Below are 56,190 nucleotides of genomic sequence, written 5' to 3'. Positions count from 1 at the left end.
CAACTGCACGTAGGCGGCACGCGCTTCGTCGCGGCCCTTGCTGGTCTTCATCGGGTTGTAGTCACCCGACAGGACACAACCAGCACACAGGCTGGCCATCAGCAACAGCAGCGCAAAGCGCAGGGACATAGAGATCCTCTCTTAGTTAGTGTTCGCGGCGTTCTGTGCCAGATCGCTGTCGGCGCTTAACTCGCGCACGGCGATGTAACGTTCGCTGCGACGGGTGCGATCCAGCACCTGCCCTACCAATTGACCACATGCGGCGTCGATGTCTTCACCACGGGTGGTGCGGACAGTGACGTTAAAGCCGGCCTGATGCAACTGATCCTGGAACCGACGAATGGCATTGTTGCTCGGCCGCTCGTAACCGGAGTGCGGGAACGGGTTGAACGGAATCAGGTTGATCTTGCACGGAATGTCTTTGAGCAACTCGATCATTTCCACCGCGTGCTCAAGCTTGTCGTTGACGTCCTTGAGCAAGGTGTACTCGATGGTCAGCACACGTTTCTCGCCCAGGGCGGACATGTAGCGCTGGCACGACTCGAGCAGCATCTTAAGCGGATATTTCTTGTTGATCGGCACCAATTGGTTACGCAATGCGTCATTCGGTGCGTGCAGGGACAACGCCAGGGAGACGTCGATGTGCTTGGCCAGCTCATCGATCATCGGCACCACGCCCGAGGTGGACAGGGTTACGCGGCGCTTGGAGATCCCGTAGCCCAGGTCATCCATCATCAGATGCATGGCGGCCACGACGTTGTCGAAGTTCAGCAGCGGTTCGCCCATGCCCATCATCACCACGTTGGTGATGGCGCGGTCGATGGTAGCCGGAACACTGCCGAAGGATTTGTTGGCAATCCACACCTGACCGATGACTTCGGCGGCGGTGAGGTTGCTGTTGAAGCCTTGCTTGCCGGTGGAGCAGAAACTGCAGTCCAGGGCACAGCCTGCCTGGGACGAAACGCACAGAGTGCCGCGTTTGCCCTGGGGAATGTACACGGTCTCGACACAGCTGCCGGACGCCACGCGCACCACCCACTTGCGGGTGCCGTCGCTGGAAATGTCCTCGCTGACCACTTCGGGACCACGGACCTCAGCAACAGCCTTGAGCTTTTCGCGCAAGGCCTTGCTGACGTTCGTCATGGCGTCGAAATCATCGACACCAAAGTGGTGAATCCATTTCATTACCTGACCGGCACGGAAACGCTTCTCCCCGATTGAGTCGAAGAATTTTTCCATTTCCGGCTGGGTCAGACCCAGCAGGTTTGTTTTCACAGTCGATGTCGTCATGGATTCACCTTCACTCTTTAAGCAATGCTTAGCGAGTGGTTACTTCAGTAGCTGCGAAGAAGTACGAGATTTCGCGAGCAGCAGCGGCTTCGGAGTCCGAACCGTGAACGGCGTTGGCGTCGATCGACTCGGCGAAGTCAGCACGGATGGTGCCGGCAGCAGCTTCTTTAGGGTTGGTAGCGCCCATCAGCTCACGGTTGCGAGCGATAGCGTTTTCGCCTTCCAGAACCTGGACAACCACTGGACCTGAGATCATGAAAGCAACCAGGTCACCGAAGAAACCGCGCTCTTTGTGCTCAGCGTAGAAGCCTTCAGCTTCGGCTTTGGACAGCTGCTTCATTTTCGAAGCAACCACTTTCAGACCAGCCTTTTCGAAACGGGTAACGATTTCGCCGGCAGCGCCTTTAGCAACGGCGTCAGGCTTGATGATGGAGAAAGTACGTTGAACAGCCATGGTGTAACTCCAGAAACAGTAATTTGCGAAAAATTAAACCCGCGAATTATACGCGGGTTCTTGGGTATTGCCTAACCTGCGAGGACGATCAGTCCAATTCTTCAGCCCAGAGCGTCTGAACCGCTTCCAACACTTTCTCGCCGACCCGGCCAGAGGTGTTGTCAAAATCCGGCAGCTCTTTGATCCATTGCTGCAGATCGACGAAATTGACAGAAAACGGGTCTACGCCCGGCTTGGCTTCGGCCAATTCTTCTGCAATACGTTGAACATCATTCCAACCGTAGCTCATGACAGTCTTACCAGTCAGTGCGGCGCTTCGGCCGCATGGTTAAGCGAATATTTCGGGATCTCGACGGTGAGGTCTTCTTCACCAACGATAGCCTGACAGGCCAGGCGCGATTGCGCTTCCAGACCCCAGGCGCGATCGAGGAAGTCTTCTTCCAGTTCGTCGGCCTCTTCCAGCGAGTCGAAACCCTCGCGGATGATGCAGTGGCAAGTGGTGCAGGCGCAGACGCCGCCACAGGCACTTTCCATCTCGATGTGGTGCTCGTGAGCCAGCTCGAGAATCGAAGTGCCAGGCTCAGCCTCGACGACCATCCCTTCAGGGCAGAACTTCTCGTGGGGCAGAAAAATGACCTGCGGCATCAGATATCCTCGATTTCATTCAGATTGCGCCCCGACAGAGCGGCTTTCACCGTCAGATCCATGCGGCGGGCAGCAAAAGCATCGGTCACTTGCGACAGACGCTTGGTCTGCTGCTCGATGGCGTAACCATCAGTGCCCTTCATCAGTTCGGCCAGTTCCTGCATCTGCAACTCGATGACCATGCGCTCTTCGGCGTCGAGCAAGCGCTCGCCATCGGCCTCCAGAGCGCCCTGCACCGCCTCGATCAGACGCTGGGCATCGACTTGCTGCTCGCGCAGGACGCGGGCGACCTTGTCGTCATTGGCGTGCTGGAACGAGTCCTTGAGCATCTTGGCGATTTCGCCGTCGGTCAGACCGTAGGACGGCTTGACCTGAATGCTCGCCTCAACGCCCGAACCCAGTTCACGGGCAGACACGCTGAGCAGACCGTCGGCATCGACCTGGAAGGTCACGCGAATCTTCGCCGCACCGGCCACCATTGCTGGAATACCGCGCAGCTCGAAGCGCGCCAGAGAGCGGCAGTCACTGATCAGCTCGCGCTCGCCCTGCAACACGTGGATCGCCATGGCCGACTGGCCGTCTTTATAAGTAGTGAAATCCTGCGCGCGGGCCACCGGAATGGTGGTGTTGCGCGGAATCACCTTTTCCATCAGCCCGCCCATGGTTTCCAGCCCAAGGGACAGTGGAATCACGTCGAGCAGCAGCAGTTCACCGCCATCACGCTTGTTACCAGCCAGCGTATCCGCCTGGATCGCAGCCCCGATGGCCACCACTTGATCCGGGTCGATTTCCGTCAATGGCTGACGACCGAAGGCTTCGGCGACCGCTTCGCGAACGCGCGGCACACGGGTCGAACCGCCGACCATGACCACGGCATGCACGTCTTCCAGTTCGACACCGGAATCACGCACGGCGCGGCGGCAGGCTTTCAGACTGCGGGCAATCATTGGCTCGATCAGCGCATCGAAGGCTTCGCGGGTCAGCTGCGCTTTCCAGTCACCGTAGGCGACTTCGACGCTGGGCGCATCGGTCAGGGCCTCTTTGGCCGCGCAGGCGGTTTGCAGCAGATTGCGTTGCGCACCCGGGTCGAGATCGGCGGACAAGCCGGCGCTCTCGATGATCCAGCCAGCAATCGCGTGATCGAAGTCATCGCCGCCCAGCGCGCTGTCGCCGCCGGTGGCCAGCACTTCGAATACGCCGCCAGTCAGACGCAGAATCGAAATATCGAAGGTGCCGCCGCCCAGGTCATAGATTGCGACCAGACCTTCGGCGTGTTGATCCAGACCATACGCCACCGCGGCAGCAGTCGGCTCGTTGAGCAGGCGCAGCACGTTCAGACCGGCGAGTTTCGCCGCATCCTTGGTGGCCTGACGCTGAGCATCATCGAAATACGCCGGAACAGTAATCACCGCACCGACCAGTTCGCCACCCAGGGTCGCTTCAGCACGCTGACGCAGCACCTTGAGGATGTCGGCGGAGACTTCGACCGGGCTTTTCGGGCCTTGCACGGTGTCGATGAACGGCATGTGCGATTCGCCACCGACAAAGCGGTACGGCAGTTGCTCGCCCAATTGCTTGACGTCGGACAGACCACGGCCCATCAGGCGCTTGACCGACAGTACAGTGTTCAAGGGATCGGAGGACGCGGCCAGCTTGGCCGACTCGCCAACCTCGACGCGGTCGGCGTGATAACGCACGGCGGACGGCAGGATGACCTGCCCGTCAGCGTCGGCCAGTGGTTCGGAAAGACCACTGCGCAACGCAGCGACCAGCGAATTGGTAGTGCCCAAGTCGATCCCCACAGCCAGACGACGCTGGTGCGGTTGAGGACTTTGGCCGGGTTCGGCGATCTGCAGTAGGGCCATCGTGATCAGGACTTATCTGTATATCAGGCGTGCGACCGGAGCGGCACTGGGTTAATCGTCGAGGCGCTCTTCTAAATGGCGCACTTCGTAGGTGAGCTTGTCGAGGAACTGCATGCGCCGCATCAGGCGTTCGGCCTGCTCGCGCTGCGCTGCATCATCCCAACAGGCTGCGAAGCTTTCGTTCAACTGTTCCTGAGCGACTTTCAAGCGACGCTTGAATACCGCGACACCGTCGAGGTCGGCGCTGTCCTGGAGGTCTTCGAGCTCTTCGCGCCACTGCATCTGCTGCAAGAGAAACTCGGGATCATGCACCGTGACTTCCATCGGCACTTCATGCCCGCTGATGGTCAGCAGGTAGCGTGCGCGCTGGGCAGGACTCTTGAGCGTCTGGTAGGCATCGTTGAGCCGCGCAGACTGCTCGAGCGCCGACCGCTGCTCGCGCTCGGAAGCGTCGGCAAAGCGGTCAGGATGAACACCGCGCGCCAACTCACGATAGCGCGTGGCCAACTGCTCGAGATCCAGGCGGAAGCTCGGTTGCAGCTCGAATAAAGCGAAATGACAAGGAATACCCACGACAAGCCTCAGATGTTGAAGCTTTCGCCGCAGCCACATTCACCGCGTACGTTGGGGTTGTTGAACTTGAAGCCTTCGTTCAACCCTTCCTTGACGAAATCAAGCTCGGTGCCGTCCAGATAGGCCAGGCTTTTCGGGTCGATGATCACTTTCTCGCCGTGACTTTCGAACACCTGATCCTCGGCAACCACCTCGTCGACAAACTCCAGCACGTAGGCAAGGCCGGAACAGCCTGTGGTGCGAACACCCAGACGAATCCCTTCACCTTTGCCGCGCCCGTCGAGGGAGCGTCGCACGTGTCGAGCAGCCGCTTCTGTCATGCTGATAGCCATCGTTGACTCCTTACTCGTCGCGCAATGCTTAGATCAAGCCTTTCTTCTGCTTGTAGTCGCGAACAGCCGCTTTGATAGCGTCTTCAGCGAGTACCGAGCAGTGGATTTTCACTGGCGGCAGGGCCAGTTCTTCGGCCAGCTGAGTGTTCTTGATGGTCTCGGCTTCGTCCAGCGTCTTGCCCTTCATCCACTCGGTGGCCAGGGAGCTGGAAGCGATTGCCGAACCGCAGCCGTAGGTCTTGAACTTGGCGTCTTCGATAACGCCCTGATCGTTGACCTTGATCTGCAGACGCATCACGTCGCCGCACGCCGGAGCGCCAACCATGCCGGTGCCGACATCCGGATCTTCCGCGTTCATCTTGCCGACGTTGCGCGGGTTTTCGTAGTGGTCGATGACCTTTTCACTGTAAGCCATGGTGCTTAATCCTCACTCATCAGAGAGTCGCTCTTTAAACCCTGCAACCTTGGGTCGCAGGGTCGGTTCGCGGCGACTTGAAATCAGTGTGCCGCCCACTCGATTTTCGAAATGTCGACACCGTCTTTGTACATGTCCCACAGCGGCGACAAAGCGCGCAGCTTGGTAACGGCCTCGCAGACCTTCTGCGCGGCGTAGTCGATTTCTTCTTCGGTGGTGAAACGGCCGAAGGTGAAACGGATCGAGCTGTGTGCCAGTTCGTCGTTGCGGCCCAGGGCGCGCAGAACGTACGAAGGCTCAAGGGACGCCGAGGTGCAGGCCGAACCGGACGATACCGCCAGATCCTTGAGCGCCATGATCAGCGACTCGCCTTCAACATAGTTGAAGCTCAGGTTCAGGTTGTGCGGAACGCGGGCGGTCAGGCTGCCGTTGACGTACAGCTCTTCCAGATGCTCGACCTGCTTGTAGAAGCGGTCGCTCAGGGCTTTGATGCGCACGTTTTCGGCAGCCATGTCTTCCTTGGCTACACGGAACGCTTCGCCCATGCCGACGATCTGGTGGGTCGCCAGGGTGCCGGAGCGCATGCCACGCTCGTGACCACCGCCGTGCATGGTCGCTTCGATGCGCACACGCGGCTTGCGGCTGACGTACAGCGCGCCGATGCCTTTAGGGCCGTAGGTTTTGTGGGCGGAGAACGACATCATGTCGACTTTCAGCTTCTGCAGGTCGATCTCGACCTTGCCGGTGGACTGAGCCGCGTCAACGTGGAACAGGACGCCCTTCGAACGAAGCAGTTCGCCAATGGCAGCGATGTCGTTGATGGTGCCGATTTCGTTGTTCACGTGCATCACCGACACCAAAATGGTGTCTTCGCGCAGTGCCGCTTCGATCATCGCCGGAGTGATCAGGCCGTCTTCGGTCGGCTCGAGGTAGGTCACTTCGAAACCTTCACGCTCCAGTTGGCGCATGGTGTCGAGGACAGCCTTGTGCTCGATCTTGGAGGTGATCAGGTGCTTGCCTTTGGAAGCGTAGAAATGTGCCGCACCCTTGATAGCCAGGTTGTCGGACTCGGTAGCGCCCGAGGTCCAGACGATTTCACGCGGGTCGGCGTTGACCAGATCGGCCACCTGACGACGGGCGTTTTCGACGGACTCTTCAGCTTTCCAGCCGAACACGTGGGAACGGGACGCCGGGTTACCGAAGTTTCCGTCGACCAGCAGGCATTCACTCATCTTTTGCGCAACGCGCGGATCGACCGGGGTGGTCGCAGAGTAATCAAGGTAAATCGGCAATTTCATGGACTATCTCCTAAATCAGGGCTGGCGTTCCGCTAGCTCTTCGGCTGTCATTCGACGGCGGACGCTTCAATCTTGTCCAGGCGTGGCGCCTTGCTGTTGCAACGGCGCTGGTCCTGACGCTGGGCTACTTCTTGCACCTCACGGCGAGTTACAAGATCAGCCAAGCTGATACCACTTAGAAATTCGTGAATCTGCAGGCTCAGGTCGCACCACAGGTGATGGGTCAGGCAGGTGTCGCCGGAATGGCAATCGCCCTGGCCCTGGCACTTGGTAGCATCAACCGATTCGTTGACCGCATCGATCACCTGCGCCACCTGGATACCCTGCATGTCGCGCGACAGCTGATAACCACCGCCAGGACCGCGAACACTGGAAACCAGGTTACTGCGGCGCAGCTTGGCGAAAAGCTGTTCGAGATAGGACAGGGAGATGCCTTGGCGCTCGGAGATATCGGCCAGGGACACCGGCCCGTGCTGCGCGTGCAACGCCAGGTCAAGCATGGCGGTCACGGCGTATCGGCCTTTTGTAGTCAGTCGCATGGACAATTACCACGGAGTTCGGAATGGGCGGGAGTATGCAATTCCCGAGCATTTAAGTCAACTATAAGACCTAGTGCTTTAGTCGGGTTTACCCGCAAAAGAGCGCGCGCATGATAGCAGGGTCTGCGGCTTAATGGCACACCGGTTGCCGCATGCCTGTGTAGGAGCTGCCGAAGGCTGCGATCTTTTGATTTTGCTGTTAATTAGATCAAAAGATCGCAGCCTTCGGCAGCTCCTACATAGACGTGTCAGCCCGCTTTGGATTCGTCTTTGCCTTTGACGCAGGCGAAGTCTTCTTCGCGCAGCTCAGGCAGATCTTTCGCACAGTAATTACTGCCCAGATCCTTCAGCGCGCCGCACATCCCCTCCAGCCGCCCGTCCACCGCCTGCAGGTGATCGAGCAACTGACCGATGGCACGCGCCACCGGGTCAGGCATGTCTTCGCTGACGCCATAGGCATCGAAACCGATCTTCTCGGCCATGGCTTTGCGCTTGGCGTCCTGTTCTTCATCAGACTTGACGATGATCCGACCCGGAATCCCCACCACTGTGGCGCCCGGCGGCACTTCCTTGGTGACCACTGCGTTGGAGCCGACTTTGGCACCCGCCCCCACCGTGAATGGCCCGAGTACTTTGGCACCAGCCCCCACGACAACCCCATCACCCAGCGTCGGGTGGCGCTTGCCCTTGTTCCAACTGGTGCCGCCGAGGGTGACGCCCTGATAAATGGTCACGTCATCGCCGATCTCGGCGGTTTCACCAATGACGATGCCCATGCCGTGGTCAATGAAAAAGCGCCGACCGACCTTGGCACCCGGATGAATCTCGATCCCGGTCAACCAGCGACCGAAGTTCGACACCAGCCGCGCCAGCCATTTCAGCTCGTGGCGCCACAGCATCCCGGCCAACCGATGAATCCAGATCGCGTGCATACCGGGGTAGCAGGTCAGGACTTCAAAAGCGTTACGCGCCGCCGGGTCTCGATGGAATACGCTCTGGATATCTTCACGCAAACGCTCAAACATCATTCAGTCCTTCCGCTTAAGAAGCTCACCACGGGCCGCTTTCTGGGTTTCCGTGAGGATGCCACGCAAAATATTCATTTCCGCCCGGCTGACCGAGCTGCGTCCATACAACCGGCGCAGGCGCGCCATCAAGTGCCGTGGCTTTTCCGGATCAAGAAACTCGATGGCGACCAGCGTCTGCTCCAGATGCTCATAAAAGCGCTCCAGCTCATCCATCGTCGCGAGCTCGGCACTTTTCACCGAGGCCACTTCTTCTTTCTCGATCTTGGTCGGCTGCCCTTGAGCGGCCAGCCAGGCCATGCGCACTTCATAGCTCAACACCTGCACCGCCGCCCCGAGGTTCAACGAACTGAACTCAGGATCGGAGGGGATGTGCACGTGAAAGTGACATCGCTGCAACTCCTCATTGGTCAGGCCGGAGTCCTCACGACCGAACACCAGCGCGATCTCCGCGCCCTGCCCGGCCTCCTCGACCACTTTGCTCCCGCATTCGCGGGGATCGAGCAGCGGCCAGGGAATGCGCCGGTCACGGGCGCTGGTGCCGAGCACCAGATTGCAGCCGACCAAAGCGTCTTCCAAGGTGGCGACGACTTGTGCGTTTTCAAGAATGTCCCCGGCACCGGAAGCACGGGCATCGGCTTCGTGGTGCGGAAACAGACGCGGCTCGACCAGCACCAGCCGCGACAGCCCCATGTTTTTCATGGCGCGTGCGGCCCCGCCGATGTTGCCGGGGTGGCTGGTATTGACCAGGACGACACGAATGTTCTGCAACAAGGGAGGCGCTCTCGGACACAGGAAAGGGGTGCAAATCTTACAGAACAGCCTACCGTTAAGCTATGAAAGCGAACAGCGACCTTCACCTGAAGAAAAGTTCTGATAGAATGCGCGGCTTTCTTTAACAACCTTAGGTGACACATCCATGCAGCCCATGCTGAATATCGCGCTGCGCGCCGCCCGCAGCGCCAGTGAACTGATCTTCCGCTCCATCGAGCGCCTGGATACCATCAAGGTCGACGAAAAAGACGCCAAGGATTATGTATCCGAGGTCGATCGCGCCGCCGAACAGAAAATCATCGATGCGCTGCGCAAGGCTTACCCGAATCACTCAATCCAGGGTGAAGAGACCGGCATGCACGTCGGTAACGGCATCGAAGGCGAAGAGTACCTGTGGATCATCGATCCGCTGGACGGCACCACCAACTTCCTGCGCGGCATTCCTCACTTTGCGGTCAGCATTGCCTGCAAATACCGTGGCCGCCTGGAACACGCAGTGGTTCTGGATCCGGTTCGCCAGGAAGAATTCACCGCCAGCCGTGGTCGCGGTGCGCAATTGAATGGTCGCCGCCTGCGCGTCAGCGGTCGCACCAGCCTCGAAGGCGCCCTGCTGGGTACCGGCTTCCCGTTCCGTGACGACCAGATGGACAACCTCGACAACTACCTGGGCATGTTCCGCGCCCTGGTTGGCCAGACTGCCGGCATCCGCCGCGCCGGTTCCGCCAGCCTGGACCTGGCCTATGTGGCCGCCGGTCGTTTCGACGCGTTCTGGGAGTCGGGCCTGTCCGAGTGGGACATGGCGGCTGGCGCCCTGTTGATCCAGGAAGCAGGCGGCTTGGTGAGCGACTTCACCGGCGGCCACGATTTCCTTGAAAAAGGCCATATCGTTGCCGGCAACACCAAATGCTTCAAGGCAGTGCTGACGGCGATCCAGCCGCACCTGCCGGCCTCGCTGAAGCGCTAAGCTTCCCGCGAAACGCAAAAAGCACCCTTCGGGGTGCTTTTTTTATGCCTGCGACTTCAGCCTCCACTCGAATCCACTGTGGGAGCGAGCTTGCTCGCGAAGGCGGCGGGCCAGCCAATATCAATTCTGGATGGCAGATCGCATTCGCGAGCAGGCTCGCTCCCACAAGGGGTCATAGCGCGGCCAAAAATTGCGAGCACAAAAAAGCACCCCGCAGGGTGCTTCTTGTTAAACAGTCAGCGCTTACTGACCCGGCTGATTCTGCGACAGAATCAACTTGCCTTCCTTGTCGACCGGAATCTGGTTGCCCGGATCACGATCCATCCGCACTTTGCCTTCCTTGCCATCCAGCGAATAACGCACGTCGTAACCGACGACCTTGTCGCTGATGTCATTCACCGTGTTACAGCGAGTCTGGGTGGTGGTGTAGGTGTCACGGTTCTGCATGCCTTCCTGCACCTTGTTACCGGCATAACCGCCACCGACCGCGCCAGCAACCGTCGCAATCTTCTTGCCGGTACCGCCGCCGATCTGGTTACCCAGCAAACCACCCGCTACCGCACCAATCGCGGTACCGAGAATCTGGTGTTGATCCTTGACCGGCGCCTGGCGGGTTACAGCAACATCCTTGCACACTTCACGTGGAGTCTTGATCTGTGTTTTGACCGGTTCTACGGCCAGTACTTGCGCATACTCAGGGCCGCTTTTAACCAGGCTGTAGGTGGCAACAGCACCCCCGGCAGTCACACCGACAGCACCCAATACCGCACCAACCAGCAACGACTTGTTCACATGAACCTCCTGACCATCACATGCGGGACGCGCCCGCGCTTCTCCCAGCCTTGGAGCATAAAAAAAGGCGCGAGTTCAACTCGCGCCTTTTCTGGGCTGACAACCGCTGAAGCGATGGCCGTTATGGACGGTCGTCGACTTCCTTCTCGGTGTTGGCCGGAGGAATCAGATCCTCGGTGCTCAGGTTCAGCCAGATCAGCACCACGTTCGCGATGTAGATCGACGAGTAGGTACCCGCCAGCACACCGATGAACAGGGCGATGGAGAAGCCGAACAGGTTGTCGCCACCAAAGAACAGCAGCGCGGCGATCGCCAGCAAGGTGGAGATCGACGTTGCCATGGTCCGCAGCAGGGTCTGGGTGGTCGAGATGTTGATGTTCTCGATCAGCGAAGCCTTGCGCAGCACACGGAAGTTCTCGCGAACCCGGTCGAATACCACAATGGTGTCGTTCAGCGAGTAGCCGATGATCGCCAGTACCGCCGCCAGCACCGTCAGGTCGAAGGTAATCTGGAAGAACGACAGGATACCGATGGTCACGATCACGTCGTGAATCAGCGAAACGATGGCGCCGACCGCGAATTTCCACTGAAAGCGGAAAGCCAGGTAGATCAGGATGCCGCCGAGCGCCAGCAGCATGCCGAGACCGCCCTGGTCGCGCAGCTCTTCACCGACCTGCGGGCCGACGAACTCGACGCGCTTGACCGTCGCCGGGTTGTCGCCGCCGACTTTCTGCAACGCGTCTGCTACCTGATGGCCCAGCTGCGGGTCTTCACCCGGCATGCGCACCAGCAGGTCGGTGGTCGCACCGAAGTTCTGCACGATGGCTTCGTGGTAACCCGAAGTCGCCAACTGCTCGCGCACCTTGGTGACGTCAGCCGGACGCTCGTAGGTCAGCTCGATGAGCGTACCGCCGGTGAAGTCCAGGCCCCAGTTCATGCCCTTGTGGAAGACGCTGAAAATAGCCAGCAACGTGAGAAACACTGTGACGCCGAACGCGAAGTTGCGAACGCCCATGAAGTTGATTGTACGTAACATGGCAGCCCCTTAAATCCACAACTTCTTGAAGTCACGTCCGCCGAAGATCAGGTTGACCATTGCGCGGGTCACCATGATGGCCGTGAACATCGAGGTAAAGATCCCGAGGGACATGGTCACTGCGAAACCCTTCACCGGGCCGGTGCCCATGGCGAAGAGGATGCCGCCGACCAGCAGAGTGGTCAGGTTGGCGTCGAGAATCGCAGTGAATGCCCGGCCGAAGCCTTCGTTGATTGCACGCTGTACGGTCATGCCGGCGGCGATCTCTTCACGGATCCGCGAGAAGATCAGCACGTTGGCGTCGACCGCCATACCCATGGTCAAGACGATACCGGCGATACCCGGCAGGGTCAGCGTTGCCCCCAGCAGCGACATCAGCGCCAGCAGCAGCACCATGTTCACCGCCAGCGCAACCGTGGCGATCAGGCCGAAGAAGCGGTAGATGGCGATGATGAACAGCGAGACGAACAGCATGCCCCACAGCGACGCATCAATACCTTTGGTGATGTTGTCAGCACCCAGGCTCGGGCCGATTGTGCGCTCTTCAGCGAAGTACATCGGAGCGGCCAGACCACCGGCACGCAGCAGCAGCGCCAGTTCGGACGATTCGCCCTGGCCGTTCAGGCCGGTGATACGGAACTGCGCACCCAGCGGCGACTGAATGGTCGCCAGGCTGATGATCTTCTTCTCTTCCTTGAAGGTCTGTACCGGCACGTCTTTCTCGACGCCGTCGACAACCTGCTTGGTGTAAGTGGTCACCGGACGCTGTTCGATGAAGATCACCGCCATGCTGCGACCGACGTTCGAACGGGTCGCGCGGCTCATCAGCTCGCCACCGTGACCGTCCAGACGGATGTTCACTTCAGGCGTGCCGTGCTCGCCGAAACCGGCCTTGGCGTCGGTCACCTGGTCACCGGTGATGATCAGGCCACGCTCGATCTGCGCAGGAGGACGCTTGCCTTCACGGAACTCGAAGGTTTCGGAAGTGGCTTTCGAAGCCCCCGGCTCTGCAGCCAGACGGAACTCGAGGTTGGCGGTCTTGCCGAGAATACGCTTGGCTTCGGCAGTGTCCTGCACGCCCGGCAGCTCAACCACGATGCGGTTGGCGCCCTGACGCTGAACGATCGGTTCGGCAACACCCAGCTCGTTGACGCGGTTACGTACCGTGGTCAAGTTCTGCTTGATGGAGTATTCACGGATTTCCGCCAGCTTGGCCGGGGTCATCGCCAGACGCAGCACCGGTTGACCGTTGAGGTCGGCCGGAACAATGTCGAAATCGTTGAAGTTCTTGCGGATCAGCGCACGGGCCTGTTCGCGGGAGTCAGCATCGCTGAAGCCCAGCTGAATGGCGCCGCCCAGTTGCGGCAGGCTGCGATAGCGCAGTTTTTCTTTGCGCAGCAGGCTCTTGACGTCGCCTTCGTAGACTTTCAGGCGGGCGTCGAGGGCTTTGTCCATGTCCACTTCCAGCAGGAAGTGCACACCACCGGACAAGTCCAGACCCAGCTTCATCGGGTGCGCGCCGAGGTTGCGCAGCCATTGCGGAGTGGTCTGTGCCAGGTTCAGTGCGACGACGTAGTCATCACCCAATGCCTTGCGCACAACGTCTTTGGCCGGCAGCTGGTCTTCAGCCTTGGTCAGACGGATCAGGCCGCCCTTGCCGTTGGCGGCCAGCGAAGCTGCCTTGACGTTGATCCCGGATTCACGCAGCGCGGTGCTGACGCGATCCAGATCGGCCTGATTGACCTGCAGAGCCGTGCTGGCGCCGCTGATCTGAATGGCCGGGTCATCGGGGTATAGATTGGGAGCGGAATAAATCAGACCGATCGCCAGCACCGCCAGGATCAGAATGTATTTCCACAGAGGATATTTGTTCAGCATCACGCCGCCCGTTATGAACGCGGGGCGCCTTGCGCGCCCCGTCGATTGAGTAGAAGTTGGAACCTTAGATCGCTTTCAGCGTGCCTTTTGGCAGCGTGGCGGCGATGGCGCCCTTCTGGAACTTCATTTCCACGGTGTCGGAAACTTCCAGAACCACGAAGTCATCGGCCACTTTGGTGATCTTGCCGGCGATGCCGCCGGTGGTGACCACTTCGTCGCCCTTCGCAAGGCTGCTCAGCAGGTTCTTCTGCTCTTTGGCGCGCTTGGCCTGTGGACGCCAGATCATCAGGTAGAAGATGACCAGGAAACCGACCAGGAAAATCCACTCGAAGCCGCCGCCCATAGGCGCAGCAGCCGGTGCAGCCGCGTCAGCCATGGCATTAGAGATAAAAAAGCTCATTTAGCACTCCAGTTGCAAATGTTGAATCTTGGGGTCAGAAAACTCAGTCCAAAGGCGGAACGGGGAGCCCGCGTTTGGCGTAGAAGGCATCGACAAAGGCGGCCAATGTACCCTGTTGAATAGCCTCGCGCAAACCAGCCATCAGCACCTGATAATGGCGCAAGTTATGGATGGTATTGAGCATGCTGCCGAGCATTTCGCCGCACTTGTCCAGGTGATGCAGATAAGCGCGGGAGAAGTTCTGGCAGGTGTAGCAATCGCAGGTCGGATCCAGCGGCGAATCATCATGGCGATGGAACGCGTTACGGATCTTCAGCACGCCTGTATCAATGAACAGATGCCCATTGCGGGCATTACGGGTTGGCATCACGCAATCGAACATGTCCACACCGCGGCGCACACCCTCAACCAGATCTTCCGGTTTGCCAACGCCCATAAGGTAACGAGGTTTGTCAGCGGGCATCATGCCCGGCAGATAATCCAGCACCTTGATCATCTCGTGCTTGGGCTCGCCCACCGACAGACCGCCGATGGCCAGGCCATCGAAGCCGATCTTGTCCAGACCTTCCAGCGAGCGCATGCGCAGATCCTGATGCATGCCGCCCTGAACGATACCGAACAGCGCCGCGGTGTTGTCGCCATGCGCATTTTTCGAGCGCTGGGCCCAACGCAGCGACAGCTCCATCGAAACGCGAGCGACATCTTCGTCAGCCGGGTACGGCGTGCATTCGTCGAAGATCATCACGATGTCGGAACCGAGATCGCGCTGCACCTGCATCGATTCTTCCGGCCCCATGAACACTTTCGAGCCGTCGACCGGGGAAGCGAAGGTCACGCCCTCTTCCTTGATCTTGCGCATCGCGCCCAGGCTGAACACCTGGAAACCACCGGAGTCGGTGAGGATCGGGCCCTTCCACTGCATGAAATCGTGCAGGTCGCCGTGCTCCTTGATCACCTCGGTGCCCGGGCGCAGCCACAGGTGGAAGGTGTTGCCCAGAATGATTTCCGCGCCGGTGGCCACGATGTCACGCGGCAACATGCCCTTGACCGTGCCGTAGGTGCCCACCGGCATGAAGGCCGGGGTCTCGACAGTGCCACGCGGGAAGGTCAGCCGACCACGACGAGCCTTGCCATCGGTGGCAAGCAGTTCAAAGGACATGCGACATTCGCGACTCATTCTGTTTCCTCTGGGCCTGTGTGTTCAGGGGCAGTCGGGGCGGGATTACGGGTGATGAACATCGCATCACCGTAGCTGAAAAAGCGGTACCCGTTGTCGACGGCGGCTTTATAAGCGGCCATGGTTTCGGGATAACCGGCGAACGCCGAAACCAGCATCAACAGCGTCGATTCCGGCAAATGGAAGTTGGTGACCAAGGCGTCGACCACATGGAACGGCCGGCCCGGGTAGATGAAGATGTCGGTGTCACCGCTGAACGGCTTGAGCACGCCATCGCGCGCGGCACTTTCCAGCGAACGCACGCTGGTGGTGCCCACGGCAATCACCCGCCCGCCACGCTCGCGGCACGCGGCAACGGCGTCGACCACGTCCTGGCCGACTTCCAGCCACTCGCTGTGCATGTGGTGATCTTCGATCTTGTCGACGCGTACCGGCTGGAACGTCCCCGCACCGACGTGCAGCGTGACGAACGCGGTCTCGACGCCCTTGGCGGCAATCGCCTCCATCAGCGGCTGATCGAAATGCAGCCCCGCCGTCGGCGCCGCCACCGCACCGAGACGCTGGGCGTACACGGTCTGATAGCGCTCGCGATCCGAACCTTCGTCCGGGCGGTCTATATAAGGAGGCAACGGCATGTGCCCGACGCGATCGAGCAGCGGCAGCACTTCTTCAGCGAAGCCCAGCTCGAACAACGCATCATGACGCGCGAGCATCTCGGCTTCGCCACCGCCGTCGATGAGGATCTTCGAACCCGGCTTCGGCGACTTGCTGGAGCGCACATGGGCCAGCACGCGGTGCGAATCGAGCACGCGTTCGATGAGGATTTCCAGCTTGCCGCCCGAGGCTTTCTGCCCGAACAACCGCGCCGGAATCACCCGGGTATTGTTGAATACCATCAAATCGCCCGGGCGCAAATGCTCAAGCAAATCAGTGAATTGACGGTGTGCAAGGGCGCCGCTCGGCCCATCAAGGGTCAGCAGGCGACTACCGCGACGCTCGGCCAGAGGGTGGCGGGCGATCAGCGAATCAGGAAGCTCGAAGGTAAAGTCAGCAACGCGCATGATGGGGTTCGTCTAGCAGGGCCGGAAAGTCTAGCGGAATTATCAAAAATTGACCATGAAACGTGATTGACCAACGGTAATCACCTCTCTATACTTCGCCGCCATTGAGCCCTGATGGCGGAATTGGTAGACGCGGCGGATTCAAAATCCGTTTTCGAAAGGAGTGGGAGTTCGAGTCTCCCTCGGGGCACCAAAATCAAGAAAGGTCTTGCTTAGCAAGGCCTTTTTTTTCGTCTGCAGGAAAGTGGGGCAAATATTTTTTCACACCCATGAGACGAGAAAGCTGCCGCGTAGAGGTTCAAGCCGACGATGTCGAAAGCTGGGAACGTCAAATAATACGTAATGAGAAAAGGCCTCCACCGAGGCCTTTTTCTTTGTTTCACCCAGCTATTTTTTCCTGCAAACCTCAACGTCGTTTTGGGTTTTCAGATCCGTGTCGATGCCGAGGCGATACCTGCAGTAATCAATGATCCACTTACGCTCCTGCTCCGAGAGTCGTTCGACTTGACGAATCTCCCCGTCATTGGCGTGGATATTGTAAAACTTCATCTGAAAAGTCGGATGCTTCTTGATGAACAGGATCGTTTCGATGTCCCCATCCTCAAGCGCTTCGTAATACCCAACGTAAAGCACTGTCACCAGAACCAGAACTATCAGGGCAGTCAGTTTCTTCATTGTTGCGGCGCCGGAGGTGGGAGTAGTTGAGTTTTCGCTCTGAGATTCCTGACCAACTCCATGCCGATATTTCCGGGACATATCTTCCCTTCAGATGCTTGACCTGGGTATTCCCGGTGACCGCCAAAATGCTTGATCACGAAGACACTCTTCAGCGCGTCGATCAGATGCATCAACGCGGTGATCTGAGCAGCAGGTATCACATTGGTCGTGCTGTATCCGAGACTGTCGAGCGCAACCCGGCCCTTGGCGACCCAATCACCGCCCTCTTCTGGAGTCGTTAGGTTCTCCAGCAACACAATGCCAATCAATCCTGTATTGAATTTCAGAACACTCGAACCTTGAAGCCGGATGTCCCGCCCCTCGTAGACTTGCCCCGTGCAATCGATGCCGAAGTGATACCCGATATCGTCGTATTTCTGACTTAGGTGACCCTTCTGGATTTCCTGCATCTGCTCGGCACCAGGTGTGCAGCTGTGGCTACGGCCGGCGTGGTGCAGCGCGATCATGGTGTAATCCCAGTCCATCACCATATCCGGCTTGCCCTTCACCGCTCCCCACGAGGATCGCTCTACAAACGTCGTGTTCAGTGAACGGACCTTCTTGATGATCGCTTCACGCGTCGCCGCTCGATCATTCACGGTAATCGGTATCGGACACATGAACTCGACGGGCTTGAGCTCCTGGGCGGTGGCTTGAGTTGCAAACGGATTGGTCATTGCACTCCCTCCGCCAGCTCATGGAGAGTCCGAGCCGGAGCGCTGAACATGACGTGCAGTGAGATCTTCGCACCGGGAGTCGGTGTCTTGACGTGGGCAATGCCATTGGCATCGGTAACACCCGTGGTCTCTATACCGTTGACTGTCGCCACGAAGTCTCGGAAAGCCAACGGTGTGCCTGTCTCACTGTCGGTGATGCTGAAGGACTGGCCGTAGGATTTCTGGATGGCAAGCGGAATCGGAGGCACGAACGGGGCTGGCGTATGCGAATCACCGATGATTACGGTGCCGGAGCCGCCGACTACGACGTCACCATGCGTTCCGACAGTATCAACCAAAGCTGCGTTTTTCCCGTTGATAAAAACGGTCGCTGAGACGCCGGAAACCAACGCGCTACCGCACGTGCAGGTATCGCCCTTTCGAGCGGCGGCAAGACCATCGAAAAAAACATCGGGAGAGCCGGACGCAATGGATTGGGCACCGTGCCCTGGCATTGGGCAACTTGTCGGATCGGTTAAACGTGCTGCGGGCTTCGCCACAATTGACTCCTTGTCATGATCGTCTATGAACGCGACCTTATCAGAAATCAATAAACCCGGTCCGCCTGGGCTTGCGCAATAGCCAGTAGCATGGATTCTGGGCCCCGGAATCTCCGCTTACGGCCATAAGCGGCCGTCCGTGCGCGGCAGCTTCCGGCCAAAAGCAGCCACTCAATTGGTGTCTATTAAACCAAGGGCGATTCACAGCCTCGGCCAAAAGCGGGCATTTGCGGGCTGAGCAATCAAGCCAAGTCGGCCATAGACACATTGCCAACTAGTTCGTACCCTTTGGGCAGATACCACTGTTTTTTCTCGTTTGCCCATGTCGCGTTTCTGACGCAGCAATCAAAGGGCAAGGAATGCCGATCAAACCAAAACATACAGAGGACAAAAATGATTCGAACAAATACCATTTGCCCAAAATGCGGTTCAAAAAGCACCCCTATAAAAGAAAAAATTATGGGCCAAGACACCCAGGATCTTATCTGTTACGACTGCAAGCACATTGGATGGTGGAAGGATTTCCAGCCCAAAGAGCAAGAAGAAAATAAGGGCGAGCAAGTCTAAGCGCATAACAATTGGCTCAAGTTGTTTGCTGCGCTCACTTGGGGCGAACATTAGCTGAGCTATTGTACGCCCTTAGCCAATCATTATACTTAAAACTCATTAAGTTGCAGGCGCTTGAGTGGCCCGACGATAAAAACAGGAAAGAAAACACGCGAGCAATCCCATGCCCGCCAAGGAAGGGGCAGATTTATTTTTAGAAAAATGGAAAATAATTACGCCCGCCTTTTTTACTTAATGAAAAACGGAACGGGGTACAAGAACACCTCAGAGGCTGTTAAAAAATCTCAATAGAGAAGACTTTCGAATGACGAAACCTATAAGCACTAGAAGACAAAAACAGGAAGCTGAAGAGGACCGCGCGCTAGAATTGACCGCCCCTCTTCTCAAAGAAATATACAAAGACTACATTATTGACGAAAGCCAAAAAGACAAGCCGGACAAAGCAATTCTTCTTCTAAAGCCACCTGCTAGATTTGGAAAGCCTAAAAATAACCCCAGAATAGGCATAGAAATCACCACTGCCGACCCACCCGAATATTTGTCTTATATAAACGAAAGAAAGAAAGACAAAGCAATTGTTGTTGCCCAGATACAGGAAATACTCGACAAGGGCACTACCCCACAAAGTCCGATGAAGAAAATCGGAAACAGGATTTCGCGCGACTGGATATATAAAGGAGTCATAGATAAAGCAAAAAAACATCTGACCTATACAAACGCCGGAAGGTTTGACGAACTCATCCTGCTTTGTCACTCCGATGTAATAATGACAACTCAAAGACTATTCCAGGAAGGGCTAAAGGACTGGACCAATTATCTATTGAGCATAGAAGACTTCCCCTTTGACAAGGTCTTATTTCTTGGGCACGACAATAAAGCCATTCAGATTTATAACAAAAGTAAAAAGCTAGCGATAGAGCCTGATCCTTATATACACGAAGGTAGCGTAATAGATTCAATTCAATATGGATTCATTCCTACGGGGGTGTCAGTAAATTTAAAGGATATCGGTTCCGCAGCTCCGAGAATTGAACCTCAAATGCCTATAGTCGATCGCGGAGAATCACCCTCAAGCTGATAGGATGGCTCTAAAGATGACGGTCAGCTGCCTATAGGCGAATATGTTAGTTTAATCTTTTTGCAATATCTTAGTGCCACATCGACGAAAGCCCCGCTCCATGCACCCCATGGAGCTTCCTCCTCACCTCATTTCTTGGTTCCGCCGTAAATTGGTCAAAGCAATTCCAGAAGCTTCTTCGCAGAGCGCAGTTAGAAGGCCAAAAGCAGACAGTTGATGCGGTTCTGGTTTCTTCCGATCCTTAGGGCATGCACTATAGACGACTATTACTAGCGTTAGAGTCTGGCGCCTTAGTTGGGGACATTCCCTTTCACGATTTTTTCAATTGAGCAGTCTTGTGAACTCAATCCTCATCCTATCGTTTTCCAATAAACGAGCCGCCAAATAGATGGCTTTTGGTCGCATGGCTGATTAACATCGGGATGCCTCGCCTGCTTGCTGGTGCAGCCGCCTCACAGCACTGAACCAAGTTTGACAGACGCCAGCCATCTCTCTTCGGAGGTTGCTGTCCGGGTCGCGACCAAGATCGCCGTTAAGGCTTCGCGGTCTCCCGAAGGTTGAAGGTCCCCTGTAGCAGTTGGGTGAGAGTTCACTGGTGTCTCCCAACAAACAAGGAGTTTTTGTGGCCTCGTCGCTTTACCGTAGGATCTATAGCGGGGATTCGTTGTATTCGGCCTGGAGGAAGGTCAAAGAAAGCGCCTTTTCTTCATCATCCGAAACTATCCGAAACGAAGCCAAGGATTTCGAGAGCCAACTCCCCCGGTCGCTTTCCGACATCCAGCGCGCGCTATCCAAGAAGACCTTTACCTTCCAAAAGCAGACTGGCGTGGCAAAAACCAAAGCCAACGGAAATTCTCGCCCGATTGTGCTTTCGCCTATACCCAACCGGATCGTCCAGCGGGCTCTACTCGACGCCTTATCCCGTATTAAGTTCGTGAACGAAGCGCTGTCTACCCCTACGAGCTATGGAGGCATAAAAAATAAACGGGTCTCGATGGCGATAGCCGACACCAAATCAGTCATTGCCAAAGGAGCCGCCTTCCATATCAGGTCAGATATCGCCGAGTTTTTCACTAGAATTGACAAGGCCCGTGTGATGAGACTCGTGGCCCCTCACATCATCTGCCCTGACACGATTGCATTATTCCGAGCAGCGATCACCACAGACCTTGCGAACATTGACGTGCTTCGACGACAAGGTTTGGATGAGATTTTCCCCATCGGGGTGGAGGGTGTAGCTCAAGGGTCTCCCCTATCCCCACTCATAGCCAATTTGTACCTGAATGACTTTGACAGGGCCATGAACGATGGTGAAGTCACTTGTCTTCGGTACATCGATGACTTCCTGATCCTCGGGAAGGACATGGGCAGTGTGGATCGTGCTTTTAGCAAAGCACAGACTGAGCTCAAAAAGCTCTCACTTGAAGCGTACCGGCCCCTAGCAACAAGCGACAAAGCTTCAAGGGGGCTTACAGCTAAAGGATTCGATTTCTTGGGCTGCTTCGTTTCGGCAGGATTGGTCCAGCCATCTACAGCTACGAGGGAGCGATTCAAGAAACGGATCAAATTCGATTTAGACGCATCGATACGCATGATGAAATTCAGTATCGAAGCTGGAGAGATATCCCAAAAGGGGTCCTACTCTGGCGCGCTACAGAATCTCGACCGAGTAATCCTAGGTTGGGGAAAAGCCTTTTCCTTTTGCAGCAATGGCCAGTGGATAAAGAGCTTGGATGACTACATCACAAGTGCATTGGCGCAGTATGAAATAGAGAAAGCGAATCTCTTTCAAAAAACAAATGGCACGGCTCAGCGTGGGATGTTGGGGGTAAGGCTGCTAGCAGCGGTCCACTCGGAGCGCAGAGAAACGGAGTGACCGCTTTTGGCCGAAAGCGGCCTGTTGCGACTGCCGGCCGGGAAGCACTCTACCCTCCTGCATCATAGGCACAACCTAGTTCGTTCCTCTTTCAAGCACCGGAAGCGTTACACCAGATGGATGAGTTACACGGCTAAAGATTGGCGTACGAAGTCGATGTAACATTTAAAATATTAAATAAATACAGTTACTTAGCTTCCATCGTTACACCAGTTACACGAGTTACACCGCATTATGAGGGGTACATCCCCCCGCCCCCCGTGTGCATCAATCCCACCAGCGAACGTCAGGTGTCTCTCCCGCAATGTGCCGGGGCCCCTGAGGTTTTCTTCGAGACACGGGCTCGGAAACCCGCGGAACCTTGTTAGCGGGAGAACTCCCAGCTTAGTGAACAGGTGAACTCGGTGAACTGCCTGTTTACCTGTGCATTTGCCCTATGAATTCACCGCTCAGAGATCACCGTTACCGTTCCGGTAACGATGCCCCTTTTTCTTCAAGATCCTTTCGATTTCAACGATTGAATTTCAGTAAGCTGGAGCACCTTCCGCTACTAAAGTCCCGCAGGTTTCCGACCCCGTGCGAGAGGAAAACGCCCAGGGGCCCCCTCCCTTTTTTGGCTAGGTTTTGGCAGCATCGGCTACCAGTCACTAACCCCACTGAACTCAATGAATTAGGAGATGGTATGGAGCAGGTTGAATCAACAGGAACACTTAATGTAATTGAGATCAACACGGGAGGTGACACCAAAAAAATTGAGATCAAACCAGGCTGCCCAGTTTTTATTCTCGGTCGAAACGGGACTGGAAAATCCGCTTTAGTGGGGATGCTCTCTACAAAACTAGGTAAAAACCTGGTTTTTATGCCAGGTTCCCGGCCCGGGTACTTTGAGCATGAAGGTCTCAGTTTGTCACCTGCAGCCAGGAGAGACCTCGCTGTAAACTTTCCCCATTGGGATGCAAATCCAGACACTCGTTGGAAAGTCATTTCAGGAACAGCGAGAAATGAAAAAGCCATACATGACCTGCTAAGTGCAGAATTGCAGTACAAGCTCGATGCCGCGAACGAAATCAAAGCGGAGGGTGCCGAGTCAGGCGCTATTGCCCGACTCCAGTCAAATAACGCCCCTTTAGATCGCATCAATGCACTGCTATCCCAGTCAAATCTGCACGTTCGGGTTTTGATTTCTGAGGGTGAACTAAAAGCCCAGCGAGACGGTGCTGTTTACAGTTTTGCTCGAATGTCCGATGGGGAGCGGGCCGCGCTTATTTTTGCAGCCGAAGTGGTGGCAGCTCCTGATGAAGCCATTTTTTTAATTGATGAGCCAGAACTCCACCTTCACCCCGCAATCGTCGTTCCGCTCCTAAAAGCGCTCATTGCTGAACGCCCAAAATGCGGTTTCGTCATCTGCACGCATGAGCTAGGGCTTCCGAGTACTTCCATTGAGTCGAAAATCATCCTCGTTCGAGGTTGTGAGTGGTCCGGCAACGTAGTTGAATCGTGGCAAGTGGACGTTTTGGATGCCCCTGAGGAAATACCAGAATGGTTACGCGTCGATCTAATCGGCTCGCGCCAGAAAATCTTGTTCATAGAAGGAACAACCAACAGCCTTGATCATCCGCTCTATTCACTACTGTTCCCTAAGGTTTCAGTGAGATCGCGTGAAAGTTGCCGAGAGGTTATGAGGGCGGTAGATGGTTTGCGAGCAATGGAAAAAATGCATCGAGCGCAAGCCTTCGGTCTCATCGATCACGATGGGATGGATGAAAAACAGGTGCTCGACTTCGAGTCCCATGGCATATATCCGCTACCAATTTTCGCAGTTGAAAGCCTTTACTATTCCGCTGATGTATTAGCAGGACTGGCCGCCCAGCAAGCCAGAACGTTCGGTCAATCAGTGGAACAGTTACAGCAGGAAGTTAAAATGGCAGCTTTACAGGCAATGGCTGCCAAAGGAATTTGTGAGCATTTGGCAAGCCGCATATCTGAGCGGCACATTCGAGACCAGCTCCTGCTTGCTCTGCCTGATAGAGGAATGATGGTAGAAGGGGCGCAAAAGCATATCGAGTTCAAACTTGAGTCACCATATCCAGGTGAGCTAGAGCGCATCAAACAGATGGTCAGCGCTGAGGACATTGACGCAATCGTATGTCGATATCCCGTTAGAGAATCGGGGATGCTAAACGGTATTGCGAAGGCGCTTCGTTTCAATGGTCGAGCCGACTACGAGCGGGCGGCTCTGATCCTTATTGGAATCAATGATGAGCTTCAGCAGTCGCTGAGGCAAAAGCTGGGGAAATTGTCTGAAATGCTCGTATAGTTCGTCATTGCGAATTCAGCGGGCAACACCCTGTATCCCTACTTGTATCCCGAAACGTATAATCACGCTGCAAGCCACGTTTTGTATGGAACCCGACGGTCTCCCTCGGGCACCAAAATTAAGAAAGGTCTTGCTTGGCAAGGCCTTTTTTTCGTCTGCTGAAAAGTTGGGCAATTATTTTTGCGTAACCGTGCTACGAGAAATGTGGGCTAAACGATGGGCGGTTCATCACAGCAATATGCAGGAGAATCTGCAGGTACTCCTTGTCATGGTCACCTGGTTCATTGAACGCTTGGGTTCAAAGCCTACTGGCGATTTCCTTCCAGATGTAGGCGTAGTTGTATTTCAGCCAACGAACCAGCACTTTATCGAACTGCCTACGACACCAGTTGCGCTCTCTGGCTGCCAGCCTTTCTTCTATCGACTGTCTGAGTTTGTCGGGGTCGAACCCAGTCCAAATCGGAGGCACAGCTGCAACGAGATTGGTAACGCACACCGGCGCAACCTCTGAATAGAGAATTTCGTAAAGGGTTTCAGGGGTGACGCCTCTTACCTGATTCGCCACATAGTCATATTCGACGGGAAAATCGTTGAATGGCTCAGAAAGAGCAGCTCTCACTATTGTCAGTTGTGGCTCAGTTAGAAAATGCTCCAACGGAGAAACTCCTCCAGTTGCGTTGCGCTGGCGCGGCCCGAATCGAGTGATTAGCCAAACCAGGACCTCAGATATCCGGGTCAGGCGCACGCTGGGCTTGAACACCTCCCCCAAACAAACGCTCGGCTAGCTGACGACCCCGTTCCTGGCCCTCCTCCGTCAACCAGATCGATTTGTTCTTGTTTACCGGATTACTGATTAAACCCTGCTCATGCAATCGGTTCATGACTTCAAAATCGAACCCTTTCCATGCATTGCCGCTGTCGGAACTGAAGGTGGCCAAAAGGGCAAGTAGGGCGTCTTCAATCAACTTTTCGTCGTATTCCATGATCGTCGCTCCACTCATGTGCCTGAATTAACGTTGAGTTTGTCTGGCACCTCATACTCGCTGGCCATCCTGAGAAACTCGTTCTGTTGCTTAGGTCATTGAATGTCTCGGCGCTGTCCGTGCAACCTGTTTTGCCTAAGGACTGCACCTGATGCGTCCGCTCAGTATAATCACGGCCGCCCGCACGCGGTCTGCCGCCCGATGCGGCTTTCGTTGGTCGTACCGAACTTCAAGACTCATGCTCAAGGATCTCCAAGGCCAACCATGGAAACGTCACTGGAAACCGTCGCCCTGTTCTCCCTCAAACTCGCTTACGAGGAGGAAGGCCTGAGCCCGATTCTGCGGGATGACATGGTCATGGGTGACTATCAGAAAGACGTGTTCGAACTGCTGGTGCGCCGCGGGGATGTCGAGACCATCCAGTTCAAGATGAACCAGTGCCTGGGCTTGGCGATGGATGCGTTGGGCGGGGTCGAGAAACCGTTGGGGCGGGAGCTGCACAAGCTGTCAGCCGATTTCCGTCAGGCGCAGTCGCTGGAGCAGCTTGATCAGCCGCTCCTCGCGCTCAAGGGTTATTTGAAGGACATTCTGTAATCAGACGCGCAATCTGTAGAAACAGCCCTGCGGATTACTGCCGCACTTTTACTACTCGAATGTCGACGGGAAACCCACCTGGCCCTTCCAGCTTCTTCCATCCCACGTATTGAAAAATCGCGTCCTGATCGATGGTCTCGCCCCTCTCCACCATCTCTCCGCCAAGCACCGCGACCTCTTTATAGACGGCGCAGTTGCCCTCATCGGGATGGGCGGTGTAGATCACATAGGGTTTGACGTATCTCACGGCGCGGAAATGTCGGCCGCAGCCCCAATCGACCGTGATCATCAACGTCTTCAGATACGCTTCGCCATCCGTTTCCGATTCCTCGGCGAGTTCCTTGAGCTTGCCAATTCCGCCGACGTCGCTAAAGCCCAGATCGAGGGCGCGCTTGTATTCCGGGGACTTCTCGTGCTCGGCCTGAGCCTTGAAGTATTGCTGTTGAAGCTCCGCGACCAGTACCTCCTCTTCCTTGTTCCGGATCACGAACGCTTGAGCAATGACGTTTTCACAACGGGCATATTCGGGAGAGGTAAGGCTTTCCTGGGAGAGGTGATCGCGATGGACATAAACAGTGCGATTCAAACTGTCGACGCGCTCCATCGCTTGCCTGGTAGTCATGACCCCTTTTTGAACGTTGTTCACTACTTGCTGAAAACGCTCGCAATCGGCGAGGTACTCCTTCCAGGCGACCTCTGGGGTTTCATCCCAGTCGGCAAGCGCCGGGGTCATTACGATGGCGAGAAGGAACGCGCTGAGCAGGCGCGGTGTAAAAGAAACATTCGGCATGCGTAGTCCGTTACGTGTTTGAAGAAAGTGGCGCGAAGCTACTATTTTGCTATCTTGCCGTCCACTGTCGGCAAGCTGCCGAGCGTTTGTACCGCGACGGGTTTCGAAGGATGGATACGATGGATGTAGCGTTTTTCTTTATCGCCTGGATAGGCATGTGGGTCTGGGTCGTCAGGCAGCGTGGTGCGTGGAATCTGCTGCTCGCCAATGTGTTGGGCGCGGCCAGCGGCATGATTGTCGGCCTGGTGGTTTCGCAGCTTTGTGTCGGTCTGTTCGGCTCTAGCCGGCCACCGGTCCCGGGGGTCATGGGATCGCTTCTGGAAATGCTCGCAACCGCTGCGGCGCTGAGTGGCGTATGGATGCTGGTGGCCCGTCGCTCGCAAGTCGAACATCCCGTAGCGCGTCAGCTGCTGGCCGGCCTTTGCGGCGTTGTGGCCGGCATCACGGCGATCATGTTTTTTGTTCAGATCAATCCGCCCAATCTCGGCATGTGAATGTCTTCGTGGCGTCAGACCTCTATTTTGATATCTTGCCGTCCATCTCCAGCACTCACCGCCAGTGAATGCTGTTTGGCAGGCTATTGAAGGGTTAAGGAAAGGATCGAATGGAGTTTCTGAGTTTTCTGGCATTTGTTGCGGCCTGGGGTTTCATGTGGCGCTGGGTGGTGAAAAACCGCGGCAGCTGGAATCTGTTTTACGGCAACATCGTTGGCGCGGCGGGTGGTTTTATCGTCGGCATGGTGGTGCTGTCGATCTTCCTGTCGTTGTTCCCGTCGGCGCATAAGCCCAAACGGGCGCCCACCGAAGAGGTGATCACCCAGAACGAAGTGACCACCAGTCTGCTGCCGGAAGCCGAGTCGGATTCGACGCCCGTGGCATTGGAAAATGCTCCGGGGTTCGCCGCTATCGAGCCAGACAATCAGCCTTCGCCGCCCGACTCCGCACTGCTGCCGAACTACGCCAACCGGGCACCGAAATCGATGGCGGAAAAAACCGTTCTGGATCAGAGCGACGCGCAGGGCCGCAAAGCATTCAGCGCGCTGCGCGACAAACTTGCTCAGAATGGCGACAGCGACAAATCAATGCTCGCGTATGTCATGTGCAGCCCTTACGTGACCGGTGCCTTGCGCTTCCCGGCGTCGGCGCGCTTCGCTGACAGCACCGCCGTGGTCACCCAACGCTTCAAGGGCCAGGTCTACACCCTCAGCAACAAGGTCACCGCGCGCAACATGAATGGCGATGACGTCACTTATCGCTTCGAGTGCTCGGTGCAGGAGCAACCTGCTACCAGCGAATGGCGACTGCTGGCGCTGAAGCTGCAGAAGGCTGACGCTTAAGCCTCGTTTAAGGGTTCAAGGCGCCGGCTGCGCTATCATCGCCAGCCTGTGCGCCTTGAGCCTTGCCTGCGAATGTCCTCGATACCTGCTGACCTGAATCCGTTGCCTCCTGTCTTGGCCGGCCCGCTGCTGCGCCGGTTGGAACCGACGCGAATCGTTCTGTGGCTGGTCGGCACCCGCGCACTGGCGCTGACCCTGCGCCTGCAAGGTGTAGGAGACATCCCTCTCGATGCCGGGAAATGCACGGTCATCCCCGTCGGCCGTCACGCGTTTGTCCATCTGATCGACGTTGTACTCGACAGCGCCCTGCCCTGCGACACGTGCATCGACTACGACCTGTTGATCGACGGCCACTCGCCCATCGCCGAATGGGCGCCGCACCTGCTGTACGCTAACGCTGGTTGTCCGAACCTTGTCGTGCGCTCACGGATCGATCAGTTGCTGCACGGCTCCTGCCGCAAGCCGCATCATCCGGCGGCAGACGGTCTGCTGTGCGTTGACCAACTGCTGTCCAGCGAAACCGATCCGCAACAACGCCCGACCCTGCTGATGATGAGCGGCGACCAGGTTTACGCCGACGATGTGGCCGGCCCGATGCTGCGGGCGATTCATGCGTTGATCGCGCGCCTTGGCCTGTTCGACGAACACCTCGAAGGTGCCGTGGTCAGCGACAGCGCCAGACTCTACGAACACCCGGCCAGCTACTACCACCGCGCGGATTTGTTACCGGCGCTGGAGAGCAACGAGACCTTGCGCGAGCGATTTTTCGGCGGTGCGCGTAAGCCGATTTTCACCAGCAGCAGCGCCGACAATCACCTGGTGACCTTCGCCGAAGTGATGGCGATGTACTTGCTGGTATGGTCACCCGTTGCGTGGACGCTGATCAATCCCGCGACTCCATCGCTGACGCCTGAACGCTTGCAGCGCTACACCCTGGAGCAAACCCGCATCGATGGCTTCAAGGCCGGTTTGGGCAAGGTCGCCCGAGCCTTGGCGCATCTGCCGAGCCTGATGATTTTCGACGATCACGACATTACCGATGACTGGAATCTTTCCGCGCAATGGGAGGAAACCGCCTACGGCCATCCGTTCTCCAAACGCATCATCGGCAACGCCTTGATCGCCTACATGCTGTGTCAGGGCTGGGGCAACAATCCCGATGCGTTCAAGGATGTGCTGGGGAAAACCCTGGGGCTGAGCGCCAGCGGTGATGACCAGTATCTCGACAGCCCGGTGCAGGACGCGCTGATCGATGATTTGCTGCGCTTTCAGCATTGGCATTTCGTGCTGCCGAGCAGCCCGGCGCTGGTGGTGCTCGACACCCGCACCCGCCGCTGGCGCAGCGAGATGGCACTCAAGCAACCCTCGGGGCTTCTGGATTGGGAGGCGCTGTGCGAGCTGCAGCAGGAACTGCTGGATCATCCGTCGGCGATCATCGTGTCCCCCGCACCGATCTTCGGCGTGAAGCTGATCGAAACCGTGCAGAAGGTTTTCAGTTGGTTTGGTTATCCGCTGCTGGTCGACGCGGAAAACTGGATGGCCCACCGTGGCGCCGCGCAGGTGATCCTGAACATTTTCCGACACACCCGCACACCCGGAAACTACGTGGTGCTGTCCGGTGACGTGCATTACTCCTTCGTCTACGAAGTGCTTATCCGACACCGCAAAGCCGGGCCACGGATCTGGCAGATCACCAGCAGCGGGATCAAGAACGAGTTTCCGAAAACCCTGCTGGAATGGTTCGACCGCCTCAACCGCTGGCTCTATTCGCCGCGCTCACCGTTGAACTGGTTTACCAAACGCCGACGCATGCGCATCGTGCCCTATACGCCGGAACATGCCGAAGCGGGGGAGCGGCTGTGGAATTCAGCGGGGATCGGCCAGGTGTTTTTCAATGCGCAGGGACAGCCGAGCGAGATCATTCAGCACAATTCGAACGGGGCGCTGAAGACGCGGATGCTGGCGCCGGAGTTGGGAGATTATCCGGACTAGAGGCTTCCCGTGTGGGAGCGAGCTTGCTCGCGAATGCGGTCGAGCATTCAACATTACTGTCGACTGTGACGACGCCTTCGCGAGCAAGCTCGCTCCCACAGGGTTATCGGATATCCATTAATTCGCGGAAACAATCCGTCCAACTCCTCTAGCAATCATCCCCACCTCCCGCTCATCAATCGTCAGCGGCGGCAGCAGCCGTATCGTCTTGCCCCGTGTCACGTTGATCAGCAGCCCATGATCCCGCGCCGCAATCAACGTCAGATCGCGGATCGGCTGTTTCAACTCGATGCCGATCATCAAGCCCTGCCCACGAATCGCCATCACGTTGGGGTTGTCTGCCAGTTGGGCGCGCAGGCGGGTCAGCAGGCGCTCGCCCTGTACCCGGACATTTTCCAGCAAGCCTTGCTCTTCGATGATGTCCAGCACCGTGCAGCCGACCCGGCAGGCCAGCGGGTTGCCGCCGAAGGTGCTGCCATGGCTGCCGGGCGTGAACAGGTCCGCCGCTCTGCCCCGTGCCAGACAGGCGCCAATCGGCACGCCGTTGCCGAGGCCTTTGGCCAGGGTCATGACGTCCGGCACGATGCCTTCATGCTGGAACGCAAACCACTGGCCGGTGCGGCCGATGCCGGTCTGGATCTCGTCGAGCATCAGCAGCCAGGCGTGCCGATTGCACATTTCGCGCAGGGCTTTGAGGTAGCCGGGCGGCGCCAGTTGCACACCGCTTTCGCCCTGGATCGGCTCGACCAGAATCGCCACGATGCGCGCGCCGTGCTTTTGCTGCAGCTGATCCAGCGCCGCCAGATCACCAAAGGGCACTTTGGCGAAATCCCCCGGCAGATCATTGAAACCCAACCGCACCGCCGGGCCATCGCTGGCCGACAAAGTGCCTAACGTGCGGCCATGAAACGCGTTGGCCATGACCACCACCAGCGGCTGTTCGATACCTTTGCGCCAGCCGTATAACCGAGCCAGTTTCAGCGCAGTTTCATTGGCCTCGGCGCCGGAGTTGTTGAAGAACGCCCGCTCCATTCCCGACAGCTGCGTGAGTTTGCGCGCCAGTTGTTGCTGCCAGTCGATGCTGTACAGGTTGGAGGTGTGCAGTAGCATTGCGGCCTGTTCGCTGATGGCAGCCACGATGCGCGGATGCGAGTGCCCGACATTAGTCACCGCGACGCCTGCGACGGCATCCAGGTATTCACGACCGGCCTGATCCCACAGGCGAGTGCCCAGGCCTCTGGTGAAACTCAAGGCCAGCGGTTGGTAGGTGTTCATCAGGGCGGCGGTCATGACTTCAAACTCCAGTGAAGGTCGGTGTGTTTGCAGTATGGTTAGCCACCAGAACTGGATAAACTCGGCAAAACTTCAATCATTTAACAGTAGAGCTTGATAATGGACCTGTTGCAGGCGATGAGCGTCTACGTGAAGGTCGTGGAAGCCGGAAGCATGACGGCGGCTGCGTTGCAGTGCGAAATGTCCACGACCATGGTCGGAAATCACCTGCGCGCACTGGAGCAACGGCTCGGCGTGCAACTGCTGCAGCGCACCACCCGCCGCCAGCGGCTGACCGAATTCGGCAGCGTTTACTATCAGCGCTGCCTCGACGTTCTGGGTTTGGTGGCCGACTCCGAACGCCTCGCCGAACAGGCCCTTGATGAACCCCGTGGCCTGCTGCGCATCACCGCGCCGCTGACCTTTGGCGTCGAGCGTCTGGCCCCGGCACTCAGCGAGTTTTCCCTGCAATACCCGCAGGTGAAAATGGATGTGGTGCTGACCAACAGCCGACCGGACCTGCTGGAAAGTGGCCTCGACGTGGCATTTCGACTGGGGCATTTCGAGCAGTCGAACCTGATCGCCCGACCGCTGATCGACTACACCCTCACCGTCTGCGCCTCGCCGGCCTATGTCGCCCGGCGCGGCATGCCGATCACCCCGCAAGAGCTGCAGCAACACGACTGCCTGTCGTTCGCCTACCCTGCCGGCGACGACTGGCAATCGGTGGAAAAGCGCTGGCGCCTCAGCGGCCCGCACGGCGAGATTCTGGTGGATGTCAGCGGCCCGATGCTGATGAACACCTCTGCCGGCCTGCATCAGGCAGCGCGCACCGGCATGGGCATCGTGATGTTGCCGGATGCGCTGGTGGAACAGGACCTGCGCGACGGCAAACTGGTGACGGTGATCCCCGATTACCAGCCCCCGAGCCGCCCATTGCATTTGCTGTACGCGCCGGATCGTTATCGTTTGCCCAAACTGAGGCGCTTCGTCGAATTCGCGATGAAAACCTGGGGCAGAGCCTGACTTGGTTGCTATCGACTACGCTCCGGTGATTGCCGACAAGGATGCTGCCACGTGATGAAGAACGACCTTACCGTACGCGATCTGTTGCCCGACGAAGTGGAGCCAGTTCGGCTGTTTCTCGGCCTACATGGCTGGGGACACCGGACAGGCTCCAGCGACTATTTCGCCCAACTCATCGAAAACTCGCAACGCACTACCGTCGCACTGAGCGGCGAGCAAATCATCGGTTTCGCCCGAGGCATCACCGATGGTTTGTCCAACGGCTATCTGTCGATGGTGGTGGTCGATGACCAGCATCGACGCGCCGGCGTCGGCCGCGCGCGGGTCGAGCATGTCATGGGTGACAACCCGGAGATCACTTGGGTACTGCGCGCCGGACGTGAAGGTGCGGAGGCGTTTTTTGCCAGTTTGGGGTTTGAAACATCGGTGATTGCCATGGAGCGACCAAGGCTCAAGCAACACATCTGAATCAGCTCCCGCTTTTCACCAACACTGGCTTCTCTTGATAACGCTGCGCAAACAACTGCTTCAACTGCGCGACCTTGGGCATGTCGTTGATCACGATGTACGGATAGCTTGGGTGTTCGGTCAGGAAGTCCTGGTGATAGTCCTCCGCCGGGTAGAAACCGTTGTAGGTTTCCAGTTTCGTAACGATGGGTTTGTTGTAGGCATGCGCCGCGTCGAGTTGAGCGATGTAGGCCTGGGCCACCCGTTGTTGATCGGCATTGACTGGGAACAGCGCCGAGCGATATTGCGTGCCGCTGTCCGGCCCTTGGCGGTTGAGTTCGGTCGGGTTGTGGGCCACCGAGAAGTAGATCTGCAGCAGGCTGCCGTAGCTGACTTGCGTCGGATCGAAGGTGACTTGCACTGACTCGGCATGACCGGTGTCGCCTTCGCTGACCCGTTCATATTGCGCCGTATTCGCCGCGCCGCCGGCATAACCGGAGACGGCTTTCTGCACGCCTTTGACGTGCTGGAAAACCCCTTGCACACCCCAGAAACAACCACCGGCGAACACTGCGGTTTCGCTGTGCGCCTGAGTGGTTTCGTCGAGGGCTGGCGGCGGGATGACCACCGCATCCTCGGCACCGAAAGAGAACGCCGAGCATTGGCCGATCACACCCGCCATGGCGACACCGAGCAACGCACGGCGCCAGTTGTTTTGAGCTTTCATGTTGCGCACTCCCGATCAGCCGAAGGTGAAGGCGTAAGCCGATACGCCCGGGTCAAGAAATTCGATGGTGAAGGTCCGATCCTTCACCGCATCGGTTTGCCGCACCAATTGGTACAGGCGCTGTTCGGTCACGCGACCGCTGCCATCCGCAGCGACATCCACACCATGAGCGGCACCCGGCGCCTGACCATCAATCGAGACTTTGAAACGCACCGGTTTGCCATCCGTGCCCGGGCCCAGCACCAGATGCAGGTCGCGGGCATGGAAGCGGTAGACGATGCGGCTGGCCGGCGCGCTGGCGGTAGCGCGTTCGGCACCGACGGCCCACTGGCCACCAAGGCTCCAGTCATTCAGGGTCAGGTTGGCCGGTGGGTTATAGGTCGCGACCTTGTCAGGCACCAGGCCGGTTTCCGGTACGAAATGTTCCGCACGCTGGTAGCCGACATAGGTTTCCGGTGACAGCACCTGATTCATATCCGGCGCCTGTTGCACGCCTTGGGCGTCAGCGTTGATCAGGCCGTCGGCGACGGTTTTCGCCCCGGCTTCACGCAGTAACTGCTGGATGACCCGCTCCGATTCGGCGTAGTCGCCTTCGCCAAAATGGTGGTAACGAATCCGTCCCTGAGCATCGGCAAAATAATGCGCCGGCCAGTATTCGTTGTTGAAAGCGCGCCAGATCTTGTAGTCGTTATCGATGGCCACCGGGTAGTTGATGCCCAGCTCCTTCATGGCCTTAGTGACATTGCCCACATCGCGCTCGAAAGCGAACTCCGGGGCGTGCACGCCGATCACCACCAGGCCTTGATCGCGGTACTTCTCGGCCCACGCTTTGACGTACGGCAGCGTGCGCAGGCAGTTGATGCAGGAGTAGGTCCAGAAATCCACCAACACCACTTTGCCCTTTAATGCCTGAGCGTCCAGCGGTGGCGAATTGAGCCATTGCACGGCGCCGTTGAGCGCCGGCAACTGGCCTTCGACTGGCAATGTTCCCGGGGTTTTGTCGGCGATTTTCATCGCCCCGCCGGCAGCAGGAATCTGCGCCATCATCGTGCCACTACCCGTCGGCGATTTGCCGGACAACTTGCCGACCAAGGCCTGTTCAATCCCGCCCGTGGACGCCGTCGAAATCCGCGCCAGAATGCCGGTATCGAGGCCCAGCGCAATCGCTGCGACGCCCGCGAGCATCGCCGCCCCCAACCCGCGCCGGATCCATTCACCGGTGCCAATCGAGCGCTTCATCAACGCAAAGACCTTACCGCCCAGCAGCAGCGCCGCCGCCAGTGAAGTCGCGGCGCCCGCCGCGTAGGCGAGCAACAACAGCGTGGTGGCGATGCTTGCCCCTTGCAGCGCGGCGCCGGTCAGAATCAAACCGAGGATGGGCCCGGCGCACGGCGCCCAGAGCAGACCCGTGGCGACGCCGATCAGAAACGAGGCGCCGGGACGCGGACGATTGTCCTGGCCGGCGGCCTCGGACAGCCGACTGCCGGCCGACACCAGCGGTCGCGTCAGGCGCTCGGCGAGGCGCGGCAGCAGCAGTGTCAGCCCGAACAGTGCAACGAACAGCAACGCGAGCCAGCGCCCGTACTGATTGACTTGCACCACCCAGCCGCCGCCCACCGCCGCCAGTGTGGCGACGAGGGCGAAAGTCAGCGCCATCCCGGTCAATAGCGGCAAGCCACTCTTGATAAACGGCTGCCCGCTGCGAGCGAAGACAAAAGGCAGAACAGGCAGGATGCACGGACTGACGATCGTCAGCACACCGCCCAGATAAGCGAGAACCAAGAGCCACATGGTGTCGTCCTGTAGAAAGTGAAGATCGAAAAAGTGCCATAGCTCATGCCGCCACGGGTTTGAACGTCATCGCCAGGCCATTCATGCAATAGCGCAGGCCGGTGGGTTTCGGGCCGTCATCAAAGACATGCCCCAAGTGCCCGCCGCAGCGCCGGCAGTGCACTTCATTGCGGACCATGCCGAAGGAACGGTCCTGACGCGTGGCCACCGCCTGTTCCAGCGGTGCCCAGAAACTCGGCCAGCCCGTGTGGCTGTCGAACTTGGTTGCCGATGAAAACAGCGCCAGGGCACAGCCCGCGCAGGCGAATGTGCCGCTGCGATGTTCGTTGTTGAGCGGGCTGGTGTAGGCCCGTTCAGTGCCTTCTTCGCGCAGGATCGCGTATTGCTCATCCGAGAGCAGCGAGTGCCATTCGCTGTCGCTATGGGTCACCTCAAACGCCTCATCCGCTTGCGCCTGCTCGACCAGCGCGGTGCCCGGGGACAATTTTGGCAATACACCCGCCACCAGGGCTGCGAGCCCCAGCCCGCCGCTCGCTACGAGAATCTGTCGCCGTGAAAACATGGCCGTCTCCAAAAATTCCAGGTGCCTGTCATGGAACACAGCCTAGGCTTGGGTTGATCGCCAAATCCTCACGGGAAGTTAACGAATTCGTGATAACTCGCCCCGAGGAAAACCCGCACAATGCACTCACTGCGCCGAAGGATTGAAGTTGATGGAACCGACCAGACGCATCCTCGTGGTCGAGGATGATCAACACATCGCTGACCTGATTTGCCTGCACCTGCGCGACGAGCATTACGACGTCGTGCACAGCGCCGACGGCGATGAAGGCATGCGCCTGTTGCAGCAGGGGCAATGGGATGCGCTGATCCTCGACCTGATGCTGCCGGGCGTCGACGGCCTGGAAATCTGCCGCCGCGCCCGGGCGATGGCGCGCTATACGCCGATCATCATCACCAGCGCGCGCTCCAGCGAACTGCACCGCATTCTGGGTCTGGAACTGGGGGCCGACGATTACCTCGCCAAACCGTTTTCCATGCTGGAGCTGGTGGCCCGGGTCAAAGCCTTGCTGCGCCGGGTCGACGCCATGGCGCGCAATCTGAAGATGGACGCCGGCAGCCTCAGCCTCGATGGTCTGAACATCGACCCGATCACCCGCGACGTCACCCTCAATGGCGCGCGTCTGGACCTCACTCCGCGAGAGTTCGACCTGCTGTATTTCTTCGCCCGACAACCGGGCAAGGTCTTCTCACGCATGGACCTGCTGAACGCGGTGTGGGGCTACAGTCATGAAGGTTACGAGCACACGGTCAACACCCACATCAATCGCCTGCGGGCGAAGATCGAAAGCGATCCGGCACAACCGACCCGCATCCTCACCGTGTGGGGTCGCGGCTATAAATTCGGCACGGAACAACCATGAGACTGAACCTGTCGCAGCGCCTGTCGCTGGTGTTCGCCGTTTTGCTGCTGGTGTGCTGCGGCACCTCGGCATGGCTGCAAGTGCGCTCGAGCAAGATGCATGAACTGGAAGTGGTGCAAGGCCTGTCGCGGGATCTGGCGCAGCACATCGCCCATGACACGGTGCTGATGGACAGCAATGGCCTGATGCCCGGCGCCGTGCGCGAACTGTTCAGCAAGCTGATGCTGGTCAACCCGAGTGTCGAGGTGTACCTGCTCGACAGCGAGGGGCGGATTGTCGGCAACGCGGCGCCGGAAGGCCATCTGCGCCGGGAAACCGTCGATCTGGCGCCGATCCGCCGCCTGCTCAATGACCAGCCGCTGCCGATCCTCGGTGATGACCCGCGCAGTGCCGACGGGCGCAAGGTGTTCAGTGCCGCGCCATTGAAGGTCAACGGCAAGTCCGCCGGTTATCTGTACGTGGTGTTGCTCAGCGAAGAACACGATCGCTTCGCTGAACGGGGCGCGACCAGTGCCGCACTCAATACGGCGTTGCTGTCGATCGGGCTGGTGGCGCTGTTGTGCCTGATCGCGGGTCTCACGGCGTTCAACCTGATTACCCGACCCTTGCGCCGATTGACCGAAACCGTCAGCCGCTTCGACATTGATGGCACGCCGCAACCTCTGCCCGCTCCGTCAGCAGCTGTGGATAAAAGCGCTGACCCGGATGAGATCGCCGTGCTTGATGGCGCCTTCCGCCAAATGCAAAAACGCCTCGGTGAGCAGTGGCGCTCATTGACCCGCCAGGATCAGGAGCGACGCGAACTGGTGGCGAATATCTCCCACGACCTGCGCACGCCACTGGCCTCGCTGCACGGTTATCTGGAAACCCTGTCACTCAAGGACGCTACGCTCACCGCCGAAGAACGCCGCCGCTATCTGGGCATCGCACTGGATCAGAGCCGCAAGGTCGGCGGATTGGCGCAATCGCTGCTGGAGCTGGTGCGTCTGGAACACGGTTTCGTGCAACCGGTACTGGAACGCTTTTCGCTGATCGATCTGCTGCAGGACATCTTCCAGAAATTCGAACTGGCCGCCGAAGCCCGCCATGTCGAACTCAAGGCCACCTTCGTGCCCAACCTGCCAACGGTCTGCGCCGACCTCGGGTTGATCGAACGGGTGCTGACCAACCTGGTGGATAACGCCTTGCGCTACACGCCTGCGGGCGGTGAAATCGAGCTGGATTTGAAACCCCTGGGCGCCTTGGTCGAAGTCACGGTCAGCGACTCCGGCCCCGGCATCGCTCCGGAGCTGCGCGAAGGTCTGTTCCTGCGTCCGTTCAATATTGGCGGGGCGCGACGTGACGGTGGACTGGGCCTGCGCATCGTCCACCGCATCCTGCAACTGCACGGGCGTGAGATTCAGTTGATCGATGTCGCCGGGCGCGGGGCGACTTTCCGCTTCACGCTGCCGACCGATCAGCAAACCGCTGAACACTGGATGGTGCGCTCGATGAACCTGAACACGCCGGACAAATAATCCGCACCACCGGACTGTTGTTCCGTGACAACGCCGCCCCGCTCCCCTAAATTAACCGGCCTGAAAAAGACCTCGCGCTTTCTCGTTTCCACTCAAGTTAAAAAAGTAGTGAAATTTCAATGTCCGATTTCAACACCGCTGAATCCGTAGTTACCGAATCGTCCAAAGCGGAATACGAAAACTCCATCAATCTTTCACAACACCTTCCACAAGCCAAAATCATCAGCGAGATGGTGCTGGACGCCTTCCAGTCGACCCGCGAAAGCGACCAGATCCGCGAACTGCGCGCCGCGATCCGTCAGGCACACGACAGCTTCGACGACGACAAGGCCTATGAGCTGATGGGCGAACTCAAGCGCCTCAAGGACGCCGAGGCCGCCGACATCGCCGCCCTCGAAGACCTGAGCAGCAAGTTCTCGATCGGCCGCATCCTGTCCTGCTTCAAGGACGATCCGGCGTTCCAGGAAATCGTCTACGGCCTGGCCCTCAAGGTGCTGAACCAGACCCACCAGGCGATCAGCAACCCGAGTGGCGGCAAGGGCAAAGCCGCTCGCGCCAAGAAAGAAGTCGAAATCTTCACCATCAGCAAGGACGGCAGCAGCGTGACCCTGCCGCTGCGGACGCCGCGCTCGCGCATGAACGTTGACCGTGAGGCGCTGGAGTTCCTCGGTTTCACTTTTGTTGGTGAAGGCGAAGAAGCCGAGCTGGAAGGCGAAACATTTGTCGACAACGCCGGCACCGAACACGCAATCAACCGCAAGAACATCATCACCGCCCTGCAACAGCAGACGGCGTTCGACGGTTACAGCATCGCCGCGCAGTAATCCCGACGCCGACAAAAAAGCCCCGCTCTGAGATTCAGGCGGGGCTTTTTGTTGGGCGCCAGAGCGTCAGACTTCCGGCTGCACCGCAACGATCATGTCGACTTCAATCGCGGCGTTCTTCGGCAACTGATACACCCCGACCGTGGTGCGGGTGTGCCGGCCAGCATCGCCGAGCACATGGCTGAACACGTCCGATGCGCCGTTGGCCACCTCGCTCAGGTCAACGAAGTCCGGGGTCGACTTCACATACACCGTGACCCGTAATAACGCCCGGATCTTGTCCAGCGAACCCACCGCATCGACGATCAGTGCCAGGCAGCGCATGGCACTGATGCTCGCGGCTGCCTGGGCATCCTTGAGCGTCAACTCCAACCCCACACGACCGGGATACAGAATCCTGCCATTGACCCGCGGCACCATGCCGCTGATGTACAACTCATCGCGATGACGGATCAGCGGCGCGTAATTGCCGCCGGCGGTGTTTTCGCCATAGATGTCGTAGTTCAGCTCTTGTGCCAGGGCAATGAAGCGTTCGTCGCAGGTCATCCTCTCAGTCATTTCGCCCAGCCTCTCGATTGATGCATGAATAACAGTGTCCCTGCGAAGTGGCATGGCGCTATCACCGTTATGGTTGGATCCAAATCTAGGGGGTTTACGCCGATATCGCAACTAAACCCTGTAGGAGCTGCGGCACGCTGCGATCTTTTGATTTTGATTGTATTTTTAAAGATCAGGATCAAAAGATCGCAGCGTGCCGCAGCTCCTACAACGGTATCGCGTCGAAGTGGTATCTGCTCGCGGTTGCCGACGCCTGATCACCGAAAGCCACCCCAAAAAAAACCCGCACATCTCTCGATGTGCGGGGTTTTTCGTGAAGCCATCCAGCCTTACGGCGCGTACGTCAGCAGCAGCTCGGCAGGCACCTTGAAGTCCAGGGACATCATGACGCTCAGGGCGGTGATGGTGAAGATCGAGAACACGAACAGCTTGCGTGCCCAGACCGTGTCATCCACCGCCTTGTAGCCGGTCCAGGCCATGTACAACCAGTACATGCCCATGGCCGCGGCGACGGCGAGGTAGCTCATGCCGGCGTAACCGCTGAAGGTCAGCATCAAGGTCGCCACGAGGAACGCCAGGATGTAGAGCAGGATGTGCTTCTTGGCCACCTCGATTCCGCGCTTGACGGGCAACACCGGAATCGATGCGGCCAGGTAGTCGTTGAAACGGAAGATCGCGATGGCGTAGGAATGCGGCATCTGCCACAGGCTGAACATCACCAGCAGGGTCAGTGCGGCCATGTCGAAGCTGTTGGTCACGGCAACGTAACCGATCACTGGCGGCATGGCGCCCGACAGACTGCCCACCAGCGTGCCGTGAACCGACTTGCGCTTGAGGTACAGGCTGTAGAAGCCGACGTAGATGATGAAGCCGATTACCGCGAACAGGGCGGCCAACGGGTTGGCCACCTTGTACAACAAGGCAACGCCGAGAACACCCAGGATGGTCGCGTAGACCAGGGCCAGTTTCAGGGAGATCAAGCCCTGCACCAGCACACGGTTCTTGGTGCGTTCCATCTTCAGGTCGATGTCGCGGTCGATGCAGTTGTTGAACACGCAACCGGAGGCCACAACCAGGGATGTGCCGATCATGGCGGCCAGGAACACCGCCAGATCTACATGCCCTTTCGAGGCCAGGAAGAACCCGCCTGCCACAGAAAGCACGTTACCGAAAATGATCCCCGGTTTGGTGATTTGGATAAAGTGCTTGAGCGACATCGGGTCTACCTCACTTCGCCATCATGTACGTGTGGATGCTGAACATGATCCACAGCGACAGGCCAACCAGCAGCAGGATCACGATGGCCGTAAAGACAAACGCGATCACGTTGTTACGTTGTGCAATCGAACGGTCCAGGTGCAGGAAGTAGTACAGGTGAACGATCACCTGGATTACCGCGAACAGCAGGACGATTGCCAGCGTCGTGGACTTCGGCAAGGTCGGGTACATCACCAGGCCGAACGGGATGACGGTCAGGATCACCGACAGGATGAAGCCGATGGCGTACGACTTTACGCTGCCGTGGCCAGCATCATGGCTGTCATGGGAGTGTGCATTAGCCATTACAGGGTCCCCATCAGGTAAACAACGGTGAATACGCAGATCCACACCACGTCCAGGAAGTGCCAGAACAGGCTCAGGCAGCTCAGACGGGTCTTGTTGGTCGCCGTCAGGCCGTGCTTGTTGACCTGGTACATCATGATGCCCATCCAGATCAGACCCGCGGATACGTGCAGACCGTGGGTACCGACCAGGGTGAAGAACGCCGACAGGAAGCCGGAACGGCTAGGACCGAAGCCCTCGGAGATCAGCAGGTGGAACTCGTTGATCTCCATGGCGATGAAGCCTGCGCCGAGCAGGAAGGTCATGAACAACCAGCCCAGAACCTGCTGCTTCTTGCCTTTGTACAACGCCAGCATGGCGAAGCCGTAGGTGATCGAACTGAACAACAGCAGAGCGGTTTCGCCCAGCACGTATGGCAGTTCGAAGATGTCGTGGCCCGACGGGCCACCGGCAACGTTGTTTACCAGTACTGCGTACACCGCGAAGATCGACGCAAACAGAATGCAGTCGGTCATCAGGTAAAGCCAGAAACCGTATACGGTCATCTCGCCCGAGTCGTGGTGATGGTCATCGTGCCCATGGTCACCATGGGCGTGTCCAACATTGGTCACTAAGTTCGACATGGTTTAAGCCTGTTCCAACGAGGTTACACGGGTGGCATTGGCCGGGATTTTCCCTGCCGCGACCAGACGCTTGTGCTGCTCGGCTTCGATGCGCTCGATCGTTTCAACCGGAACCATGTAGCCCTGGTCGTCACGTGCCGCGTGGATCACGAAGTAGATGACAGTGCCGGCCAGGCTGGCGATCGCCAACCACCAGATGTGCCAGATCATCGCGAAACCGAAGACGGTCAGCAGTGCGCCCATCACCACGCCAGTGGCGGTGTTGTTCGGCATGTGAATCGGCTCGTACTTGGCCGGAGCCTGGTACGCAGTACCGTTTTCCTTGGCTTCGGTGAACGGGTCGATGCAGTCAGCCTTAGGCAGCACAGCAAAGTTGTAGAACGGAGGTGGCGACGAGGTCGACCATTCCAGAGTGTGGGCATTCCACGGGTCACCGTGTTCGCACATGTTCTCTGGCTTGTTGCGGTCACGCACACTGACGTACAGCTGGATCAGTTGGCAGGCGATACCGACAGCGATCATCACCGCACCGAACATGGCAACGTACAGGTACGGTACCCACTCAGGGTTGGTGGTGGCGTTCAGACGACGGGTCATGCCCATGAAGCCCAGTGCATAGAGCGGCATGAACGCGACGAAGAAGCCCGAGATCCAGAACCAGAACGCTGCTTTACCCCAGCCTTCGTGCAGCTTGAAGCCGAACGCTTTCGGGAAGTAGAAGCCGAAACCTGCGATGTAGCCGAATACCGCGCCGCCGATGATCACGTTGTGGAAGTGCGCGATCACGAACAGGCTGTTGTGCAGAACGAAGTCAGCACCCGGAATGGCCAGCAGTACGCCGGTCATGCCGCCGATGGCGAAGGTCACCATGAAGCCCAGGGTCCACATGACCTGGCTGGTGAAGCGCAGACGGCCCTGGTAGATGGTGAACAGCCAGTTGAACAGTTTCACACCCGTCGGGATGGAAATCAGCATCGTCGCCAGACCGAAGAAGGCGTTGACGCTGGCACCCGAACCCATAGTGAAGAAGTGGTGCAGCCAAACCATGAAGCCCAGTACCGAGATCGCGCCCGAAGCGTAGATCATCGAGTGGTGGCCGAACAGTTTCTTGCCGGTGAACGCCGAGATCACTTCCGAGAAGATGCCGAATGCCGGCAGGATCAGGATGTAAACCTCAGGGTGGCCCCAGGCCCAGAACAGGTTGACGTACATCATTGGATTGCCACCAAGTTCATTGGTGAAAATGTGGAAATCCATGTAACGGTCGAGGGTCAGCAGTGCCAGGGTAGCGGTCAGGATCGGGAACGAAGCCACGATCAGGACGTTAGCCCAGGTGCAGGTCCAGGTGAAGATCGGCATGTCCATCAGTTTCATGCCAGGGGTACGCATTTTCAGCACGGTGGCGAGGAAGTTGACCCCCGTCAGCGTCGTACCCAACCCGGATAGCTGTAGCGCCCAGATGTAGTAGTCCATCCCCACGCCAGGGCTGTATTGCAGACCCGACAGCGGCGGATAGGCAACCCAGCCGGTCTTGGCGAATTCGCCGACGCCCAGGGACAGGTTGATCAGCACCACGCCGGACACCAGCAGCCAGAAGCTCAGGGAGTTCAGGAACGGGAAGGCAACGTCACGCGCGCCGATCTGCAGCGGCACTGCAAGGTTCATCAGGCCGGTGAAGAATGGCATCGCCATGAAGATGATCATGATCACACCGTGAGCGGTGAAGATCTGGTCATAGTGTTCAGGCGGCAGGTAGCCAGGCGAACCCTCGGTGGCCATGGCCAGCTGGGTACGCATCATGATGGCGTCGGCAAAGCCACGCAGCAGCATGACCATGGCAACGATGATGTACATCACGCCGATTTTCTTGTGGTCGACCGACGTCAGCCACTCGGTCCACAAGTAGGTCCACTTCTTGAAGTAGGTGATTGCAGCGAACAACGCCAGACCACCGAGCGCGATCATCGAGATGGTGACCATCACGATCGGCTCGTGGAAAGGGATCGCTTCCCAACTTAATTTACCAAACATCGTTTACTCCTCTGCCCCGGCAGCTGAATGCGAATTCGAGTCCATGTCCGTTGCCGCCACTTCTTTCTCTTTCTTCTCGTGCTTCAGCGGCTTGCCCGGTTTCATGCCTTCGTACTTGTCGACGATGGTCTGGAACAGGTTCGGCGTGACCGAGGAGTAGAGCTCGACTGGATTGTTCTGGCTTGGCTTGGCAAGGGCTGCGTATTCAGCTTGTTCAAGCTGTTTAGGTGCCTTTTTGACTTCACTTACCCAGGCGTCGAAATCTTCCTGAGAAGTTGCGATCGCTTTGAATTTCATACCGGTGAAACCGGCACCGCTGTAGTTGGCGGAGATACCGTCCATTTCAGCGTTGCGGTCAGCGATCAGGTGCAGTTTGGTGGTCATGCCCGCCATCGCGTAGATCTGGCCGCCCAGGCCCGGGATGAAGAACGAGTTCATCACGGCGTCGGAGGTGATCCGGAAGTTGACCGGGGTATGCGCCGGGAACACGATCTTGTTGACCGTGGCAATGCCTTGTTCCGGGTAGATGAACAGCCACTTCCAGTCCAGCGCAACGACTTCGATGGTCACCGGCTTGACGTCGGATTCAATCGGACGGTACGGGTCCAGTTTGTGGGTCGAAATGTAGGTGATGTAACCCAGGGCGATGATGATCAGAACCGGGATGGTCCAGACCGCCACTTCGATTTTGGTCGAGTGCGACCATTTCGGGGTGTAGACGGCATCCTTGTTGGACGCGCGGTACTTCCAGGCGAACAGGAAGGTCATGACGATAACCGGCACAACGACCAACAGCATCAGCAGCGTGGCGGTGATGATCAGGTTGCGCTGTTCCAGGCCGACCTGGCCCGTTGGATTGAGCAGGGTCATGTTGCAGCCTCCCAGCAACAACGTGCCGAGCAGCGGCACTAGGCCTAGTAATCTGGGGTACCTGTTTTTACTCATCTCACGACCTCTAAAGCAGCTTGCGCAATGCAGTTGGGTTTTGATCGCCAACACTTCACCCTGCCAAGGGTTGGCATTTTCTTTGGATTGAATAAGGGCCGCCCGTCGCGCGTCAGACGCTCGACAAAACCTTGGGACAGCGGTCAGTTCTTATTCGAATTCGTGGTCAAAGGCCTTGTTACAGACCAATTCCATTTGGTGCGGAAAGTTGGAAGGCACCGACACCTGGGTGTCTCGAAAGCCTTTCGGCCTGCTCGACACCCGACTTCCTGTCCAGTTCCTTAATAAAGGTTGAACAGTGCCGGGAATTCAGTGCGGGCGATTGTAGATAGGTAGCGCCCTATACACCATGTCTTATCCCGAAATAATTTTTATCGCTCAGAGCAACAATCCATCACCGTTTTTGCAAAAGTTCCGCATGTTATCGAAATCGATTCTCAACAAAAACACCAAAAAATGTAGGCCTATACACCTCAGTTCAGACAGCTCCTAAGGCTTTTTCCCGACACCGAATCGGCGCAAAGCCCGATATTCAAAGGCCTCTGGCCATCTGCCAGAGCCTGTTAAAACTGCCTGATCTGGCACCCACGTGCAAAACCAGAAAAATGCCGAAACAGACCAATCCTTTTTTGTAACATTACGCCAATCCGGGTTGCTGAAACGCCCTGCGACACGGCGTGTGTGACAACATGTCGCACACCTGTCGCACGCTCCATTGCCGTTCGTCACGGTGATTTCACAAACTCTCTGAAATGCAAAACGCCCCGAGCGGCTGATCCGCAAATCGGGGCGTTTTCTGTATCGGCCAATCTGCCGAAGAGTTGACTCAGCGCAGTGCTTTTCGGTTACGCGAGGTCAGCAGCGGCACCAGGATCACCACCAGCACGAAGGCCACCAGCGCCCATTGCGCCAGCGACAGGCCGAGGATCGGCGGGTACGGCGTCGAGCAGAAACCGTCGACCTGGAAGCCCAGCGGGAAGATCTTCGCCAACGGCAGGTCGTCGACAATCGGCTGCAACACATCGATGCCGCAGCTCACCGCCGGATAGAACTGGGTGTACACGTGATGCCCGGCGACGCCGGCCCCGGCGATCGCGCAGATCACCACCAGCACCTCAAACACCGTGATGCTGCGGCGGGTGCGCATCGCCGCGCCGATAAACGCGAACAGCGCAATCAGCAGCAATGCATAACGCTGCAGGATGCACAGCGGGCATGGCGCCTCGCCCAGCACGATCTGCATGTACAGCGCACCACCGATCAGTGCCAGGCAGATGATGCCCAGCAGCACCAGAAAGCGCCGCTCACGTCCCAGTCGAATCGTTTCCTCGCTCATCGCGTTTCCCTTGTATGTCCATGGTTCAGCTGGCTGGCGGCTGCGCTTGCAGTTGCGCCATCAGACTGATGTTGTCTTCGATATGCCAATTGGCCGCGATGCGACCGTTGTCGATCTGATAGATATCGGTTGCCCGGAAGTCTACACGCTGGCCCTGCCCTTTGAGAGCCTTGAACGTACCGCTGAAGTGGCCGCGAAAGTGCAGATGCACCACCACGCGGTCACCGGCAATGATCATTTGCTCGATCTCGCAGCTCAGGTCTGGCACCGCCGTGCGAAAGAACTTCGATGCCAGCAACGGCCCGCTCGGGCCCTGCACCCGACCTTCGGGCGGGGTCTTGTCGACAAACTGCGGCGACAAGGCTGCCGTGGCCAGGGCCTCTTCCCCACTGTTCCAGAAACTGCCGTAACGCCGCGCCGCCAGTTCCATTGCATCACGTTGAGCCTTGGGCAGGCTCTGATCGACGATCAGGGTCTGTGGTGCGATCAACGCCGATTCGGCCGAAGCAAACGGACTGGCCAGCAAAGCAGCCGACAGGCCAAGCATTGCCAGGCTCGAACGAGAGGAGAAGATGATGTGCGACATGGGGGCGATCCTGATCAGTTAAACGAACGAGCGCCTATCATCAGCATCGGGGAATAAACGATAAACCGGTTAAGAAACGATTAACCTTTAAACACTTTTTAAGAATCAAGGTTGCGTAACGGCCATCGCGGGCAAGCCCGCTCCCACAGATTCAGCGTCGTTCACACATTCTGTGCACGCCACAAATCCTGTGGGAGCGGGCTTGCCCGCGATGCAGGCGACTCGGTGTTGACAATTACTCCAAAGCCGCCGCCGGCCCGAAGAACTCATAACGGCTCTGCTGCTCAGGCACACCCAGTGCTTTCAGATGCCGCTTGATCGCGCCCATGAAGCCCTTCGGCCCGAGGAAGTAAGCATCGACGTCACGTTGCGCCGGCAGCCATTCAGCCAATTGCTCTTGACTGAGCATTCCGACCTTGTCCGCCGCCGGGCTCACGCCGTCATCTTCGGCGTAGCAATAGAAGCGCTTGAGCTGCGGATGACGCGCCGCCAGCCCGTCGATCCAGTCGCGGAACGCATGCACGCTGCCGTTGCGCGCGCAGTGGATAAAGTGCACCGGGCGCTCGGTTTGCAACGCCGCTTCGAGCATCGCCAGGGTCGGGGTAATGCCGACACCGCCGCTGATCAGCACCAGCGGCTTGTCGCTGGCAGTCAGGGTGAACTCGCCCGATGGCGGGAACAGTTGAATGCTCGCGCCGACGTGCAGTTGATCGTGCAAATGGTTGGACGCACGACCACCCGGTTCGCGTTTGACGCTGATGCGGTACTGACCTTTATTGGCCAGTGCCGACAGCGAGTAATTACGGCGGATTTCTTCACCATCGAGGATCAGCTTCATGCCGATGTACTGACCCGGCTCGGCGGCAAGGATCGGACCTTTGTCCGCCGGCTCGAAGTAGAACGAAATGATTTCCGCGCTTTCCTCAACCTTGTCCACCACGATGAACTCCCGCGCCCCGCGCCAGCCGCCAAGCGCTTGTTCCTTCTGGTCGTAGATCGCCGCTTCAGCGCCAATCAGGATCTCGGCCAGTTGCCCGTACGCCGCGCCCCACGCGTTCATCACTTCCGGCGTGGCGATCTCGTCGCCGAGCACTTCGGAAATGGCGCGCAGCAGGCAGGTGCCGACAATCGGGTAGTGCTCCGGGAGGATTTGCAGGGCGACGTGTTTGTTGATGATCTTCGCCACCAGATCGCCCAACTGGTCGAGCTGATCGATGTGCCGGGCGTACATCAACACGCCATTGGCCAAGGCACGTGGCTGGTCGCCGCTGGCCTGATGCGCCTGATTGAACAACGGGCGGACTTCAGGGTATTCGGAGAGCATCATGCGGTAGAAGTGGGTGATCAGCGCTTCTCCGCCGCTTTCCAACAGAGGCACAGTGGATTTGACGATGGCACGATCCTGGACGCTAAGCATAAGAATGACTCCTGAGCTTTTTGAGAATTGCCTTAGGCTTATCAGCTTTCATGCCAGATATTTTATCGTTATAAATCAATAGCTTAATTTTTACGTAGTCATTTTGACACGAAGCACTTTATAGTCATATCGACCACATCGAGTCTCTTTGACTACATACCATGACCGCCAAATCCCTGCTCACCGCTTTACTGCCGCTGGTCTCCGACCTGTCCCGCGAACTGCCCGAAGGTGAACGCTATCGACGCCTGCTCGAAGCCCTGCGCGCCCTGCTGCCGTGCGATGCCGCCGCGTTGCTGCGCCTGGACGGCGAATGGCTGGTGCCGCTGGCGGTGGATGGTTTGAGCACCGACACCCTCGGCCGGCGCTTCAAGGTCAGCGAACATCCCCGTTTCGAGATCCTGCTGGACGGCGCCGGGCCGACACGGTTCGCCGCCGACAGCGACTTGCCCGATCCTTACGACGGCTTGGTCGATGGTCTGGGCGATCATCTCGAAGTGCATGACTGCCTCGGCTGCCCGCTGTTCGTCGACGAAAAACTCTGGGGCCTGATCACCCTCGATGCGCTTGATCCAGAGCGTTTCGAACCGATCGAACTCGACGCCCTGCAAGCCTTCGCCAGCCTCGCCTCAGCCACGGTCAACGCCGCCGAACGCATCGAACGCCTGGCGCTGCGCGCCGAAGACGAGCATCAGCGCGCCGAGGTCTACCGCCAGGCGAGCGGCCAGCAGCAACGCGAAATGATCGGCCAGAGCAAGGCGCACAAACGGCTGGTGGAGGAAATCAATCTGGTCGGCGGCAGCGACCTGACCGTGTTGATCACCGGCGAAACCGGCGTTGGCAAGGAGCTGGTGGCGCAGGCGATCCACGCCGCCTCGCCGCGATCCGACAAACCGATCATCAGCCTCAACTGCGCCGCTCTGCCCGATACGTTGGTCGAAAGCGAACTGTTCGGCCACGTGCGCGGCGCCTTTACCGGCGCCACCAGCGACCGCCGCGGCAAGTTCGAACTGGCCAATGGCGGCACGCTGTTTCTCGATGAAGTCGGCGAACTGTCGCTGACCGTACAGGCCAAGTTGCTGCGCGTGCTGCAAAGCGGCCAGTTGCAGCGGCTCGGCTCGGACAAGGAACATCAGGTCGATGTGCGCCTGATCGCCGCGACCAACCGCGATCTGGCCGAAGAAGTGCGCAGCGGCCGCTACCGCGCCGACTTCTATCACCGCTTGAGCGTGTACCCGCTGCGGGTGCCGGCGCTGCGTGATCGCGGGCGCGACGTGTTGCTGCTCAGCGGCTTCTTTCTGGAACAGAACCGCTCGCGCATGGGCCTCAACAGCCTGCGCCTGAGCAGCGACGCCCAGGACGCGCTGCTCGCCTACACTTGGCCGGGCAACGTGCGCGAGCTGGAACACTTGATCGGGCGCAGTGCGCTGAAGGCGCTGGGCAACTGCAAGGTGCGACCGAAGATCCTCAGTTTGAGCGCGGCGGATCTGGATCTGCCGCGTGAGGTTGTGGATAACTCAATTGAGCCGGCTGCCGAGGTGCCCGCGATGCCGTTGATCAACGGCGATCTGCGCAGCGCCACCGAGCAATATCAGCGGCAGTTGATCAGTGCTGCGCTTGAGCGTCATCAGGATAACTGGGCGAGTGCGGCGCGGGAGTTGGGGCTGGACCGGGCGAATCTTGGGCGGATGGCAAAACGCCTTGGGATGAGATAGACCTCCATTGTGGCGAGGGAGCTTGCTCCCGCTCGGCTGCGCAGCAGTCGAAAAAACAGCGGACATGACCAACCTGATACACGGCGGTGGATGGTTATGGGAGCGCTTCGCACTCCAGCGGGAGCAAGCTCCCTCGCCACACCGTTTAACCCGGATTGGGGATTGAGCCTAAAGCCTGCCCCCGACAAGTCGATAACCCGGCATCAATAGTTTCTGGCGATTTGCACCCTCGCCCATCACCTTTTTCCACAGAAGGTTTATATGTCTTCCACCAAAGCCCGCGCAGATTCACTTTCGCTTCTGCTGTTTACCTTGCGCAGCGGCAAGCTGATGGCGATCAACCTGCTGAAAGTCAGTGAAATCATTCCCTGCCCGCCGCTGACCAAAATGCCCGAGTCACATCCGCACATCAAAGGCATTGCCACCCTGCGCGGCGCGTCGCTGTCGGTGATCGACCTCAGCCGCGCCATTGGCGAGCGACCGCTGGAAGACCCGAACGGCGGCTGCCTGATCGTTACCGACGTCAGCCGTTCGAAGCAGGGTCTGCATGTGCAGGCGGTGAGCAAAATCGTCCATTGCCTGACCACCGACATCAAGCCGCCACCGTTCGGCTCCGGCGGCTCGCGCGCCTACATCACCGGCGTGACCTCGGTCGACGGCACGCTGGTGCAAGTGCTCGACATCGAGAAAGTCATCCACAGCATCGCCCCGGCACAAATCGAAATGGCTCCGACCGACCTGAGCATGGAAGACGCCGAAGTGCTGGGCAATGCACGGATTCTGGTGGTCGACGACAGTCAGGTGGCGCTACAACAATCGGTGCACACTCTGCGCAACCTCGGCCTGCAATGCCACACCGCGCGCAGTGCCAAGGAAGCCATCGACTGCCTGCTGGATCTGCAAGGCACCGCGCAACAGATCAACCTGATCGTCTCCGACATCGAAATGTCCGAGATGGACGGCTACGCCTTCACCCGCACCCTGCGCGAGACGCCGGACTTCGCCCACCTCTACGTGCTGCTGCACACCTCGCTCGACAGCGCGATGAACAGCGAAAAGGCCCGCCTGGCCGGGGCTAACGCGGTGCTGACCAAGTTCTCTTCGCCGGAACTGACCCAGCGTTTGATCGAAGCCGCCAAACACGTCGCAGCCAACGGTCATTGAATCTTGAGCCAGACGTACTGCTTTTTGATGCGGCGCGACCTTCGTCAAGACGTGCCGCCGCCCCACTGGCCGGAAGGCATTGAACTGAGCGCTTACCGCCCGGAACTGGCGGCGGCGGTGCATCAGCTGATGCAACTCGGCTACCGTGAGGGCGGCGGTCGGGTGCCGGCACTGGAGGAATGGCAGCTGCGGTTTGAAAGCGATGCCGAATACGATCCCGAGTTGTGCTGGATTGCCACAGACGCCGAAGGCGTGATCGGTGTGGCGCAGTGCTGGACCAGTTCCTACATCAAGAATCTGGTGGTGCATCCCCGCGCTCAGGGCCGTGGACTGGGTCGGGCGTTGTTGTTGAATGCATTCAAGGTGTTTCAGCAAAGGCGCGAAGGATTTGTCGATCTGAAGGTGCTGGAAGACAATCTGCGGGCGCAGCGGTTGTATGAAAGTGCCGGGATGTTTGTGGTTCGCCGGGAAATCGTGCCGGACTGATTCAAAGTCAAAAGATCGCAGCCTTCGGCAGCTCCTACAATGGAACGCATTCTCTGTAGGAGCTGCCGCAGGCTGCGATCTTTTAGCGATGTCTCGACAACAAAATTCTTTAGGCATACTCCAACCTCTGGACACTCAAGACCAAGGATGCCGCCCCATGAAACCCCTCACCCTAAGCCTGCTCTGCCTCACCGCCCTCGCCTCACAGGCCCACGCCTCCAGCCCCGACGCCTGGGCCGCTTACGACAAAACCGTGCTCGCCAGTTGCACCAAGGCCAGCGGCCTGAAAGCTGCGAAACCGGTCGGCACACCCGCGCAATTCGATGACCGCGTTGGCTACACCGCCGTGCTGCTGCAAGGCCAATACCCGCAAAAACACATGAAAGGCCAGCAAGGCACTGAGCTGTGCCTGTACAGCAAAAAGTCGAAAACCGCGTTCGTCACCGAATGGGACTCGATTGGTCCGACCGCCAAGCCTTGAGGACTGGCGCACAACTTGCTTCGATCAGCCTCAGCCTGGCGACTTTATGTCGCCGTTTCACACTCTGATTGAAGATTGATCGTGCAATGAAAACGACATTTTCCTGCGTCGGTTGCGGCAAATGCTGCACCGACCACCATGTGCCCCTGACCCTCGACGAAGCCCGCATGTGGGCGGCGGACGGTGGTCAGGTGATCGTGCTGGTGGAGGCCTTTCTCGGCAACGGCCTGGGCCTGCCGGCGCAGCAGCGTGAACACGCCGAACGGCGTTCGCTGGTGGTACGCAGCGGCACGACCGAGGCCCACGTGGCAATCACCTTTGCCGCGTACAACGTCGGGCGCTGCCGGAATCTTGACGAAGAAAACCTGTGCCGCATCTACGAGCGCCGACCGTTGGTGTGCAGGATTTATCCGGCAGAAATCAATCCGCACATCCCGCTCAACCCGGCGGCCAAGGATTGCCCGCCAGAGTCGTGGCAACAGGGGCCGCTGCTGATTGTCGGCGGGGAGCTGGTCGATCAGGAACTGCTGGAGCTGATCCAGCGTTCGCGTCAGGCCGATCGCGATGACATCCGCATCAAGGATGCGATCTGCGCCGCACTGGGAATTCGCACCACAGCACTCAAGGGCGACGGGTTTACCGCGTATTTGCCGCAGATGGACGCTTTTGCGGCTGTGATCGATCAGGTGTCTTCACAGCCACTGAACACAGCATCCAGTGAATGGCTGTTTCATTTGTCCGGAGACGACGTGGCCGGGCAATTGCTGGCGGCCGGTGCGCAGGTAGTGACGGAGCCGGCGCAGACGTATGCGTTCATTTCGCTGCGGGCGGCTTGATCCAGATTTTGCAGAGATCGAACTGGCCTCATCGCTGGCAAGCCAGCTCCCACAAGGTTCCATGTCGTGCACAAGTCATGTGAACACTCGAGAAACCTGTGGGAGCTGGCTTGCCAGCGATGAGGCCAGTGGCAACAGCATCAATCCTGTCCTTGCCGCCGCCCCCAGAACTCCCGCGCCAGCAAGCGCAAATCCCCCGCCAACCCCGCCACATCCTCAGAGTTGCGCTGACTCAGCCGCCCCTCATCCACCGTCAATTCCGACGACGTGCGAATGCTGATGATATTGCGGTTGATGTCTTCGCTCACCGCGCTCTGCTGCTCCACCGCCGCGGCAATCTGCAGGCTCATTTCGGTGATCTGCTCGACCCGCTCGCTGATTCCATCGAGCGCCCGCGCCGCACGCTGTGCCTGTTCGACGCTGTTATCCACATGCTCACTGCTTTGCTGCATCACCAGCACCGCATCGCGCGCGCCATTTTGCAGGCTGCTGATCATCCGCTGGATCTCGTTGGTCGACTGCTGCGTGCGTTGCGCCAACCCGCGCACCTCATCGGCCACCACTGCAAAACCGCGCCCGGCATCACCAGCGCGCGCCGCTTCGATCGCCGCGTTGAGCGCCAGCAGATTGGTCTGCTCGGCAATGCTGCGGATCACCTCCATCACCCCGGAAATCTCGCTGCTGTGACCTTCGAGCTGATGAATCACCTCGGTCGCCCGCCGCAACTCCTCGGCCAGACGCAACACCGCACTGCGACTCTCGCCGACCAGCAAATGCCCTTCGCGGGTTTCCGTGCCGGCCATGTCCGCCGCCACCGAGGCCTGCTGCGCATGGCTGGCAACTTGCGCGACGCTGGCGGCCATCTGATGAATCGCCGCCGCCACCTGATCGGTTTCCGCTTGCTGCGCCAACGAACTGCTGTGGCTGCTTTGCAAATGATCAACCAGTTGCGCCGCATGCCCGGCCAACTGCTGCGATGCATCACCGATGCGCCCGACCACCGCGCCGACCTGGGCTTCGAGCATCTGCAGGGCAAACTCGATCTGGCCGAACTCATCGCTGCGCCCGGTGTAAATGCCCTGGCTCAACGGATTGTCCGCGATCTGCCGCGCCCGCTCGCTCAGCCGTTCCAGCGGACGCAGAATCCAGCGCACGCCTAATGCACAAACACTGCTGCCGACGACAAATGCCGTGCCATCGATCCATGCCGACTCCGGACGCAACCAGGCCTCGATCCCCAACACCAGACCCAGCAACGCACTGGCCAACACCGTGATCCTGCCGCGCAAACCTAGCCTGAGCAGCGGCCGCCGTCCCTTCATGTCGCCACGCAACTGCGCATAAACCCGCTCCGCCGCGGCCACCCACCGCGCATCAGGCCGGGTGCGCACCGACTGATACTCCACCGCCACGCCGTTCTGCGTGACCGGCGTGACATAGGCGCTGACCCAATAATGGTCGCCATTCTTGCAACGATTCTTCACCAGCCCCATCCACGAACGACCGCTCTTGAGCGTCTGCCACATATGGGCAAACGCCTGCGCCGGCATGTCCGGGTGACGCAACAAGTTGTGTCGCGTGCCGAGCAATTCGTCGCGGCTATAACCGCTGATCTGAATGAAATCGTCGTTGGCGTAAGTGATCGCGCTGGTCAGATCGGTGGTCGAAAGAATGTTCGCATCCAGCGCCACATCGACGTTACGGCCGGTTACCGGGAGATTGATCTTCATGGAAAGCGCGCTCGTTTTATGGGAAGAGTCGGCAGGGCTGCTGACTCTAAGCGCACCAATTGGTCAAATGTTGATCTGGCTCAGGGGATGAGCACTTAGCCATCACTGCGACCGAAAATCGCAGTGATGGCTGAAGGCGGGATGAAACTCAGCGCTTGCCCATCGAACGGCGGGTACCCGGCGGGGCCATGCCCGGGGTCTTGGTGTGGCCGTTCTTGGCGCCGTTCTTGTACCACGGCTGATTCGAACCCTTGGCAGCCGCCAGCTCCCCCGGTTTGAACGGGAACTTGAAAGCCGGGATCTCGGGTTTGGTTTCGCTGGCGTCAGTCAGCTCGGCCGGGACATCGCTCACGGCGTCGTCAACCGGCGGTTGGGTCGGGGAAGTCATAAAAGCTCCGCAAAGCAAAAAGTCGGGCCCGAACAGTGAGCCGCGAAGGCGCGCAGTATACCTGCGCGCCCGGACTCGGCACCTGAAGATTTGCAGCGTACGCCGAACGGTTTAGAGGTAAGTGATGGTGCCATGTTTCCCAAATCGGGAATGATCGGTCCCTTTTGGGGACCGGCTAACAACAATAGCCGGCAGAAATGTGTCGCCCGCACAGACGTCTTCGCGAGCAAGCTCGCTCCCACAGGTGGAGAGCGTTTCTCTGTGGGAGTGAGCCTGCTCTCGATGAACGATGACGCGGTGCTTGGGCGGATCAAGTGCGTGGATCAACCCGATCCAGCGCCCGGTTCACCGCCAGTTCGGCAAGCATGACGATTTGCTGGATCGCCAGCGCCGTGCTGCGTTGTGGGCCGCCGAGTTCGTTGGCGAAATTGCTGGCCATGGCACTGGCAGAGGCCAACGATTCGTAAGCGTGGGCGAGCAGGGTTTCGGTGTCGATGCCTGGGTTGACCAGAAACATGGTGCTTGGCTGTCGCGGCTGGACGGGTTGCGGACTGAGGTAAAAGTCGAGCACGCGTTTGATGGCTTCGCGGTTTTGGGCGAGGTCTTCAGCGCGGATGGCTTCGGCGAGCGGGGTTGTGGTTTCTACGGGAGGATCGGGTACGGGTTTCGACATTGAATTGATCTCTAATCATCTGATTAAAGCCATCTCTGTCGTTTCTCACGCGACGAAGAGGTGGCAGCTATGTGCGGAGTGAGAAACCGGTAAGAGATCAACCCGGCCGAACCGAAGTCCGCCCGCACACAGCCGCCATAGAAGATCGTCGGCAGCAAATAAGCTGGCGGCGATTATGGTGCGGCTGGCGCTTGATTAAAACCTCTTAGCGGGTTCTCACACCCGATCACCGATTTGCGGTGACAACCCAAGCCTAGAGACCGTGCTTCCGACGGACAACCTGAAAACCTTGTGGGAAGGTTCTGGTTTGCTCACACATTTTTAAACACAAACCCTCTCACTGTAGGAGCTGCCGAAGGCTGCGATCTTTTGACTTTGGCTTTCACAACTCAAAAGCGAGATCAAAAGATCGCAGCCTGCGGCAGCTCCTACAGGGAAAATAAGTACAACCCGCACGCGGCGCAGCCGCCCCACTCAACAGGATGAGCGCAAGCTCGGCTGCAGCTCTTGATCTTGATCCACGGGCGACATCGGAAGGCTGAGCGGAGGGATTGATCCGGGCGTGGGAGCGCAGCGACCGTTTGGCGCAGCCAAACACAGCGAGAGGAGGTGCAGCGAAGCAAACCGTAGGCGCTGCGCCCGGATC

General features: G+C 58.3%; 59 protein-coding genes, 1 tRNA gene and 1 pseudogene (1 of these 61 only partly in view). 19 read left to right on the top strand and 42 right to left on the bottom strand.

The genetic code is table 11. The features are described from left to right. The 13 genes from pilW to trmJ all read right to left on the bottom strand — a co-directional run. Positions 1–129, bottom strand: partial view of a type IV pilus biogenesis/stability protein PilW gene (gene pilW / locus OC71_RS17520; protein WP_041071826.1) — the 5' portion only. The gene continues 630 nt to the left of window position 1, outside the view; the window shows 129 of its 759 coding nt (coding positions 1–129); its start codon is at positions 127–129; its stop codon lies beyond the left edge, outside the window. A 12-nt stretch (positions 130–141) separates the two neighbouring features. After that, on the bottom strand, positions 142–1,290 hold the full coding sequence (gene rlmN, locus OC71_RS17515; RefSeq protein WP_007964428.1) for a 23S rRNA (adenine(2503)-C(2))-methyltransferase RlmN: 1,149 nt from the start codon (positions 1,288–1,290) through the stop codon (positions 142–144). Positions 1,291–1,318: 28 nt separating this feature from the next. Next, complete coding sequence (gene ndk, locus OC71_RS17510) at positions 1,319–1,744, bottom strand: nucleoside-diphosphate kinase (protein WP_003227894.1); 426 nt, start codon at positions 1,742–1,744, stop codon at positions 1,319–1,321. Between the two features lie 88 nt (positions 1,745–1,832). Beyond that, a complete protein-coding gene (iscX, locus tag OC71_RS17505; RefSeq protein WP_008084655.1) occupies positions 1,833–2,033 on the bottom strand; it encodes a Fe-S cluster assembly protein IscX in 201 nt (66 codons plus the stop codon). 14 nt (positions 2,034–2,047) lie between these two features. Further along, a complete protein-coding gene (gene fdx, locus OC71_RS17500) occupies positions 2,048–2,389 on the bottom strand; it encodes an ISC system 2Fe-2S type ferredoxin (RefSeq protein WP_041071821.1) in 342 nt (113 codons plus the stop codon). Continuing rightward, positions 2,389–4,254, bottom strand: coding sequence for a Fe-S protein assembly chaperone HscA (gene hscA, locus OC71_RS17495; RefSeq protein WP_041071819.1), 1,866 nt, complete (start codon positions 4,252–4,254; stop codon positions 2,389–2,391). Before hscA ends, fdx begins: the two co-directional genes overlap by 1 nt. Before the next feature lie 51 nt (positions 4,255–4,305). Further along, the gene (hscB, locus tag OC71_RS17490) at positions 4,306–4,827 is read right to left on the bottom strand and encodes a co-chaperone HscB (RefSeq protein WP_041071817.1); all 522 of its coding nucleotides are present in this window, start codon (positions 4,825–4,827) and stop codon (positions 4,306–4,308) included. A gap of 8 nt (positions 4,828–4,835) precedes the next feature. Continuing rightward, positions 4,836–5,159, bottom strand: coding sequence for an iron-sulfur cluster assembly protein IscA (gene iscA, locus OC71_RS17485; protein WP_003227904.1), 324 nt, complete (start codon positions 5,157–5,159; stop codon positions 4,836–4,838). A gap of 28 nt (positions 5,160–5,187) precedes the next feature. After that, on the bottom strand, positions 5,188–5,574 hold the full coding sequence (gene iscU, locus OC71_RS17480; RefSeq protein WP_003227907.1) for a Fe-S cluster assembly scaffold IscU: 387 nt from the start codon (positions 5,572–5,574) through the stop codon (positions 5,188–5,190). An 83-nt stretch (positions 5,575–5,657) separates the two neighbouring features. Beyond that, on the bottom strand, positions 5,658–6,872 hold the full coding sequence (locus OC71_RS17475; RefSeq protein WP_041071812.1) for an IscS subfamily cysteine desulfurase: 1,215 nt from the start codon (positions 6,870–6,872) through the stop codon (positions 5,658–5,660). 47 nt (positions 6,873–6,919) lie between these two features. Then, positions 6,920–7,411: a Fe-S cluster assembly transcriptional regulator IscR gene (iscR, locus tag OC71_RS17470; protein WP_003227911.1), complete on the bottom strand. Its 492-nt coding sequence runs from the start codon at positions 7,409–7,411 to the stop codon at positions 6,920–6,922. Positions 7,412–7,659: 248 nt separating this feature from the next. Then, on the bottom strand, positions 7,660–8,436 hold the full coding sequence (cysE, locus tag OC71_RS17465) for a serine O-acetyltransferase (protein WP_041071871.1): 777 nt from the start codon (positions 8,434–8,436) through the stop codon (positions 7,660–7,662). 3 nt (positions 8,437–8,439) lie between these two features. Then, positions 8,440–9,210, bottom strand: coding sequence for a tRNA (cytosine(32)/uridine(32)-2'-O)-methyltransferase TrmJ (gene trmJ / locus OC71_RS17460; RefSeq protein WP_041071810.1), 771 nt, complete (start codon positions 9,208–9,210; stop codon positions 8,440–8,442). A gap of 145 nt (positions 9,211–9,355) precedes the next feature. Between trmJ and suhB the strand changes: the two genes are divergently transcribed. Next, the gene (gene suhB, locus OC71_RS17455; protein WP_007964419.1) at positions 9,356–10,174 is read left to right on the top strand and encodes an inositol-phosphate phosphatase; all 819 of its coding nucleotides are present in this window, start codon (positions 9,356–9,358) and stop codon (positions 10,172–10,174) included. A gap of 243 nt (positions 10,175–10,417) precedes the next feature. Here suhB and OC71_RS17450 read toward each other — a convergent pair whose 3' ends face one another. The 6 genes from OC71_RS17450 to queA form a co-directional block, all read right to left on the bottom strand. Continuing rightward, the gene (locus OC71_RS17450; protein WP_041071808.1) at positions 10,418–10,966 is read right to left on the bottom strand and encodes a glycine zipper 2TM domain-containing protein; all 549 of its coding nucleotides are present in this window, start codon (positions 10,964–10,966) and stop codon (positions 10,418–10,420) included. 121 nt (positions 10,967–11,087) lie between these two features. Next, positions 11,088–12,002, bottom strand: a complete 915-nt coding sequence (gene secF, locus OC71_RS17445) for a protein translocase subunit SecF (protein WP_041071806.1) — start codon at positions 12,000–12,002, stop codon at positions 11,088–11,090. Between the two features lie 9 nt (positions 12,003–12,011). Further along, positions 12,012–13,880, bottom strand: coding sequence for a protein translocase subunit SecD (gene secD, locus OC71_RS17440; RefSeq protein ID WP_041071804.1), 1,869 nt, complete (start codon positions 13,878–13,880; stop codon positions 12,012–12,014). A 64-nt stretch (positions 13,881–13,944) separates the two neighbouring features. Then, positions 13,945–14,280, bottom strand: coding sequence for a preprotein translocase subunit YajC (yajC, locus tag OC71_RS17435; RefSeq protein ID WP_041071802.1), 336 nt, complete (start codon positions 14,278–14,280; stop codon positions 13,945–13,947). 43 nt (positions 14,281–14,323) lie between these two features. Beyond that, positions 14,324–15,439, bottom strand: coding sequence for a tRNA guanosine(34) transglycosylase Tgt (tgt, locus tag OC71_RS17430; protein ID WP_161794909.1), 1,116 nt, complete (start codon positions 15,437–15,439; stop codon positions 14,324–14,326). Between the two features lie 14 nt (positions 15,440–15,453). Continuing rightward, positions 15,454–16,518, bottom strand: coding sequence for a tRNA preQ1(34) S-adenosylmethionine ribosyltransferase-isomerase QueA (queA, locus tag OC71_RS17425; protein WP_007964414.1), 1,065 nt, complete (start codon positions 16,516–16,518; stop codon positions 15,454–15,456). A gap of 108 nt (positions 16,519–16,626) precedes the next feature. Between queA and OC71_RS17420 the strand changes: the two genes are divergently transcribed. Next, positions 16,627–16,711 (top strand) — tRNA-Leu (locus OC71_RS17420). 194 nt (positions 16,712–16,905) lie between these two features. Here OC71_RS17420 and OC71_RS17415 read toward each other — a convergent pair. The 3 genes from OC71_RS17415 to OC71_RS17405 are packed head-to-tail and all read right to left on the bottom strand — an operon-like array spanning position 16,906 to position 18,451. After that, positions 16,906–17,193: a hypothetical protein gene (locus OC71_RS17415; RefSeq protein ID WP_041071799.1), complete on the bottom strand. Its 288-nt coding sequence runs from the start codon at positions 17,191–17,193 to the stop codon at positions 16,906–16,908. Then, positions 17,190–17,912, bottom strand: a complete 723-nt coding sequence (locus tag OC71_RS17410; RefSeq protein ID WP_041071797.1) for an N-acetylmuramoyl-L-alanine amidase — start codon at positions 17,910–17,912, stop codon at positions 17,190–17,192. The genes OC71_RS17415 and OC71_RS17410 overlap by 4 nt, the downstream gene beginning before the upstream one ends. After that, positions 17,909–18,451 carry a PAAR domain-containing protein gene (locus OC71_RS17405; protein WP_041071869.1) on the bottom strand — a complete coding sequence of 181 codons (543 nt, stop codon included), beginning with the start codon at positions 18,449–18,451 and terminating at the stop codon, positions 17,909–17,911. The genes OC71_RS17410 and OC71_RS17405 overlap by 4 nt, the downstream gene beginning before the upstream one ends. Before the next feature lie 871 nt (positions 18,452–19,322). On the opposite strand from OC71_RS17405, the gene OC71_RS17400 reads away from it, so the two are divergent. From OC71_RS17400 to OC71_RS17390, 3 genes are all read left to right on the top strand, one after another. Continuing rightward, positions 19,323–20,096, top strand: a complete 774-nt coding sequence (locus OC71_RS17400) for a hypothetical protein (RefSeq protein WP_041071795.1) — start codon at positions 19,323–19,325, stop codon at positions 20,094–20,096. Positions 20,097–20,718: 622 nt separating this feature from the next. After that, on the top strand, positions 20,719–21,972 hold the full coding sequence (locus OC71_RS17395) for a reverse transcriptase domain-containing protein (RefSeq protein ID WP_041071793.1): 1,254 nt from the start codon (positions 20,719–20,721) through the stop codon (positions 21,970–21,972). 682 nt (positions 21,973–22,654) lie between these two features. Next, on the top strand, positions 22,655–24,289 hold the full coding sequence (locus OC71_RS17390) for an AAA family ATPase (RefSeq protein WP_161794908.1): 1,635 nt from the start codon (positions 22,655–22,657) through the stop codon (positions 24,287–24,289). A 298-nt stretch (positions 24,290–24,587) separates the two neighbouring features. Here the strand turns inward: OC71_RS17390 and OC71_RS17385 are convergent, their stop codons facing one another. Next, positions 24,588–24,944: a hypothetical protein gene (locus OC71_RS17385; protein WP_041071791.1), complete on the bottom strand. Its 357-nt coding sequence runs from the start codon at positions 24,942–24,944 to the stop codon at positions 24,588–24,590. Between the two features lie 67 nt (positions 24,945–25,011). After that, positions 25,012–25,272 carry a DUF6429 family protein gene (locus tag OC71_RS17380; RefSeq protein WP_041071789.1) on the bottom strand — a complete coding sequence of 87 codons (261 nt, stop codon included), beginning with the start codon at positions 25,270–25,272 and terminating at the stop codon, positions 25,012–25,014. A 264-nt stretch (positions 25,273–25,536) separates the two neighbouring features. Between OC71_RS17380 and OC71_RS17375 the strand changes: the two genes are divergently transcribed. Then, on the top strand, positions 25,537–25,866 hold the full coding sequence (locus tag OC71_RS17375) for a hypothetical protein (RefSeq protein ID WP_041071787.1): 330 nt from the start codon (positions 25,537–25,539) through the stop codon (positions 25,864–25,866). A gap of 34 nt (positions 25,867–25,900) precedes the next feature. On the opposite strand, the gene OC71_RS17370 is transcribed toward OC71_RS17375, so the two are convergent. Further along, a complete protein-coding gene (locus OC71_RS17370; protein ID WP_041071785.1) occupies positions 25,901–26,656 on the bottom strand; it encodes a hypothetical protein in 756 nt (251 codons plus the stop codon). Positions 26,657–26,775: 119 nt separating this feature from the next. Here OC71_RS17370 and OC71_RS17365 point away from each other — a divergent pair, with 119 nt between their 5' ends. From OC71_RS17365 to OC71_RS17355, 3 genes are all read left to right on the top strand, one after another. Beyond that, a complete protein-coding gene (locus OC71_RS17365) occupies positions 26,776–27,150 on the top strand; it encodes a hypothetical protein (RefSeq protein WP_041071783.1) in 375 nt (124 codons plus the stop codon). A 110-nt stretch (positions 27,151–27,260) separates the two neighbouring features. Next, the gene (locus tag OC71_RS17360) at positions 27,261–27,992 is read left to right on the top strand and encodes a hypothetical protein (protein WP_041071781.1); all 732 of its coding nucleotides are present in this window, start codon (positions 27,261–27,263) and stop codon (positions 27,990–27,992) included. A gap of 72 nt (positions 27,993–28,064) precedes the next feature. Continuing rightward, entirely contained in the window at positions 28,065–29,984 is a 1,920-nt protein-coding gene (locus OC71_RS17355) for an alkaline phosphatase D family protein (protein ID WP_041071779.1), read from the top strand. A gap of 117 nt (positions 29,985–30,101) precedes the next feature. On the opposite strand, the gene OC71_RS17350 is transcribed toward OC71_RS17355, so the two are convergent. Beyond that, entirely contained in the window at positions 30,102–31,274 is a 1,173-nt protein-coding gene (locus OC71_RS17350) for an aspartate aminotransferase family protein (RefSeq protein WP_041071777.1), read from the bottom strand. A gap of 102 nt (positions 31,275–31,376) precedes the next feature. Here OC71_RS17350 and OC71_RS17345 point away from each other — a divergent pair, with 102 nt between their 5' ends. Beyond that, positions 31,377–32,282: a LysR family transcriptional regulator gene (locus tag OC71_RS17345; protein ID WP_041071775.1), complete on the top strand. Its 906-nt coding sequence runs from the start codon at positions 31,377–31,379 to the stop codon at positions 32,280–32,282. A gap of 54 nt (positions 32,283–32,336) precedes the next feature. After that, the gene (locus OC71_RS17340) at positions 32,337–32,750 is read left to right on the top strand and encodes a GNAT family N-acetyltransferase (protein WP_041071773.1); all 414 of its coding nucleotides are present in this window, start codon (positions 32,337–32,339) and stop codon (positions 32,748–32,750) included. Between the two features lies 1 nt (position 32,751). Here OC71_RS17340 and msrA read toward each other — a convergent pair whose 3' ends face one another. Genes msrA through msrB form a run of 3 tightly spaced genes read right to left on the bottom strand, consistent with a single transcriptional unit; the run spans position 32,752 to position 35,809 of the window. Next, positions 32,752–33,456, bottom strand: coding sequence for a peptide-methionine (S)-S-oxide reductase MsrA (msrA, locus tag OC71_RS17335; protein ID WP_041071771.1), 705 nt, complete (start codon positions 33,454–33,456; stop codon positions 32,752–32,754). A 15-nt stretch (positions 33,457–33,471) separates the two neighbouring features. Further along, positions 33,472–35,247 (bottom strand): cytochrome c biogenesis protein DipZ, encoded by a 1,776-nt coding sequence (locus OC71_RS17330; protein WP_041071769.1) that lies wholly within the window; start codon positions 35,245–35,247, stop codon positions 33,472–33,474. 43 nt (positions 35,248–35,290) lie between these two features. Then, positions 35,291–35,809 (bottom strand): peptide-methionine (R)-S-oxide reductase MsrB, encoded by a 519-nt coding sequence (gene msrB / locus OC71_RS17325; protein ID WP_041071767.1) that lies wholly within the window; start codon positions 35,807–35,809, stop codon positions 35,291–35,293. A gap of 151 nt (positions 35,810–35,960) precedes the next feature. On the opposite strand from msrB, the gene OC71_RS17320 reads away from it, so the two are divergent. From OC71_RS17320 to OC71_RS17310, 3 genes are all read left to right on the top strand, one after another. Then, complete coding sequence (locus OC71_RS17320) at positions 35,961–36,671, top strand: response regulator transcription factor (RefSeq protein ID WP_041071765.1); 711 nt, start codon at positions 35,961–35,963, stop codon at positions 36,669–36,671. Further along, on the top strand, positions 36,668–38,188 hold the full coding sequence (locus OC71_RS17315) for a HAMP domain-containing sensor histidine kinase (protein ID WP_041071763.1): 1,521 nt from the start codon (positions 36,668–36,670) through the stop codon (positions 38,186–38,188). The genes OC71_RS17320 and OC71_RS17315 overlap by 4 nt, the downstream gene beginning before the upstream one ends. 119 nt (positions 38,189–38,307) lie before the next feature. Beyond that, on the top strand, positions 38,308–39,012 hold the full coding sequence (locus OC71_RS17310) for a hypothetical protein (protein WP_041071761.1): 705 nt from the start codon (positions 38,308–38,310) through the stop codon (positions 39,010–39,012). 66 nt (positions 39,013–39,078) lie between these two features. Here OC71_RS17310 and OC71_RS17305 read toward each other — a convergent pair whose 3' ends face one another. From OC71_RS17305 to hmpA, 9 genes are all read right to left on the bottom strand, one after another. Beyond that, the gene (locus OC71_RS17305; protein WP_041071759.1) at positions 39,079–39,570 is read right to left on the bottom strand and encodes a RidA family protein; all 492 of its coding nucleotides are present in this window, start codon (positions 39,568–39,570) and stop codon (positions 39,079–39,081) included. 329 nt (positions 39,571–39,899) lie between these two features. Then, positions 39,900–40,787 (bottom strand): heme o synthase, encoded by an 888-nt coding sequence (gene cyoE / locus OC71_RS17300; RefSeq protein WP_003227980.1) that lies wholly within the window; start codon positions 40,785–40,787, stop codon positions 39,900–39,902. Between the two features lie 10 nt (positions 40,788–40,797). Beyond that, on the bottom strand, positions 40,798–41,133 hold the full coding sequence (gene cyoD / locus OC71_RS17295; protein ID WP_041071757.1) for a cytochrome o ubiquinol oxidase subunit IV: 336 nt from the start codon (positions 41,131–41,133) through the stop codon (positions 40,798–40,800). Next, positions 41,133–41,756 carry a cytochrome o ubiquinol oxidase subunit III gene (gene cyoC, locus OC71_RS17290; protein WP_003227982.1) on the bottom strand — a complete coding sequence of 208 codons (624 nt, stop codon included), beginning with the start codon at positions 41,754–41,756 and terminating at the stop codon, positions 41,133–41,135. The genes cyoD and cyoC overlap by 1 nt, the downstream gene beginning before the upstream one ends. 3 nt (positions 41,757–41,759) lie before the next feature. Beyond that, complete coding sequence (gene cyoB, locus OC71_RS17285; RefSeq protein WP_003227984.1) at positions 41,760–43,787, bottom strand: cytochrome o ubiquinol oxidase subunit I; 2,028 nt, start codon at positions 43,785–43,787, stop codon at positions 41,760–41,762. A 3-nt stretch (positions 43,788–43,790) separates the two neighbouring features. Next, the gene (gene cyoA / locus OC71_RS17280) at positions 43,791–44,732 is read right to left on the bottom strand and encodes a ubiquinol oxidase subunit II (RefSeq protein ID WP_027612162.1); all 942 of its coding nucleotides are present in this window, start codon (positions 44,730–44,732) and stop codon (positions 43,791–43,793) included. 826 nt (positions 44,733–45,558) lie between these two features. Beyond that, a complete protein-coding gene (locus tag OC71_RS17275; protein WP_025109264.1) occupies positions 45,559–46,068 on the bottom strand; it encodes a disulfide bond formation protein B in 510 nt (169 codons plus the stop codon). 25 nt (positions 46,069–46,093) lie between these two features. Further along, entirely contained in the window at positions 46,094–46,654 is a 561-nt protein-coding gene (locus OC71_RS17270) for an ester cyclase (protein ID WP_041071753.1), read from the bottom strand. Positions 46,655–46,889: 235 nt separating this feature from the next. Beyond that, positions 46,890–48,071, bottom strand: a complete 1,182-nt coding sequence (hmpA, locus tag OC71_RS17265; protein WP_041071751.1) for an NO-inducible flavohemoprotein — start codon at positions 48,069–48,071, stop codon at positions 46,890–46,892. Positions 48,072–48,232: 161 nt separating this feature from the next. Here hmpA and norR point away from each other — a divergent pair, with 161 nt between their 5' ends. From norR to OC71_RS17240, 5 genes are all read left to right on the top strand, one after another. Then, entirely contained in the window at positions 48,233–49,786 is a 1,554-nt protein-coding gene (norR, locus tag OC71_RS17260) for a nitric oxide reductase transcriptional regulator NorR (protein WP_041071749.1), read from the top strand. Between the two features lie 261 nt (positions 49,787–50,047). Continuing rightward, positions 50,048–50,950, top strand: coding sequence for a chemotaxis protein CheV (locus OC71_RS17255; protein WP_007968390.1), 903 nt, complete (start codon positions 50,048–50,050; stop codon positions 50,948–50,950). 27 nt (positions 50,951–50,977) lie between these two features. After that, a complete protein-coding gene (locus OC71_RS17250; protein ID WP_041071747.1) occupies positions 50,978–51,436 on the top strand; it encodes a GNAT family N-acetyltransferase in 459 nt (152 codons plus the stop codon). Between the two features lie 157 nt (positions 51,437–51,593). After that, the gene (locus tag OC71_RS17245) at positions 51,594–51,917 is read left to right on the top strand and encodes a hypothetical protein (protein WP_041071745.1); all 324 of its coding nucleotides are present in this window, start codon (positions 51,594–51,596) and stop codon (positions 51,915–51,917) included. A gap of 86 nt (positions 51,918–52,003) precedes the next feature. Then, positions 52,004–52,753, top strand: a complete 750-nt coding sequence (locus OC71_RS17240) for a YkgJ family cysteine cluster protein (protein ID WP_041071743.1) — start codon at positions 52,004–52,006, stop codon at positions 52,751–52,753. Between the two features lie 140 nt (positions 52,754–52,893). Here the strand turns inward: OC71_RS17240 and OC71_RS17235 are convergent, their stop codons facing one another. The 4 genes and pseudogenes from OC71_RS17235 to OC71_RS17225 all read right to left on the bottom strand — a co-directional run bounded on the left by OC71_RS17235 (position 52,894) and on the right by OC71_RS17225 (position 55,544). Next, complete coding sequence (locus OC71_RS17235; protein WP_371260426.1) at positions 52,894–53,997, bottom strand: methyl-accepting chemotaxis protein; 1,104 nt, start codon at positions 53,995–53,997, stop codon at positions 52,894–52,896. A 204-nt stretch (positions 53,998–54,201) separates the two neighbouring features. After that, positions 54,202–54,483 (bottom strand): annotated as a pseudogene (locus tag OC71_RS28790) (PAS domain-containing protein); the annotation flags it as partial. A gap of 148 nt (positions 54,484–54,631) precedes the next feature. After that, positions 54,632–54,871: a hypothetical protein gene (locus OC71_RS17230; protein ID WP_041071739.1), complete on the bottom strand. Its 240-nt coding sequence runs from the start codon at positions 54,869–54,871 to the stop codon at positions 54,632–54,634. 310 nt (positions 54,872–55,181) lie between these two features. Continuing rightward, on the bottom strand, positions 55,182–55,544 hold the full coding sequence (locus OC71_RS17225) for a DUF6124 family protein (RefSeq protein WP_041071736.1): 363 nt from the start codon (positions 55,542–55,544) through the stop codon (positions 55,182–55,184). Between the last annotated feature and the right edge of the window lie 646 nt (positions 55,545–56,190).

The sequence above is a fragment of the Pseudomonas sp. W15Feb9B genome (genome assembly GCF_000828175.1).
GTDB classification, from domain to species: Bacteria; Pseudomonadota; Gammaproteobacteria; order Pseudomonadales; family Pseudomonadaceae; genus Aquipseudomonas; species Aquipseudomonas parakoreensis.
The sequence above is the reverse complement of the archived record's forward strand: the minus strand, read 5'-3'. Positions and strand labels throughout refer to the sequence as shown.

Coding starts and splice junctions, on each gene's coding strand:
- rlmN (WP_007964428.1), bottom strand. CDS start 1,290: ATGACGACATCGACTGTGAAAACAAACCTGCTGGGTCTGACCCAGCCG.
- ndk (WP_003227894.1), bottom strand. CDS start 1,744: ATGGCTGTTCAACGTACTTTCTCCATCATCAAGCCTGACGCCGTTGCT.
- iscX (WP_008084655.1), bottom strand. CDS start 2,033: ATGAGCTACGGTTGGAATGATGTTCAACGTATTGCAGAAGAATTGGCC.
- fdx (WP_041071821.1), bottom strand. CDS start 2,389: ATGCCGCAGGTCATTTTTCTGCCCCACGAGAAGTTCTGCCCTGAAGGG.
- hscA (WP_041071819.1), bottom strand. CDS start 4,254: ATGGCCCTACTGCAGATCGCCGAACCCGGCCAAAGTCCTCAACCGCAC.
- iscA (WP_003227904.1), bottom strand. CDS start 5,159: ATGGCTATCAGCATGACAGAAGCGGCTGCTCGACACGTGCGACGCTCC.
- iscU (WP_003227907.1), bottom strand. CDS start 5,574: ATGGCTTACAGTGAAAAGGTCATCGACCACTACGAAAACCCGCGCAAC.
- OC71_RS17475 (WP_041071812.1), bottom strand. CDS start 6,872: ATGAAATTGCCGATTTACCTTGATTACTCTGCGACCACCCCGGTCGAT.
- iscR (WP_003227911.1), bottom strand. CDS start 7,411: ATGCGACTGACTACAAAAGGCCGATACGCCGTGACCGCCATGCTTGAC.
- cysE (WP_041071871.1), bottom strand. CDS start 8,436: ATGTTTGAGCGTTTGCGTGAAGATATCCAGAGCGTATTCCATCGAGAC.
- suhB (WP_007964419.1), top strand. CDS start 9,356: ATGCAGCCCATGCTGAATATCGCGCTGCGCGCCGCCCGCAGCGCCAGT.
- secF (WP_041071806.1), bottom strand. CDS start 12,002: ATGTTACGTACAATCAACTTCATGGGCGTTCGCAACTTCGCGTTCGGC.
- secD (WP_041071804.1), bottom strand. CDS start 13,880: ATGCTGAACAAATATCCTCTGTGGAAATACATTCTGATCCTGGCGGTG.
- yajC (WP_041071802.1), bottom strand. CDS start 14,280: ATGAGCTTTTTTATCTCTAATGCCATGGCTGACGCGGCTGCACCGGCT.
- tgt (WP_161794909.1), bottom strand. CDS start 15,439: ATGTCCTTTGAACTGCTTGCCACCGATGGCAAGGCTCGTCGTGGTCGG.
- queA (WP_007964414.1), bottom strand. CDS start 16,518: ATGCGCGTTGCTGACTTTACCTTCGAGCTTCCTGATTCGCTGATCGCC.
- OC71_RS17415 (WP_041071799.1), bottom strand. CDS start 17,193: ATGAAGAAACTGACTGCCCTGATAGTTCTGGTTCTGGTGACAGTGCTT.
- OC71_RS17410 (WP_041071797.1), bottom strand. CDS start 17,912: ATGACCAATCCGTTTGCAACTCAAGCCACCGCCCAGGAGCTCAAGCCC.
- OC71_RS17400 (WP_041071795.1), top strand. CDS start 19,323: ATGACGAAACCTATAAGCACTAGAAGACAAAAACAGGAAGCTGAAGAG.
- OC71_RS17390 (WP_161794908.1), top strand. CDS start 22,655: ATGGAGCAGGTTGAATCAACAGGAACACTTAATGTAATTGAGATCAAC.
- OC71_RS17380 (WP_041071789.1), bottom strand. CDS start 25,272: ATGGAATACGACGAAAAGTTGATTGAAGACGCCCTACTTGCCCTTTTG.
- OC71_RS17375 (WP_041071787.1), top strand. CDS start 25,537: ATGGAAACGTCACTGGAAACCGTCGCCCTGTTCTCCCTCAAACTCGCT.
- OC71_RS17370 (WP_041071785.1), bottom strand. CDS start 26,656: ATGCCGAATGTTTCTTTTACACCGCGCCTGCTCAGCGCGTTCCTTCTC.
- OC71_RS17365 (WP_041071783.1), top strand. CDS start 26,776: ATGGATGTAGCGTTTTTCTTTATCGCCTGGATAGGCATGTGGGTCTGG.
- OC71_RS17360 (WP_041071781.1), top strand. CDS start 27,261: ATGGAGTTTCTGAGTTTTCTGGCATTTGTTGCGGCCTGGGGTTTCATG.
- OC71_RS17355 (WP_041071779.1), top strand. CDS start 28,065: ATGTCCTCGATACCTGCTGACCTGAATCCGTTGCCTCCTGTCTTGGCC.
- OC71_RS17350 (WP_041071777.1), bottom strand. CDS start 31,274: ATGACCGCCGCCCTGATGAACACCTACCAACCGCTGGCCTTGAGTTTC.
- OC71_RS17345 (WP_041071775.1), top strand. CDS start 31,377: ATGGACCTGTTGCAGGCGATGAGCGTCTACGTGAAGGTCGTGGAAGCC.
- OC71_RS17340 (WP_041071773.1), top strand. CDS start 32,337: ATGAAGAACGACCTTACCGTACGCGATCTGTTGCCCGACGAAGTGGAG.
- msrA (WP_041071771.1), bottom strand. CDS start 33,456: ATGAAAGCTCAAAACAACTGGCGCCGTGCGTTGCTCGGTGTCGCCATG.
- OC71_RS17330 (WP_041071769.1), bottom strand. CDS start 35,247: ATGTGGCTCTTGGTTCTCGCTTATCTGGGCGGTGTGCTGACGATCGTC.
- msrB (WP_041071767.1), bottom strand. CDS start 35,809: ATGTTTTCACGGCGACAGATTCTCGTAGCGAGCGGCGGGCTGGGGCTC.
- OC71_RS17320 (WP_041071765.1), top strand. CDS start 35,961: ATGGAACCGACCAGACGCATCCTCGTGGTCGAGGATGATCAACACATC.
- OC71_RS17315 (WP_041071763.1), top strand. CDS start 36,668: ATGAGACTGAACCTGTCGCAGCGCCTGTCGCTGGTGTTCGCCGTTTTG.
- OC71_RS17310 (WP_041071761.1), top strand. CDS start 38,308: ATGTCCGATTTCAACACCGCTGAATCCGTAGTTACCGAATCGTCCAAA.
- OC71_RS17305 (WP_041071759.1), bottom strand. CDS start 39,570: ATGACTGAGAGGATGACCTGCGACGAACGCTTCATTGCCCTGGCACAA.
- cyoE (WP_003227980.1), bottom strand. CDS start 40,787: ATGTCGCTCAAGCACTTTATCCAAATCACCAAACCGGGGATCATTTTC.
- cyoD (WP_041071757.1), bottom strand. CDS start 41,133: ATGGCTAATGCACACTCCCATGACAGCCATGATGCTGGCCACGGCAGC.
- cyoC (WP_003227982.1), bottom strand. CDS start 41,756: ATGTCGAACTTAGTGACCAATGTTGGACACGCCCATGGTGACCATGGG.
- cyoB (WP_003227984.1), bottom strand. CDS start 43,787: ATGTTTGGTAAATTAAGTTGGGAAGCGATCCCTTTCCACGAGCCGATC.
- cyoA (WP_027612162.1), bottom strand. CDS start 44,732: ATGAGTAAAAACAGGTACCCCAGATTACTAGGCCTAGTGCCGCTGCTC.
- OC71_RS17275 (WP_025109264.1), bottom strand. CDS start 46,068: ATGAGCGAGGAAACGATTCGACTGGGACGTGAGCGGCGCTTTCTGGTG.
- OC71_RS17270 (WP_041071753.1), bottom strand. CDS start 46,654: ATGTCGCACATCATCTTCTCCTCTCGTTCGAGCCTGGCAATGCTTGGC.
- hmpA (WP_041071751.1), bottom strand. CDS start 48,071: ATGCTTAGCGTCCAGGATCGTGCCATCGTCAAATCCACTGTGCCTCTG.
- norR (WP_041071749.1), top strand. CDS start 48,233: ATGACCGCCAAATCCCTGCTCACCGCTTTACTGCCGCTGGTCTCCGAC.
- OC71_RS17255 (WP_007968390.1), top strand. CDS start 50,048: ATGTCTTCCACCAAAGCCCGCGCAGATTCACTTTCGCTTCTGCTGTTT.
- OC71_RS17250 (WP_041071747.1), top strand. CDS start 50,978: ATGCGGCGCGACCTTCGTCAAGACGTGCCGCCGCCCCACTGGCCGGAA.
- OC71_RS17245 (WP_041071745.1), top strand. CDS start 51,594: ATGAAACCCCTCACCCTAAGCCTGCTCTGCCTCACCGCCCTCGCCTCA.
- OC71_RS17240 (WP_041071743.1), top strand. CDS start 52,004: ATGAAAACGACATTTTCCTGCGTCGGTTGCGGCAAATGCTGCACCGAC.
- OC71_RS17230 (WP_041071739.1), bottom strand. CDS start 54,871: ATGACTTCCCCGACCCAACCGCCGGTTGACGACGCCGTGAGCGATGTC.
- OC71_RS17225 (WP_041071736.1), bottom strand. CDS start 55,544: ATGTCGAAACCCGTACCCGATCCTCCCGTAGAAACCACAACCCCGCTC.